Source organism: Methylorubrum podarium (assembly GCF_040270385.1).
In the GTDB taxonomy this organism is placed as follows: domain Bacteria; phylum Pseudomonadota; class Alphaproteobacteria; order Rhizobiales; family Beijerinckiaceae; genus Methylobacterium; species Methylobacterium podarium.
Genome location: NZ_JBELQE010000114.1, coordinates 1 through 57,671 on the forward strand (window position 1 = coordinate 1; position 57,671 = coordinate 57,671).

Sequence of the window (57,671 nt, forward strand, 5' to 3'; positions counted from 1 at the left end):
CTCCCGCGCCGATCCCCGCCGCCCCGCCCGCCCAACCGACGGAAGCGCCCTCGCAGGCGACGGATCGCGACGCCCCCCATTTGGAGGCCGAGCTTCTCGACCTCGTCGCCCGCACCCGCGAGCAGGCGAGCGAGGACCCGTTCCGCAACCCCGTGCTGGCCGTCACGCTCGCCATCACCCGCCGGCTCGACCGCGACGAGATCGGCGAATCGGATCTCGACGCCCTGCTCGCCACCCTGCGGCGGCGGGCTCTTTCCGCCCGGGCCGAGCGGCTGCGCGGCTATGTCGGCCTCGATGCCGACGCGTCGACCGGGGAGCCGGCCCCCGTGGCGGAGCTCGCGAATCGGCTCGTGGCGGCGGTGGCGCGGGGCTCGGGCGACTTCGAGACGTTCCGTGACCGCGTCGGCCGCACCGCCTTCGCGGCGGTGTTCACGGCGCACCCCACCTTCGGCATGCCGCGGGCCGTGGCCGAGCTGATCGCGCGGGCCGCCTCGCTCGCCGACGCCGACAAGCGCGCGCCGATCATCGGCGAGGCCGCCGCCCGCTCGACCCGGCCCGACCCGCAGATCAGCCTCGACGACGAGTTCGAGCAGGCCTGCGTCGCCGCCAACCACGGCCGCGCGGCGATCGACGCCTTCAACGGCGCGATCCTCGACGCCGCCCGCGCCCGCTGGCCGGATCGCTGGACCGAGCTCGTGACCAAGCCGCTCGCCATCGCGAGCTGGGTCGGCTGCGACACCGACGGCCGCACCGATATCGGCTGGTGGGACACCATGCGCTACCGGCTGATCTCGAAGCGCATGCAGTTCGATCGCCTCCTGCGCGACCTGCCCGACATCCCGGCGACCCGCGTGGTGCGCGAGCTGACCGCGGGCGCGCGGGCGGCCGTCGAGCGTCAGCTCGCGGGCGCGCCGCTGCTGGGCACCAAGCCCTCGCTGGAGGCGGTCCACCGCTTCGCCCTCGGCCTCATCATCGAGCGCGAGCGGGCGCAGACCGATGCCGGGCCGATCCTGGCCGGGCTCGCCGCCGCGCTCGGCGCCGCCGAGACCGACGCGGATCGCCGCGTCATCGCCGTGCTGCGTTCCGGCGTCGCCGCCCACGGCCTCTCGAACGCCCTGCCGCATTTCCGGCTCAACGCCAGCCAGATCCACAACGCCGTGCGGCGCGTCATCGAACTGGAGGGCGAGCCGACCGACGCCGCGCAGCGCCGCTCGCACCTCGCGGCGATCAACACGCTGCTCAACGACGTGCGGCCGGTGCCGGTCGATTTCGGCGCGCTCGCCGCCGAGCGGGCCTCGGCCGCGCGGCTGATGATGACGATCACCCAGATCCTCAAGCACGTCGACGGCACCCACCCGGTCCGCTTCCTCATCGCCGAGACCGAGACCGGCTACACCCTGCTCGCCGCCCTCTGGCTCGCGCGCCACTACGGCATCTCCGACAAGCTCGAGATCACGCCGCTGTTCGAGACCGCGAGCGCGCTGGAACAGGGCATCCGCGTCCTCGACGACGCGCTCCGCAACCCGCATTGGCGCGCCCACCTCAAGCGGCTCGGCCGGCTCTCGGTGCAGTTCGGCTACTCGGATTCCGGGCGCTATGTCGGCCAGTTGGCTGCGACCTTCTGGATCGAGCGCCTGCGCCTGCGCATCACCGAGCTGATGACGCAGAACGGGCTGTCCGACATCGAGCTCGTCATCTTCGACACCCACGGCGAGTCGATCGGCCGCGGCGCCCACCCGACGAGCCTGCGCGACCGCCTCGCCTATCTCGCACCGGAGGATTCGCGTCGGCGCAACGCGAAGGCCGGCATCCGCGAGCGGCTGGAATCGAGCTTCCAGGGCTCGGACGGCTACCTGATGTTCGGCTCACCCGAACTCGCGGGCGCCTCGGTGGCCCGCATCGCCGAGCACGTCTTCGCCGACGCCCTGACCGAGGACGACGCCTTCGCCGACTACGCCCTCAACGACCGGGCGGCCGCCCCCGTCGCCGACCCGATCTACGAGGAGGCCGACTTCGCCGCGGAGTTCTTCCGCGTGGTCCGCCAGGACATGGAGACGCTGGTCGACGACCGCGGCTACGCAGCCCTGCTCGGCACCTTCGGCCCGAGCCTGATCGACCGCACCGGCTCGCGCCCGGTGGCGCGCCAGTCGGACGGCGGCGGCCCGGCCGCCATCACCCATCCGCGCCAGATGCGGGCGATCCCCAACAACGCGATCCTGCAGCAGCTTGGCTATCTCGCGAACTCGCTCCACGGCGTCGGCCGCGCCGCGCACCGGGCGCCGGAGCTCTTTCGCCACATGCGGGCGAACTCCGTGCGCTTCTCCCGCGCCTTCCGCCTCGTGCAGCACGCCGCCAGCGTCGGCGACCTCGACGTGATGCGCGCCTATATCGACACCCTCGACCCGGCGGTCTGGCTGGAGCGGGCCCGCCGCACGCGGCGCGACGCCCGGCGCGACGAACTCGTCACCATCGCCGCGGCGCTGGAGCGGCTGAACCTCGCCCCTGATCTCCGGCGCCTTTTCGGCCGGCTCACCCGCGACGGACTGTTCCTCCAGGCCGCGGCGCCGGACCTCGCCGCGATGTCGACTCGGCTCGCCCTGCTCCACGCGATCCGCCTCGCGCTGATCCACCGGATCTGGTTCCTGGCCGCCCACATCCCGAGCTTCCGGCCGCAGGCGGGCCTCACCCGGGAGATGCTGCTGGAACGCTTCCTGCGCCTCGACATCGACGGCTGCCTGAAGCTGCTCGACGAGATCTATCCGGTCACGCCCGACCCGACGCTCGGCCTCAATTTTGGCGAGCCGCCGGGACCGCGCGACGTCGGCACCTACGAGACCGAGCATAATACCCTATTCGGCCCGATCCGGCGGATGTTCGAGCGGGTGCGGGAGATCTCGGGAATCATCCAGCACGAGGTCGGCGCCTTCGGCTGAGTGCGAAAGGCGAGGTCGAAAGGAGAGGGCGGCCCGCCGCCCCCTCCGGTCTCAGTGCTTGAGCATGCTCTCGAAGCTCGCGTCGGGCTCGACCTTGCCGGCGAAGCGGGCGAGCCGGCTCAGGCTCGGCTCGGCGAGGCCGCCGGCATTGGCGTAGGTGGCGAGCGCGAAGCTCACGAGGAGCTCGGCCTCCTCGTGGGTCATGGCCCGGCCGCTCAGGGTACTGGCCGCCCCGCGCACCGCGAGGGCGGCTTGGCGGAAGGCGGGGTCGTTCTTCAGTTCGTCCAGGCGACTCATCGGGCGTCCTCGGGGCCGTATTCGGTGGTGCGTGGTGCCGCCGGCCGGGCGGCGCGGCCGGCAATCTCTCGTGAAACGCGCGTCGCGCCCTCCCGTCTCCCGAACGGGCCGGACTCGCGCGCGGCACTCTAAGCGCGGCTTAAGTGAACTCCGCCCGAACGGAAACCTCGCCCCGCCCAAGGCGCGGTCCGGTTGTTCCACCATCCCCCTCGCCATCGCCGCGGGCAGCGGTAGATTCGCGAGTTCGCGAAAGGTGGTCGGCAAAGACGGCCTGCATGGGAGGGCGCACCATGGAACGCAGCGATGGCCCCGCCACGGGGATCGGTCCGGACGAGACGCGGGAGCCCGCCTATCTCGACGGCCGCCGCGCCGCCGAACGGCGCGAGGCACCGGACGGCAACCCCCATCCGCCGGGCTCGAACGAGCACCGCCTCTGGCAGGCGGGCCATGCCTCGGTGACCGCGCCCGACGTCGTCGCCGACAAGATCGGCGATTTCGCCTGAGGGGCTGGCCCGACGATCAAGGCAGGGGAGCGACGATGCGGGTGCTGGAAACGCCGGACGGGCGCTACATCGTCGTGCACGGCCGGCTGTGGCGGCGGCACCGGCCCGATCTCGAACCGATGCAGCGCGACCGCCTGGTTCGCGACCTGATGGATGCCCGCCGCGCGGTGCGCGCCGCCAAGCGTTCCGGCGACGAGGCGGCGCTCGTCCGCGCCCGCGCGGCGGTCGATGGCGCCAAGAACGGGCTCGGCGAGCGGGGACCGGTCTGGTGGACGGACGGCGCGCCCGACCTCAACCGGCGCATGATCGCCAACACGCCCTACGCCGAGTGGTACGCCGCCCTGCCCGAAGCCGTGAAGGCCGACCACGACCGCCGTTGAGGGGGGGGCGGCCCGATGCAGCATTTGCTGCAACGCTCGTGTGCGCGACCGCACAGACGGTTCCGCGGTTTCGCCCGAACCGCGCCCGACTCCCCCTCCGCAGCGCGAAAGCCTCGGCCACGACCAAGTCGTGCGATTGCCACAGCCTCCCAGTTCTGATTAATTCCAGATAAGAAATGCAGTCGAGGCCCCACCACGGCCTCCGCATCGTCGCGGCGGAGCGACAACGCCGCCCCCGCGACCGACGACAGCATCACCAAGAGCCGGACGGCATCGCCCGTGAACCGGCCGCCACGGCACCGATCCACCCGCCCGTCGGGCTTCGGACCGGTCCCGGTACGGCATCCATGGGGTACGGCAGATCGATCCGGCGGCCGGGCGGGCATCCCTTCCGCTCGCGCGCCCTCCAATCTGAAACGGCAGATGGCAGCGATGATAAAACTCACGGTCAACGGAGCCGAACGCAGCTTCGACGGCGATCCCGAGATGCCGTTGCTCTGGTATCTGCGTGACGAACTGGGCCTGACCGGCACCAAGTTCGGCTGCGGCATCGCCCAGTGCGGCGCCTGCACGGTCCATCTCGGCGGTACCGCCGCGCGGGCCTGCATCACCCCCGTCTCCGCGGCGGAAGGCCAGGAGATCACGACGATCGAAGGACTCTCGCCCGACGGCAATCACCCGGTCCAGGTGGCGTGGCGCGATCTGAACGTGGCCCAGTGCGGCTACTGCCAGACCGGCCAGATCATGCAGGCGGCCTCGCTCCTGAAGGACAGCCCGAAGCCGACCGATGCACAGATCGACGAAAATATGAGCGGCAACATCTGCCGCTGCGGCACCTATCCGCGCATCCGCGCCGCGATCCATCAGGCTGCCGGCCAGACGGCGCCCGCGACCAAGGGAGACCGCCTGTGATCCACGAAATCAAGCTGATGGCCGACCTCGCCGCCTCCGACGCCGGCCCGGTCCGGATCGACAACGTCAGCCGCCGCGGCATCCTCGGCGGCATGGGCGCCCTCGTGCTCGCCCTCTCGCTCACGGATCGCGCCAAGGCCGACGAGGGCCAGACCGAGGAGCAGAAGGCCAAGAAGTTCGGCGCCGACGGCATGCCCAACGGCTGGCGAGACGACCCGAAGATCTTCGTCGCCATCGCCAAGGACGGCACCGTCACCGTCACCAACCACCGCTCCGAGATGGGCCAGGGCGTCCGCACCTCGATCGCCTTCACCGTCGCCGACGAACTCGAGGCCGACTGGTCGAAGGTGAAGGTGATCCAGGCCTGGGGCGAGGAGACCCGCTTCGGCAACCAGGACACCGACGGCTCCCGCTCGCTCCGCCACTTCTTCCAGCATTTCCGCCATGCGGGTGCGGCGGCGCGGCTGATGCTGATCCAGGCCGCCGCCAAGCAATGGGGCGTGCCGGCCGGCGAGGTGAAGGCCGAGAACCACGTCCTGACCCACGCCAAGTCCGGCCGCACGCTCGGCTACGGCGACGTCGCCGAGGCTGCAGCCGGCCTGCCGGTGCCGGCCCGCGAGAGCGTGGCGCTCAAGAAGCCGGAAGCCTTCCGCTACATCGGCAAGGGCAAGATCGGCCTCATCGACAACCACGACATCACGACGGGCAAGGCGATCTACGCCCTCGACGTGAAGCTCGACGGAATGCTCTACGCCGTCGTCGCCCGGCCGGCCGTCTACGGCGGCAAGGTCGTGAGCTACGACGACACCGAGGCCAAGAAGGTCCCGGGCGTGGTGAAGATCCTCAAGATCGACGGCGGCGAGATCCCGTCCGAGTTCATGCCGCTCGGCGGCATCGCGGTGATCGCCAAGAACACCTGGGCGGCGATGAAGGGCCGCGAGGCCCTGAAGGTGACCTGGGACGACGGCCCGAACGCCGGCTACGACACCGACGCCTTCCGCAAGGAACTGGAGAAGGCCGCCCGCGCGCCGGGCAAGGTCGTGCGGGTCGCGGGCGACGTCGATGCGGCGATGAAGACCGCCAAGACGAAGCTCGAGGCCGAGTACTTCGTGCCTCACCTCGCCCAGGCGCCGATGGAGAACCCGGCCGCGGTCGCGCGGATCAAGGACGGCGCCTGCGAGATCTGGGCCTGCACCCAGGGTCCGCAGGCCGCCCATGACCGCGTCGTGAAGCGCCTCAACCTCCCGGCCGACAAGGTGCGGGTGAACGTGACGCTCTTGGGCGGCGGCTTCGGCCGCAAGTCCAAGCCCGACTACGTGGTCGAGGCGGCGCTGTGCAGCCAAGCGATGGACGGCGCGCCGGTCAAGCTGGTCTGGACCCGCGAGGACGACATCCAGCACAGCTACTACCACACCATCTCGGTGGAGCGGATCGAGGCTGGCCTCGACGACAAGGGCATGCCGGTGGCGTGGCTGCATCGCTCGGTGGCGCCGACGATCGGCTCGATCTTCGCCCCCGATCCGAAGCACGAGCTGCCGTTCGAGCTCGGCATGGGCCTCGTCAACAACCCGCTGGCCCTGAAGAACCTGCGCTTCGAGAACCCGGAAGCCTCCGCCCACACCCGGATCGGCTGGTTCCGCTCGGTCTCGAACATCCCGCACGCCTTCGCGATCCAGTCCTTCGTGGCCGAGCTCGCCCACGCGGCGGGCCGCGACCCGAAGGACTACCTGCTCGACCTCATCGGCCCGGCCCGGAAGATCGACCCGACCGAGATCGGCGACGTCTGGAACTACGGCGAGGACCCGAAGCGCTACCCCGTCGATACCGGACGCCTGCGCCGCGTCATCGAGACGGTGGCCGACGGCGCCAAGTGGGGCCGCAAGCTGGAGAAGGGCCGCGGTCTCGGCATCGCCGGCCACTACAGCTTCGTCACCTACACCGCGGTCGCGGCCGAGGTGGAGGTCGATGACAAGGGCCAGGTGAAGGTCCACGCCATCGACATCGCCGTCGATTGCGGGCCGCAGGTGAACCCGGAGCGCGTCCGCTCGCAGATGGAGGGCGCGGTGGTGATGGGGATGGGCCTCGCGCTCACCTCGAAAATCACCTTCAAGAACGGCCGGGCGCAGCAGGCCAACTACGACGGCTACGAGGTCCTGCGCATCGACGCCGCCCCGAAGGCGGTGCGGGTCCATCTCGTGCCCTCGAACGACTACGACAGCCCGCTCGGCGGCGTCGGCGAGCCGGGCGTGCCCCCGGTCGCGCCGGCCATCGCCAACGCGGTCTTCGCCGCCACCGGACGCCGGGTGCGCGAGCTGCCGCTGCGCGACCAGCTCAGCACCTGAGCGCCTCTCGACGCTGGAGCGGGCGTGCTTCCCTCTCCCCCCTCCGGATGTCGGGCTTGCCCGATATCCGGCTCCCCTGTCCGAGTCGGGCAATCCCGGCTCGGATGGGGAGAGGGTCAACGACGCGGGCAACCCTCCGGGTGCCCCGCGACTTTCTCAAGGCATCCGTGTTGCACGAGGACCGACGCTTCATGACGCTCACCGCGCGCCTTCCCCTCGCCCTGTCGCTGGCCGGGATCCTGCTGACCGGGCCGGCGCTCGCCTCGTCCTGCTCCGAGCAGATCGCGAAGCTCGACGGCCGGGCGAAGTCCGAGGCGTCGGCATCGATCGCCGCCTCGACCGGCAGCAAGACCGTCGCGGCCCATCGCGAGGGCGAGGGCCAGACCGGCACCGGCGGCCAGACCGATCAGCGCGAGGCCCCCCCGGAGAAGTCGGCGGAAGCCGGCAAGGGCGCCGATCAGGCCCAGCAGGCCCGGGTCGCCCTGGAAGAGGCCCGCACCGCCGACGGCAAGGGCGACGCCAAGGGCTGTGAGGAGGCGGTCGCCCGCGCGCAGAAGCTCATCGACGCCAAGCCCTGAGGCCGGCGCGGTCCGCGCCGCATTCTCGGGGCCGATCCGGCACAGGACGGGCGCGGTCAGGCCGCGCCTTTCCATTTGATCTACACAGTCTATTTTTTCATTGCGGGCGCGTTTTTCCCACATTGCCGACACCGTCGTCTGCAATCGCGCGTCGTCGGCGCGAAAGCCCGCATTTCGGGAAACCTGAGACGACCCCATGACCGAGCTTTCGCCGGAGGCCCTGGACCTTCGGCTGCGCCAGCAGGCGATCCTGTCCGCGTTCGGCGTCGAGGCCCTGCGCGCCACCGAACTCCTGCCGCTGCTGCAACGGGCGACCGAACTCTGCGCGGAGGGAATGCAGGCGCAGTTCTGCAAGGCGCTCGAATACCAGCCCGCCCAGGATCTGCTCCTCGTCTGCGCCGGCATCGGATGGGAGCCGGACTGCATCGGCCGCGCGGTGATCGGCGCCGACCTCGCCTCGCCCGCGGGCTACGCCCTCAAGACGGGCCAGCCCGTGATCTCCAACCATCTGGAGAACGAGACCCGCTTCCGCACGCCGGAGCTGATGGCGAGCCACGGCATCCGCCGCGCGGTGAACGTGATCATCACCAACCGGGAGGGGCATTACGGCGTGCTGGAGGTGGACGACACCCGCGAGGGCGTGTTCGGGCCGGCCGACATCGCCTTCATGCAGGGCTTCGCCAACCTCCTCGGCAGCGCCATCGAGCGCCTGCGCTCGGAGGCGCAGCTCAAGGTCGCCCTGGAGCGGCAGGACCTTCTGAGCCGCGAGATGAGCCACCGGGTCAAGAACAGCCTCGCCGTGGTGGCCGGGCTCCTGGCGCTTCAGGCCAGAGGCACCGAGAACGAGGACGTGAGGAGCGCGCTGGCCGACGCGCGCGCCCGCGTCGAGGCGGTGGCCCAGGTCCACGACCAGCTCTGGCGCCAGCCGGACCTCACGCGGATTGACGTGGCCGGCTTCCTCGAAGCCTTGTGCGAGAAGCTGACGGAGAGCGCGGGCGCCCACGCCCTGCGCTGCCGCGCCGCGGCGGTCACGATGCCGGCCGACCTCGCGATCCCGCTCGGCCTGTTCGTGAACGAACTCGTCACCAACGCGATCAAGTACGCCTATCCCGACGGACAGGGCGAGATCCGCGTCGAGGCAGCGATGCGGGAGGATGGAGGGCTGACCGTCTCGGTCTGCGACGACGGCGTCGGCCTGCCGCCGGGCTTCGATCCGCTGAAAGCCCGGGCAAGCCTCGGCATGCGCGTCGTCGGCAACCTCGCGCGCCAGCTCGACGGAACGCTGTCGCTGAGGCCGGGCAGGGGCGCGCAGTTCGAACTGCGGATGGCACCCCGCCACTGAGCCGGGCCCGGCGCGATGGCCGGACCCGGTCCTCTTTCGGGGATCAGTTGCCCCCGGCGCCGCTGCTTCCGCCGCCGCCGCTGCCCTGGGGCACCGACCGCGAGGGCTGGTTGGCGTTGCCGCCGACCGCCGAATCGGTCTGGACGGTATCCGCTCCGGTGCTACCGCGCGGAACCGTGACGTTGGTGTCGGCACCGGTGTTGTTCTGGCCGCCGACCACGGGCGCGCCGGTCCGCGGCGCCGTCGGGGCGGTGGTCTGGGCAAAGGCAGGCGCGGCGAAAGCCAGTGTCGCGGCCAGGATCAGAATTCGCATCAATCTCTCTCGGTTGCGTGAAGTGACCGCCGCCGGAACGCTCGTCGAGCGCTCGCGACGGTCCCTTTGGGTTCGATAACTACGCAAACGGACGGAAGGGTCCGAGAAAGTCGCTCGGTCGAACGGTCGTGGCCGTTCGACAGGGCCGCCGCTCCACCGTAACCAGGAAGCGAAGGATGGGAGGACCTGCGTGCCACGCCACACGATGACGCTTGCCGAGCGCTCGAAGACGCCCTCCGGCCGGGGATGCGCCGCCCTCGCCGCCGCGCTGCTCTTCCTCCTGCCGGCCGTCCTGCCGGGCGCCTCCGCGCAGGAGACCGCCCGCTCCTCCGGCGACTGGCCGGCCTTCGGGCGCGACGCCGCCAACACCCACTATTCGCCGCTGGCGCAGATCGACCGCGGTAATGTCGGCCGCCTGCGCCCGGCCTGGATCTTCCAGACTGGCGTCACCGGCACTTTCCAGGCCGAGCCGGTGGTGGTCGAGGGCGTGATGTACGTCTCGACTACGGGCAACCACGTGGCGGCGCTCGAGGCGAAGTCGGGCCGGGTGCTGTGGACCTACACCCACAAGGCGCGCACGGAGAAGATCTTCGGGCCGCCCTCGAACCGGGGCGTGGCGGTCTCCGGCGGCCTCGTCTTCGAGGCGACCATGGACGGGCGCGTCATCGCCCTCGACGCGAGAACCGGCCGGCTGGTGTGGGACCGGGAGGCGGTCCGCCCCGAGGAGGGCGAGACGGAGACCGCCTCCGCGCTCGCGGCGACCTTGGGCGACAAGCCGGTCCAGGGCTCGAGCCGCCTCGGCTTCAAGATGCCGCCGCTGGTGGCCGACGGCCTCGTCGTCGTCGGGGTGACGGGGGCCGGCTACGGCCTCCATGTCGAGGACGAGAAGGGCGGACTCGACGGCGGCGCGGTGGTCGGGATCGAGGGCGGCTACGGCCGGCGCGGCTGGCTCGCCGCCTACGATGCCAAGACCGGCGAGGAGCGCTGGCGCTGGTACGTCACCAAGTCCGACGGCTGGGAGGGCGATTTCGCGGAAAAGACCGCGGACGGGCTGCCGCTCAACCGCGACATCGCCGCGGAGAAGGCCGCCGCCCCTCGGCACGGGGAAGCGTGGAAGGTCGGCGGCGGCTCGCTCTGGATGACGCCGGCCTACGATGCCGATCTCGGCCTGATCTATCTCGGCACCGGCAACCCGGCGCCGCAGAATTTCGGCCTGACCCGGCCGGGCGACAACCTCTACACGATGAGCCTCGTGGCGCTCGACGTGAAGACCGGACAGCTGCGCTGGCATTTCCAGCAGGTGCCGCACGAGCAGTGGGGCTACGACGTGGCGAGCCCGCCCTTCCTGCTCGATGTCCCCACCGAGAAGGGGACGGTCAAGGCGGTGGCGCAGGCGAGCAAGCTCGGCTGGATCTACGTCCACGACCGCGCCGACGGACGGCTCATCGCCAAGTCCGCCCCGCTCATCACCCACAAGAACCTGTTCGTGCCCCCGAGCCCGGAGGGCACGGTGGTCAGCCCAGGCCCCCTCGGCGCGGTCTCCTGGCATCCGGTGGCCTACGACGCGGGAAGCGGGTTCGCCTTCGCCCAGGTGCGGCACGGGGCGGCGACCTACACGGTGAAGACCGTGCCCGCTTCCGGCGGACGCGGCGAGGTCCGCTACACCGAGACCAGCGAGGCGAAGGGAGAGCCGGCCTTCTCGACGCTGACGGCGGTCGATCTCGCGCGGGGCGGCGCGGTGGCGTGGTCGCGCAAGGCCGGAAGCCGGCTCTCCGGCGGCACCCTCGCCACCGCGGGCGGCCTCGTCTTCTCGGGCGAGGAGGACGGGCATCTCGACGCGCACGACGCGACGACCGGCGAAATCCTCTGGCGCTTCCAGTGCGGGGCGGGGATCGGCGGGCCGCCGGTCACCTACACCGTCGAGGGCCGCCAGTACGTGGCCGTGGCCGCGGGCGGCGCCTCCTTCACCAAGGGGTCCGGCTTCGGCACCGGCGACGCCCTCGTCGTCTTCGCGCTTCCCGATTAGCGGGCAGCCGCCTCACTCCGCCGCGTCGGATTCCTCTTCCCCGTCGGCCGGCTCCCGCGGGTCGGCCTCGTCCTCCGACGCCTCGTCGGAGGCGGGGCGGGGTGTTCCGGCGGCGTAGAAGTCGCCCCGGCGTACGGCCTCGCCGCTGTTGGCCATGACGCTGAGATAGGTGTTGAGCGTGTTGGGCGCGACGTCGGGCAGGCGCCGCGCGATCTCGGCATGCGACAGGCCCTGCGGCCCGGCAGTCTCGAGAAGGGCCTTCAGCCGTCCCTTGGCCGAGTTGGCCCGCGGCCCGCGGCTGCCCCGCCCGCCGCCGCGCCCCGGACGCGCCTCGCCGGACAAGGCCGGCGCGGCCTGGCTCCCGTTGCCGTGGACGCCCTCCAGGGGCGCGCCCTCGACGATCGCCGCGAGCGACTTCTCCGCCACCCGGAGCTTGGCCAGTTCGATGGAGACGCGCTCGTACTCGACCTGGAGGTCGGCCATCCGCTGCCGGACGTCGGCCAGGGCCTTGGCCAGCGTATCGCCTTCAGTCATGACGCAATTCAATCCTCACGGGAAACATCCGGCCTACAGCCATAGCGGCCCGCCCGCGTCAACGGGGCCGGCCAGCCTCAGTTGCCGGGCGCACGGATCGGAGGCGGCAGAAGCTTGCCCGATTGATAATCCAGCGGGTGCGGCTTCGGTGGCGGCGCGTCCGGATTCTTGTTCCAGCCCCGCCGCCCCTCGTAGAGGCCGCACTCGACGAAGTGGACGAGCGGGTTGCAGCCGCTCTCGCGCACGTCGGGATTGGCCCTCAGGTAGCCCTCGGTGCTGAAACCGGCGCTCGGGTCGCGCCCCTCCCGCCAGCCGTAATGGATGTAGTGGACGAGGGGACCCTGCGGGAACGCGCGCACGTCCGGATACCAGTAGAGGTAATAGATCGGGTCGAAGCCCGGGAGCGGCGTCCGGACGATCGAGGACGGTGCCCGCCGCGTCGTCAGGGCCGGCAACCGCGCCTTCTTCAGAAACTTCTTGACCGCGATCACGGCTCTCGGGACTCGCTCGGAAGGGGCCGCCTTTCATCGGCGGATCGTCCGCGTCTGTCCAGTGTCGCGAGGTGACATTCGAGGGCGGACGGCGTCATCATCGGCCGTCACGGCCGGCGGATCGCGCCCGTCGCCGCGAAGATGGGGATCGCCCAGGATCCGGGTAGACCTCGCAAACAAAACCGGGCAAAAGTGGCAAATCGCGCGGAGAACGCGAGGGCTGTGGAGGCGGTGTGATGCGGCGGCGGGTCGTCCTGCCCGTGGGGCTGGCGCTCGGCGTGGGTGCGCTCGGCGCGCTCGTGCTGACGGATGCCGGAGCCGGCCTGCGCGTGAATGCCGGCCCCATCTTCTCCGACCTGCAGGCGCGGTTGTCCAGCGCGATGACGCCGGTCGCGCACCAGCCGCCGGCCGCGAACGGCCTGTCGGCGCGGGTCGCCGTCGAGGGCGGCCGGGCCGTCGTGCGTCTGAGCGACGAGGAGCAGAGCCGGATCGGCGTCGAGACGGCGCGGCTCAAGCGGATCGCCCACCGCATCGAGGTGCAGGCCTTCGGCTCGGTCCTCGACCTCGCGCGGGTCACGGAACTCACCAACAGCTACGCCAGCGCCAAGGCGCAGCTGCAGACCGCCGAGGCCAAGACGGAGGTCTCGCGGGCGGCCTATGTCCGGGCGCGCAGCCTCGGCCAGTACGCGACGAAGGTCCAGCTTGAGACGGCCGAGGGCACCTTCCGCACCGACGAGGCGGCGCTCGCCGCGGCACAGTCCCAGCTTCGGACGCTCGCGGCCACCGCACAGCAGGAATGGGGAACGGTGATCGGCCGCGCCATCGTCGAGCGCTCGCCGGCCATCACACGGCTGATCGAGCGCACCGACTTCCTCGTGCAGGTGACCCTGCCGCCCGGCGAGACGCTGAAGGCGCCGCCGGCCATCGCCCATGCCGAGGTCCCGCCGCAGAGCGAGCGCGTCACCCTGCGCTACGTCTCGCCCGCGACCCGGACCGACCAGCGCATCCAGGGCGTCAGCTACTTCTACACCGTGGCCGGCGACAGCGGGCTCCTGCCGGGCATGAGCACGCTGGCCTTCCTGACCTCGGAGCGCGAGACGACCGGCATCGCCGTGCCCGAGAGCGCGGTGGTGCACTGGCAGGGGAGCGCCTGGATCTACCGCAGCGTCGGCGACGACGCCTTCGCCCGCCATCCGCTCAAGGCCGACGCGCCGATCTCGGACGACGCCTACGTCGTGGACGATCTCGGCGCGGAGGCGGAGATCGTCGTGACCGGGCCGCAGGCCGTCCTGTCCGAGGAGTTGAAAGGGCAGATCCAGGCCGCCGACGCGGACGACGATTGAGCATGCTCGACCAGCCGCCCGCGCGCGGAACGGCGCGAATCGACGCGCCGCATCCGACATCCGCGACGCCCGCCCCTTCGGGCCTTCAGGCCGCCCTGGTGGCCTTCGCCGTGCGACGGCCCGGCATCGTCCTGGCGCTGGTCCTGGCGCTGTCCGTCTACGGCGTCGTCGCCCTCGGCTCGGCCAAGTACGACGTCTTCCCGGAATTCGCTCCGCCCACGGTGACGGTGCAGACCGAGGCGCCCGGCCTCAACCCCGAACAGGTCGAGGTGCTGGTGACGCAGGCGCTGGAGGTCGCGATCGGCGGCCTGCCGGGGCTGGCGACGATGCGCTCGAACTCGATCCAGGGCCTGTCGGTGATCACCGCCACCTTCGCCTCCGGCAGCGACATCTACCGGGCGCGCCAGCTCGTGAACGAGCGTCTGGCCGCGGTGACGGCGCGGCTGCCGCAGGGCGTGCTGCCGCCGACCATGACGGCGCTGACCTCCTCGACCAGTTCGGTGCTCCTCATCGGCCTGACCTCGTCGACGCGGTCGCTGATGGACCTGCGCACGGTCGCCGACTGGCGCCTGCGCCTGCGCCTGCTCGCGGCCCCCGGCGTCGGCGAGGTGCTGGTCTATGGCGGCGACCTGCGCTCGATCCGCATCCAGGTCCGGCCGCAGGATCTGGTCCGCTTCCGCATCGGCCTCAACGACGTCCTCGCCGCCGGCCGCAAGGCGACGGGCGTGCGCGGGGCGGGCTTCGTCGACACGATCAACCAGCGCATCACCCTGCAGACCGAGGGGCAGTCGCTGACCCCGGAGGCGGTCGCGCGCACGGTGCTCATCAACGAGGGCGGGGCGAGCGTGGTGCTCGGCGACGTCGCCGACGTCGTGGCCGGGCCGGAGCCGGCGATCAGCGCGGCTCTGGTCGACGGCAAGCCCGGCGTGCTGCTGATGGTTGGCGCGCAGTACGGCGCCAACACCCTCGAGGTGACGGCAGGGGTCGAGGCGGCGCTCGCCGAATTGCGGCCCGGCCTGGAGCGCGACGCCATCGCCCTGCGCACCGACCTGTTCCGGCCGGCGAACTTCGTGACGCAGGCCACCAACAACGTCGTCCAGGCGCTCGCGCTCGGCGGCATCCTCGTCGTCGTCGTGCTGTTCGTCTTCCTGGCCGACTGGCGCACGGCGCTGATCAGCGCCACCGCGATCCCGCTCTCGCTGATCGGCGCGGTGCTGGCCCTCGGCCTGTTCGGCCAGAGCCTCAACACCATGACCCTCGGCGGGCTGGCCATCGCCATCGGCGAGGTCGTGGACGACGCGGTGATCGGCGTCGAGAACGTGATGCGCCGCCTGCGCGAGAACCGGGGCGCCGCGGTCCCCCGGCCCGGCGCGCGGGTGGTGCTCGACGCGATCCTGGAGGTGCGCGTCTCGGTCGCCTACGCCACCTTCGCGGTGCTGCTGGTGTTCCTGCCGGTGCTGGCGCTGACCGGCGTGCCCGGCCGGCTGTTCGGGCCGCTGGCGCTCGCCTACATCCTCGCCGTGCTGACCTCGCTCGCCGTGGCGCTGACGGTGACGCCCGCGCTGGCCCGCCTGCTCCTCGCCGGGCGCACGAACCTGCCGACCCGCGAGGCCCCGGTGAGCCGCAGGGTGCGGAGCCTCTATGTCCGCGGGCTCGCCCGGCTCAACCGCCACCCGCGTCTCGTCTGCACCGCCAGCCTCGCCCTGACCCTGGCGGCGGCGCTGCCGGTGCCGTTCTTCGGCGGCGTGTTCCTGCCGGACCTCAAGGAGGGCCACCTCATCCTGCACATGGCCTCGGCGCCGGGCACCTCGCTGCAGGAGACGTTGCGGCTCGGCGAGCGCGTCGCGGCGGGGCTGAAGGCGGTGCCGGGCGTGCGCGCGGTCGCCCAGCAGGTCGGGCGCGCCGAGGCCGGCTACGATCTCGGCGGCACGCATGACAGCGAGATCCATATCGATCTCGAACCGGGCCTCGACGGCGCGGCGCAGGAGCGGGCGGAGGCCGGCATCCGCGCCCTGATGGCGGCGACGCCCGGGGCGAGCTTCTCGCTCAAGACCTTCCTGACCGAGCGCATCGAGGAGGTCGTCTCGGGCTTCACCGCGCCGGTCGTGGTCAGCGTCACCGGCTCGAATCTCGAGCGGATCGAGGCCACCGCCCGCGACGTGGCGCGCGAACTCGCCGAGGTGCGCGGCGCGGCCGACGTCCAGCTCAAATCGCCGCCGGGCCTGCCGCAGATCAATGTGAGCCTGCGCCCGACCGACCTGCGCCACTGGGGCCTCGACGCGATCGAGGTCCTGGAGATCGTGCGCACCGCCTATCAGGGCGACATCGTCGGCCAAGCCTACGAGGGCAACGCCGTGTTCAACGTCGTCGTCGTGCTCGAACCGGCCGTGCGCACGCGCCTCTCGACGCTGGGCAACCTGCCCCTGCGCACGCCGAGCGGAAGCTATATCCGCCTCGCCCAGGTGGCGGACATCTACGAGACCGCCGGCCGCTACGCCGTCGGCCATGTCGGCGCGCAGCGGGTGCGGGTGGTGACGGCGAATGTGGAGGGCCGCGACGTCGCCTCCTTCACCGAGGCGGCGAAGCGGAAGATCGCCCGCGAGGTCGCGCTGCCCTCGGGCATCGATATCGGCTTCGGCGGCGCGGCCGAGACGCAGGCCAAGGCGCGGCGCGAACTCGCGCTCTACACCGGGCTGGCCGGTCTCGGGATCGTGCTGCTGCTCCTCGTCGTGACCGGTTCGCTGACCAACCTCGTCCTCGTCCTCGTCAACCTGCCCTTCGCCTTCGTCGGCGGCGTGCTGGCGGTGGCGCTCAGCGGCGCGGTGATCTCGCTCGGGTCGATCGTCGGATTCGTGACGCTGTTCGGCATCTCGCTGCGCAACACCATCATGATGATCGCCCACTACGAGCACATGGTGCTGGCGGAAGGCCGTCCCTGGACCGAAGCGGCCGCCATCGAGGGGGCGGCCGACCGCCTCGTGCCGATCCTGATGACGTCCCTCGTCACCGGCCTCGGCCTGCTGCCCCTGGCGCTCGGGGCGGGCGAGCCCGGCCGCGAGATCGAGGGGCCGATGGCGCTCGTCATCCTCGGCGGGCTCGCGACCTCGACGGTGCTCAACCTCGCCGTGCTGCCGATGCTGGCGCTGCGGTTCGCCCGGTTCAAGCCGGCGGAACGGGCACTGTGATCGTCGGTCTCAGCGCCAGTATCACTTCACTCTTCAACACCGAGCCGGTGCGATGCCACGGTTTTCCAGTCCTTCCCCTCATCCTGAGGTGCGGAGCGAAGCGGAGCCTCGAAGGAGGGCTCCAGGGATCGCGCGACCTCTGGAGCCCTCCTTCGAGGCTGCTTCGCAGCACCTCAGGATGAGGGGAGTTGATCGGATCAGCCCGTCAAACAGGCCCTCAAAAATGCCTCCGGCGCCATACGGCGCCGGAGGATCGTGCAGCCCGGCCGTGCGTCCCACGGGACCGGCTCAGAAGGCGGCCTGCCGGGTCCTCACCTGATCCGAGGGCGTGTCGATCCACTGGACCGAGCCGGGGAGGGCGAAGCCGCCCTGGCGGTGGACCGAGAGATCGCTGGTCGCCAGACCCTGGGTCTCCAGGGCGAGCGCGCCGACCGTCTTGACGTTGTGGACGCCGCCGACTTCGTCGGCGCGGGCGGAGGCCGTCGCGAGAGCGGTGAGGGCCAGCGCGGCGGTGGTGAGCGAGAGAAATGTCTTGGACATTGAGATCAGCCTCGTTTTTCGGCGGCGGGCTCCCCGTCGCTTCGTGAGACTGTATGTGCTGGACCGACGCCCATGAATCAAATGGATCGATTTCATAATGCGCATCGATCACGTGCATCTCGGTCGCCTCGATCTCAACCTGCTCGTCGCCCTCGACGCGCTTCTGACGGAGCGCAGCGTGACGCGGGCGGCGGGACGGATCGGCATCAGCCAGTCGGCGATGAGCCATGCCCTGGGACGGCTGCGCGCCGCCTTCTCGGATGAGTTGCTGACGCGCGCGCCCGACGGGATGCGGCCGACGCCGCGGGCGCTGGCGCTGATGGCGCCGGTGCAGGCAGCGCTGTCTCAGATCCAGGAGATCACGCGGCCGCCGGACGCGTTCGATCCGGCCACGGCCGACCTCACCTTCTCCCTCGGCATCCCGGATTCGACCGAGGTGCTGCTGATGCCGACGCTCATCGCGCATCTGCAGGCGGTGGCGCCGGGCGTGAAGCTCCTGCTGCACACGGTCGATCGGCACCGCATCCTCGACGATCTCGACACGGGGCGGGTCGATCTCGGCATCGGCGTGTTCGAGCAGGGCCAGACGCACCACAAGCGCCGGATCCTCAACAAGGAGAGCTACCTCTGCATCTTCAACGCCGAGCTCGTCGGGGTGAGCGCGCCGATCTCGCTCGACGACTACGTGCGGCTTCCCCACCTGCTGACCAGCCTCGTGGAGAGCGCCCACGGCGTCGTGGACGACGCCCTGGCCAAGATCGGCCGCAAGCGCGTCATCGCCCTGACCTCACCCCGATTCTCGGTGATGCCCTTCGTGGTGCGGCAGGCGCCGGTCATCGCCACGATGCACGCGCGGCTCGCGCGCTTCTTCGCCGACAGCATGGGCCTGACCGTGAGCCCGGCGCCGATCGCGCTGCCGGACGTCTCCATCTCGATGATCTGGCACGCCTCGAACGACACCGTGCCGAGCCAGCGCTGGCTGCGGGAGACGATCGTGAAGCTGCGCCGGTCCGACCTCCGGCCGGAGGCTGTCGGCCCTCAGACCTAAGACGTCGTGATCGGGGGAGTTTCCGTCCGCTCCTCGACGGCTCCGTCGTCTTACGGCCGGAAGAGGGAGAGCACGGGCTGGCTCGAAGCGTTGGCGATCGAGAGCGCCTGGACGGCGAGTTGCTGCTGCGTCTGAAGCGCTTTCAGCCTCGTCGATTCCTCCTCGATATCGGCATCGACCAGGATGCCGATCGTGCGGTCATTGGCCTTCATCAGCGTGTCGAGGAAGCTCCGCTGCCCCTCGATCTGCGTGCGGCTCGCGCCGAGGCGTACGCCGGACTCCGTCACGCGGGCGATGGCCCGCTCGACCGTGTCGATCGCCCGGGCAAGGGCCGCGTCCGCGGCGGTGCCGCTGCCGATCGCCGTCAGGTCGATCGTGTCCACGGAGACGCCGCTCGCGGGATCGACCGTATCGAGGAGACCGCGGGCCGCCGCCGTCGCGGCATCGGAGCCGGCGGCCACGCGATGGTCGCTCGCGCCGGCGCCGAAGCCGAGGGTGACGTCGGCGCCGCCCGTGCCCGTCACCGAGACATCGTCGAGATACCACCAGTTGGTATCCTGCCGCGCCTCGAAGGTCAGGACGGAAGTCGGCCCCGTCGCCGTGACTGTGACGTGGTATTCGATGAAGGGCCCGGCCGGGTCGGCCCCGCGGGCGACGACGGTGGCGCCGTTCCAATCCGCCTTGAAGAAGTTGCTGGTCCCGCCGGGATCGTTCTTCAGCCAGAAGCTCAGCAGGTAGGACTGCCCGGGCACCGTCGCGAGGGTCTGCGAGACGGTCGTCGGCGTGCCGCTGGTTCCCATGGCGTAACCGGCCGTCCCGGACCGAGCCGGCGCTCTGACCTGATTCCAGGACGTGTTGGCCCCGACCGTCCAGCCCGCCAAGCCGGCCTCGAAGCCGCCATTCACCGCGAGATCGACACCTGGACCCGACGCGCCGGTCCGGTCGAGGGCGAGGGTCCGGCCCGCGCCCGCTTCCGTCGTCTCGAACCAGAGGCGCCCGGCCTCGTCGAGGCCGGCATGAACGGTGCCGGCGAGATCCGGATCGGCGGCGATCAGGTTGTTGATCGCCCGCACCAGCTCGTCCGGGGTGACCGCCGCGAGGTCGCGGGCTGCCGAGATCATGGTCGCCCCGCTGAGCACGATCGGGCGCGCCGGCGCGCCGTCCACGCTCAGGTCGAAGCGCACGGAGGCGGTGCCGCTCAGGTCCGTCGCGCCGGGGATCGCCTCGCCGGCGGTGATGCGGGCGGGGGTCGCGGGCACGGTGACCTGCGCGGTACCGGCATCGTAGAGGGCGATCGCGCCCGACTCGATCGGGATGCTGGAGGTTCGGACGGCGCCCGACGCGTCGCGGGTGAAGCCGGACACCACCTGCCGGACGCTCCGCCCTCCCGCCGCGGAATCGATGGCGAGCCAGCTCTCGTCCGTCGTGCCGGAGGCGCGCGCGGTGGCCCGCATCCGGTCCTGGATGGCCCCGACCTCGGTCTGGACCTTGGCGCGGTCGACACCCGGCTGCAGCGCCGTCTGAAGCTTGGCGCGCAGGCTCCGCAGGTCGGCGAGCACGGAGGACGTGCCCTGATAAGCCGCGTCGACCGCGGCGGCGCCGAGGCCGAGCGTGTCCCGGATCGCGGAGAGCACCGCGTTGTCGGTGCGCATGGTGGTCGCGATCGACCAGTAGGCGGCGTTGTCGGAGGCGCTGGAGGTGCGCTGCCCCGTGGAAATCCGTCGGCTCGTGATGTCGAGGCTATGAGTGATGCTCTTGAGCGTCGTTAAAGCTGACATCGAAGAGATGTTCGTCAACAGGCTGGTCACGCTCAACCCCGGAACATCCGCCCAAGCAATTCTTGTATTTCTCAAATGACAGATTCATCGCATTTCTGCGAGATCAATTGCCAGTTCCGAGAGTGTAAGTGTCTGCACTTTAAGGACGGTTAATGCGAGACCACGGCAGTGCGATCGGCCACCTGAGATCGAATCGCGATCCAACACGAATGTTCACGATACGCTGCCGGCTGGTGCCGCTTTCAGGCGATGGCCTCTCTCGATCGGCGGCCTGTCGAGGCCGGGCGAGCCGCTGCCGATCGTGCCGCGCGCGAGCCCGCCCGGCACAGTCCGCGGAGCGATGCGGCGCACGCTGCTGCAGAACGAGGGAAGTCGGAAAAATCCGCAGGCCCCTGATCGACCCCGACCGGAACCGGAAAGGGAAAACAACCTTGGCTCTGCTCGCAAACCGGTGCGGCGGCTTGGAATGGTCGGAGTGGCCGGACTTGAACCGACGACCCCCTGTCCCCCAGACAGGTGCGCTACCGGGCTGCGCTACACTCCGAAACCCTTGTCGGGCTCGCGGCTCATAGCCGTCCGTCCCGGGCAGCGCAACCCCTTCCGCTCCCCTTCCGCTCCCCTTGGGCAGCGAAGCGCGCGCCGAACGCCGCCGAGCCGATGATGGGGACGAAAGCGCATCTTTCCCTTGGATTTGACACGGCGCATTGTTCGACCGCACGGCATCCAGCACGACCGCAGGCACGGACGATGCGCCCGCCCTTCGTGGAGGGCACCCCACGGTCCGGAGCGGGACAACCTAAGAGAAAAATTCTGCTGCTCTTCTCAAGCGCGGCTCAGCGATCTATCGTGATGAGAGAGCGATCCTTTTGTCCGGCCATGTCTAGAAAATCACTCGACCTGACGTTGGAAATCCTCAAATCGCTCGACCGAGCGCATTCGCGCGAGGATATCCTGCGGGCCATCATGCCGCGGCTGAACGCCCTCGGCATTGAATACATCATCTCGGCCATGATCCCACTGAAGCGCCTTCCGGCGCGGACGCAGAAGAACTACGTCATCCTTGAGAATACGTCCGACGAGTGGAACCGGCTCTACTTTTCGAAGGGCTACATGTATGCGGATCCGATCGTGCAGACGACCCTGTCCAGCACGACCGGCTTCCACTGGTCCGAGGTCGAGCCCCAGGGCGTGATCGACCCTCGCTCGCGGCAGGTGATGAACGAGGCGGGCGAGTTCGGCCTCAAGGACGGCTTCACCGTGCCGCTCGCCACGCTGGAGGAGGAGCGCGGCGGCCTCACCTTCGCCGGCCGGCAACTCGACATCAGCCCGGGACAGCGCGGGATGCTGACCCTGCTCGCCTCCTACGTGGTCGGGCAGACGCTGCTCATCGACAACGGCCCCAGCGAGCGCCGGATGGGTCTGACCCCGCGCGAGCGCGAGAGCCTGCAATGGGTCGCCGAGGGCAAGACCGATTGGGAGATCGGTGAGCTGATGGGCATCTCCCGGCACGGCGTCGATTTCCACCTCCGCTCCGCCCGGATGAAGCTCGGCTGCGTCTCGCGCACCCAGGCGGTGGCCGAGGGGTTCCGGCGCGGGCTGATCGTGTGACCGGCCGCGGCGCCCGCGGGGCCGGGCCTTCGCGTCAGGAGCGGTGATTCGCCTGAAGCCCGGGCGGCGCCGCGCGCGAGACCCGGCTCGACCGGGACGCCGGACACGATCCAGGGCGAAGCGCACCAGTCCGAGCGGCGGCCGGCGCCTCACGAAAAAGACAATGCAAAATTGAATGTCCGGCGCATCCTCCCCGGTGCGATCACCGGGCTGTCGGCCTGGAGTCGCGCCCTCGTCCGGCGATGCTGACGATCGAGCGCATACAGGGACGATCACGCAGGATTGATCGGCTTCGAGCGTGGGTTCGCGCGAAACTCACCTGTAACCGACAATTTCTGTATTGTTTTCGACATACAATCCAAGATAGAGACCCCGGCGGCGCGGGCCCCGGTATGCTGGCACGAGCGCTCGCATCTCGTCTCCCCTCCCGAACTGCACACAGCTCTTCGAACGAAAACCTACGAGTTCTCGTAGTGCCGCCACACGGCTGAATTTGGGACGAACACCTCAGCTTTCTGAAGAGGTGTTCCGATGATCCACGTCGTGACCGCGGAGAACATGCAGGACTATGCCGGTGCTCTCGATCAAGCCTTCCGCCTGAGACACCGGGTCTTCGTCGAGGAGCTGGGCTGGTCCAACCTCGCCCGTCCCGACCGGCGGGAGATCGACGAGTTCGACGACGAGCACGCCGTCCACCTGCTCGCTCTCGACGAGGACGAGACCGTCATCGGATATTCGCGCCTGCTGCCGACCACCCGGCCGTACCTGCTGCCGATGGTGCTGCCGCAGCTCTGCGAGGGCGCGGCGCCGTCGGGTGCGCATATCGTCGAGTGGGGCCGCATCTGCGTCGCCGAATCGGCGCGCACCTCGGGCCGGCGGCTCAACCCAACGGCCCTGGCCCTGATGACGGCGATCGTCGAGTGGGGCCTGCCGCGGGGAATCACCAGCTTCGTCTCCGAGATGCCGACGAGCTGGATCCTGCGCCTCCTCCAGCTGCATCTGCGCGCCATCCCTCTCGGGCTGCCGCACGAGATCGAGGGCGAGGAGATCGTCGCGGTCGAAGCGGCCTTCGACCGCCGGTCGCTGCGCCAGCTCCAGAACAAGCGCGGCGACATCCGCTCCGTCCTGGCTCCGCCGCGGACCAGCGTCGCCCGCCTCGCCTCCTGAGACGCCGGGCGCCGCGGCCGGCCGCGGCGCCCCAGCACCACCATCAGCCTGACGCATCTCGCGCGGGGAGCAGGACCTTGAAACGCAGACGCAGTGACACCCGGCGCGGGACAGCCCCGGTCTTCGCCCGAACGCTGGCGAAATCCGAGATCGTCGGAACCTGGGAATGGGATCCGGCGACCGGCCATTTCCTCCTCGACGAGGGGGCCGCCGAACGCATGGCGGGCGATGTCCGCCTCGCCGGGCTCCCCCTGCGCAGCGAGCGGGCGACGGCCGGCCTCGGCACGGCGGAGGCCGCCCGCTTCCTCGGCGACGTGGGCCGCGCGGCGGAGCAGGAAGACGACGTCGCGGTCGATCTCTGGGTCGCCTCCGCGACCGGACCCGCGCGCAAGGTCCTGTGCCGCGGCCGGATCCATCGCGATGCGCGGCGACAGCCCGTTCGCGGGGAGGGGACCCTGGTCGAGCGCGCCGATCCCGGCGCCGGGACGCGGAGCTTGCGCGAACTGAAGCGCGCGGCCGCGGCCGAGGCCATCGACGAGGCCGCCGAACTCCTCATCGCGGCCCGCCGGGCGATCGATGCGAGCGGCAAGCCCCGGCTGCGCCAACTCATCGACGTCCTCCTGCTGGAGGTCGGCCGGGAGATCGCGAACCATAGCGGCGCGACCGAGTCGCCGTCTCACTAGATCCAGGTCGGGGAGGGACGCCGGTCGCCAGGGCGACGAATTCCGGTCTATGCAGCGGCCCATGCAAGCCTGCCTCGCCATCGACCTGACCCGCCTCATCACCCGGCTCCGCCACGCCAGCCCCACCGGCATCGACCGGGTCGATCTCGCCTATGCCCGGCACGTCCTGAACCAGGGCGCGGAGGGCACCCGCTTCGGGCTCGTCTCGACGGCACTGGGTCCGCGGGTTCTCGACCGGGCGACGGCGCGCGGCATCGTCGAGGCGGTCGCCGCGGGCTGGGTCGAGGACGTGACCGCCGCCGCAGATCCGGTCTTCCAGGCGCTCGCGGCTTCCCTCGCCGCCGACCCGGCCGCCGACGGCCGCCCGGCGCCGCGGGCGGGCAGGCGCCGGGGGGAGGGGGGGCTCGACCGACGCCGCCTCCAGGCCGAGACCGCCCTGCGGGTGCTGCGCTCCGGCGGCCCCGAGCGGCTGCCCGAGGGCACGATCTACCTGCACACCTCGCATCTGCGGCTCGACCGGCCCGAGCGCTTCGACTGGCTCTACACCCGGCGCGACGTGCGGGCGGTCTTCTTCGTCCACGACCTGATCCCGATCTCCCATCCGGAATACGGCCGGCCGGGGGAGGCCGCGCGCCACGGGCTGCGGATGGAGACCGTCGCGCGCCACGCCGCGCACGTGCTGGTCAATTCGAGCGATGTCGGCGCCCGCTTCACGGACTACGCCCGCCGGCGGGGCCTGGGCGCCAAACCGGTGACGGTGGCCCCGCTCGGCGTCGAGCCCGTCTTCTCGGGCGGCGGCGGCGAGTCGGCCCTGCCGCGGCTCGCACGGCCGACCTTCCTCGTCTGCGGCACCATCGAGCCGCGCAAGAACCACCTGCTTCTACTCAACCTCTGGCGCGATCTCGCCGGACGCCTGGGCGCGGAGACGCCGCGGCTCGTCCTGGTCGGGCGGCGCGGCTGGGAGATCGAGAACGTCGCCGACATGCTCGACCGCTGCGCCGCCATCCGTCCGCATGTCGGCGAGGTGGTCGGCCTGTCCACCCACGGCCTCGCGGCGCTGATGCGCGGCGCCACCGCCCTGCTGATGCCCTCCTTCATCGAAGGCTACGGCCTGCCGGTGGTCGAGGCGGCGGCGAGCGGCCTCCCGGTCGTCGCCTCCGACATCCCGGTCCACCGCGAGATCGGCGGGCGATTCGCCCACCTCCTCGATCCGCTCGACGGATCGGGCTGGCGACAGGCCGTCGAAGCCCTGAGCGAGCCGGGCTCCCGGCTCCGGGCGGCGTTGGCGGACCGCCTCGCCGGTTACGCGCCGCCGGGCTGGGCGGCGCATTTCGAGCGCGTCGATGCGGCGCTCGCCGGCCTGCCGCCGGCCGGCGTGCCGATGTTGCGCCGCGGGGGCGAGAGGACTTAAGAGACTCGCACGCGTTTCGATCCGCCCCTTCGGCGGCGGCCCTCTCTGGAAAGATCGGTTGCGATGAAGGTGGTCGACCTCGACCGCGAGACGGTCAAGCAGGGCTTGGCGGACGGCTCGCTGCTGCTCATCGACGTGCGCGAGGATCACGAATTCGCCCGCGGGCGCATTCCCGGCTCGGTCTCGCACCCGCTCTCGACCTTCGACCCCGCGGCGCTCAAGGCGCTGATCGAGGCCGATGGGCGCCGGCCGGTCTTCTCCTGCGCCTCGGGCGTGCGCTCGATCCACGCCATCGCCGCGGCGCAGCAGAACGGGCTCGACGTCAGCGAGCATTACGCCGGCGCCTTCAAGGATTGGTACGCCGCGGGTGAGCCGGTTGAAGCGTAATTCAGGCACGTCTGCGTTGCAGAGCGTCTGACCGTTCCTTCCAAGACAGACCGTCATGTGCGCGAGCGCACGCCCCACACTCGGTTGCGGGGACTAGGCCGCGCCATGCAGGGAACCGAATGATGCGTAGCCTTAGGCCTCTTCTTCTCGCCACACCGCTGATCGCCTCCGCGCTGCTGGCTGCCGGGCCTGCCGGCGCGCAGATGCCGGGCGCGCCGCCCCCCGGCGTGACCGTCGCCAAGCCGGTGGTGCGGGAGATCGTCGAGCAGGACCAGTATACCGGCCGCTTCGACCCGATCGAGTTCGTCGAGGTGCGCGCCCGGGTGACCGGCTACCTCGACAAGATCATGTTCCAGGACGGCGCGAACGTGAAGAAGGGCGAGGTGCTCTTCGTCATCGACCGCCGGCCCTACAAGGCGGCGCTGGAGCAGGCCCAGGCGGCGCTCACCTCGGCCAAGGCGCGCCTCTCCTTCACCCAGACGGATCTGGAGCGCGCCCAGGTGCTCTCCCGCGGCGGGAACATCTCCGAGCAGGTGACCGACCAGCGCCGTCAGGCATCGCAGACCGCCCAAGCCGACGTGGACAGCGCGGAGGCGGCGCTCCGCAACGCCCAGCTCAACTTCGACTTCACCGAGGTGAAGTCGCCGATCAACGGGCGGATCAGCCAGCGCCTCGTCACCGAGGGCAACATCGTCAGCACCGACCAGACGATCCTGGCCCGGATCGTCTCGCTCGATCCGATCTATTTCGGCTTCACCGTCGATGAGCGCTCGTTCCTGAAGTACCAGGGCTCGCTCGGCATCGGCATGGGGCAGATGCAGCGCGGCAAGGGGGCTCCGGTGCAGATCGCCCTGTCCGGCGAGGAGAAGCCGACCCGCAAGGGGACGCTCGACTTCGTCGACAACCGGGTCGACTTCCAGACCGGCACGATGCTCCTGCGCGCCACCGTCGAGAACCCCGACGGGTTCATCAAGCCGGGCCTGTTCGGCATCGTCGCCATGCCCGCGACCAAGCCCTTCCAGGGCATCCTGATCCCCGACGAGGCGGTCTCGGCCAACCAGGACAAGCGCATCGTCTACGTGCTCGGAGAGGGCGACAAGGTCGCGGCGCGGACCGTGAAGCTCGGACCGATCGTCGACGGCTACCGCGTGGTCCGCGACGGGCTGAAGGGCGACGAGCTCGTGGTCGTCAACGGCGTCGCCAAGGTCCGCCCGGGCGCGCAGGTGAAGCCCGAGACGGTCGAGCTGCCCCCGACGAAGAAGTGAGACCGCGATGATGCCGCGCCGTCGCGGGGGCGAGGCGGGACGCGGACGAGAACGATTCGAGCGCCGACGCTCCCGGACCGACCGGGCAGCGCCGGCCTGGACGCAGACGGCAAGCCGCACGGGTCGCGCCAGCACGCGCACCGGCCGGCGAGAGGTTTGAACGATGCGTTTCGCCCATTTCTTCGTCGACCGGCCGATCTTCGCTTCGGTCACGTCGATCGTCTTCCTGATCCTCGGCTTCGTCGCCTACGAGAAGCTGCCGGTCTCGCAATATCCCGAGATCGTGCCGCCGACCGTGACCGTGCGCGCGAGCTTCCCCGGCGCCAACGCCGAGACGGTGGCCGCCACGATCGCGACGCCGCTCGAACAGGAGATCAACGGCGTCGACAACATGCTCTACATGACGTCGTTGTCGACCAACGACGGCGCGATGCTGCTGACCGTGACCTTCAGGGTCGGCACCAACCTCGATATCGCCAACGTGCTGGTGCAGAACCGGCTCTCGGTGGCGCAGCCGCGCCTGCCGCCGGACGTGCGCAACCTCGGCGTCACCGTCCGCAAGGCCTCGCCCGACCTGATGCTGGTCGTGCACCTGCTCTCGCCCAAGCGCACCTACGACCAGAACTATCTGGCCAACTACATCTACCTCAACATCCGCGACGAGCTGCTGCGCCTCGACGGCGTCGGCGACATCTCGATCTTCGGCGGCAACGAGTACGCCGAGCGGATCTGGATCGACCCGCAGAAGATGGCCGCCTACGGCCTGACCACGACCGACGTGACGAGCGCGCTGCAGGAGCAGAACGTGCAGGTCGCCGCCGGCCAGCTCAACGGCCCGCCCGCCGCGCCGGGCGCGGCCTTCCAGCTCGTCGTGCAGTCGCAGGGGCGCTTCCAGACGCCGGAGGAGTTCGCCGACGTCATCGTCAAGGCGAGCGACGGGCGCCTCGTGCGCGTGCGCGACATCGCCCGCGTCGAGATGGGCCAGAAGGACTACACGACGAACTCCTTCCTCAACGACACCCCCGCGGTCGGCATCGGCGCCTTCCAGCGGCCGGGCACCAACGCGCTCGAGGCCGCGGAATCGGTCAAGGCGACGATGGAGCAGCTGAAGAAGAACTTCCCGCCGGACGTCGAGTACCGCATCGCCTACAACCCGACGGAGTTCATCGAGGAATCGATCCACGAGGTCTACAAGACCCTGTTCGAGGCGGTCCTCCTCGTCGTGATCGTGGTCCTGGTCTTCCTCCAGAGCTGGCGCACGGCGCTGATCCCGGTGATCGCGATCCCGGTCTCACTCGTCGGCACCTTCGCGGTGATGTCGGCGCTGGGCTTCTCGCTCAACAACCTGACCCTGTTCGGTCTCGTGCTCGCCATCGGCATCGTGGTCGACGACGCCATCGTCGTGGTGGAGAACGTCGAGCGCAACATGGCCGACGGGCTCTCCCCCGGCGAGGCGGCCCACAAGACCATGGACGAGGTGGGCGGCGCGGTCATCGCCATCGCGCTGGTGCTGGCGGCGGTGTTCATCCCGACCGCCTTCATCCCCGGCATCTCGGGCCAGTTCTACAAGCAGTTCGCGCTCACCATCGCGGCCTCGACCATCATCTCGGCCTTCAACTCGCTGACGCTGTCCCCGGCGCTCTGCAAGCTGCTGCTGAAGCCGCATCACGAGCACAAGCCGCCGAAGTTCTTCCTCACCCGGTTCGTGAACTGGCTGGCGCATCTGTTCAACCGCGGCTTCGACTGGCTGTCGAACGGCTACGGCCACACCATCCGCGTGCTGACCGGCACCGTGGTCGGCGTGATCGCGATGCTGCTCGTCTACGCCGCCGTGATCGCCGGCACGCTCCACCTCGCCCGGACCACGCCCACGGGCTTCATCCCGGACCAGGACCAGGGCTACCTCATCGGCGTGGTGCAGCTGCCCTCGGGCTCGTCGCTCGACCGCACCACGGAGGTGGTGAACCGGGCCGCGGCGATCGCCCGCAAGATCGACGGCATCACCAACACCGTCATCATCGCGGGCTTCGACGGCGCGACCTTCACCAACACCACCAACGCGGCGGTGATGTTCCTGACGCTCAAGAACGCCAAGGAGCGGGCGTCCCAGGGGCGCAGCGCGGCGGTGATCACCGGCGACGTGATGAAGGCCACCGCCGGCATCCAGGAGGCGCGGGTCATCGTCATCCCGCCGCCGCCGGTGCGCGGCCTCGGCCAGGGCGGCGGCTTCAAGATGCAGATCGAGAGCCGCCAGTCCTCGGAGATCGGCCCGCTGCTCGCGGCGGCCGGCGAGGTCATGGCCCAGGCCAACCAGAGCAAGGACGTGACGCGGGTCTTCACGACCTTCAGCAACGACACGCCGCAGCTCTATCTCGACATCGACCGCACCATCGCCCGCATGCTCAACGTGCCGCTCGCCAACGTCTTCTCGACGGTGCAGACGGCGCTCGGCGGTGCCTACGTCAACGACTTCAACACGCTGGGCCGCATCTACCAGGTGCGCGTGCAGGGTGATGCGATCTACCGGATGTCGCGGCGCGACATCGAGCAGCTGAAGGTGCGCTCCTCCACCGGCGCCCTGGTGCCGATGGGCACGCTGGCCTCGATCCGCGACATCGCCGGCCCGCAGATCGTGCAGCGGTTCAACCTGTACTACTCGGTGCCGCTGCAGGGCGTGGCGCAGGCCGGCGTCTCGACCGGCCAGGCGCTCGACAGCATGGAGGAGATCGCCAAGCGGGCCCTGCCCGAGGGCTACGCCTACGACTGGACCGAGATCGCCTACCAGCAGAAGGCGGCGGGCGGCACGGCCATCTACGTCTTCGCGCTGGGCGTGCTCCTCGTCTTCCTCGTGCTCGCCGCGCAGTACGAATCCTGGGCGCTGCCGCTGGCGATCCTGCTGGTGGTGCCCACCGGCGTACTGGCCGCCCTGTTCGGGGTGCAGTTGCGAGGGCAGGACAACAACATCCTGACCCAGATCGGCCTCATCGTGCTCATCGGCCTGGCCGCCAAGAACGCGATCCTGATCGTGGAATTCGCCCACGACATCGAGAAGAGCGAGCACAAGGGGCCGGTGGACGCCGCCGTCCAGGCCTGCCGCCTGCGTCTGCGCCCGATCCTGATGACGGCCTTCGCCTTCATCCTCGGCGTGCTGCCGCTCGTCATCGCCACGGGCCCCGGCGCCGAGATGCGCCAGGCCCTCGGCACGGCGGTGTTCTTCGGGATGATCGGCGCGACCTTCTTCGGCCTGTTCCTGACGCCGGTCTTCTACGTGGTGATCCGCAAGACGGTGCTGTGGATCAGCCGCAAGCGCGGCAAGGATCCGCACGAGAAGGATCCGCACGGCGAGCCGCACGGAGCCCCGGCCCACGGCTGAGGCGCGACCGCGAAGGGGATGAGAATGCGGCCGGGAGCACTAGCTTCCGGCCGTTCCCGTTTTTGAAGGTTCGCCCGTGCCCGGTTATCTGCCCTTCGCGGGCGCCCTGAAGCTGCCCGCCTACACCTGCGACAATTGCGGCTTCTGGCAGCGCCATTTCGCGGCGCCGCCGCATTGCCCGATGTGCCTCGACGCCCGCCACGTCGTGCCGCAGGACGGCTGGCGCTTCCGCACGGCGCAGGAGGCGCAGGCGGCCTTTCCCTGCCACTGGGAGGAGCTGGAGCCGGGCGTCTGGCGCTTCTGGAACGAGCCGGTCTCCGGCATCGGCCCGAGCGCCTACCTGATCCGGACCGAGAACGGGAATATGGGCTTCGAGGGCTGCCCCGTCTTCAGCGAGGCGGCCCTCGACCAGATCGAGCGGCTCGGCGGCATGCAGGTGCTCTCGGCCTCCCACCCGCATTCCTACGGGGCGCTGGTGCAGCTCCAGGATCGGTTCGATCCGGAACTGTGCCTGCCGGCTTCCGACTTCACCTGGAGCGCGGCGCTTCAGGTCTCCTGGCCCTACGACGACTTCCTCGAGCCCCTGCCGGGCCTCGAACTGCACCGCACGGCCGGCCATTTCGACGGCCACGCCGTGCTGTTCGACCGCAAGCGAAGGATCTGCTTCTGCGGCGACGCCCTCAAGTTCGAGCTCGACCCGAAGGATTTCCGCAAGGCGCTGACGATCTCGGCGCACAAGGCCTTCGTGCGCGGCGTGCCTCTGACGGTGAGCGAGCTCCGCCGCTACCGCGACGTGTTCGAGCGCCTCGACTTCACCCAGACCTGGACCCCGTTCGAGCCGGCGGCCAATGTCGGCCGGGCGGAGGTTCTGGCCCTGATCGACGCGATGCTCGGCAGCCGCCCCCACGCCGCACCCGTGCCGCTGACGGATTTTCGCCGCGACGGCTGATCCGTCATCCGCTCGATCACTTCGGCTTCTCCTGCGTCATTGCTGAGGATGTTCAGCAATTCGCTGATTTTCCAGCCACCGTGATCGATGCCCTGACCCCGTCATTCCGGGGCTCGCCGCAGGCGAGAACCCGGAATCCACCCGAGATGCCGAAAGTCCTGACAGGCGGGCGTGCCCAGTCGTGGATTGCACGCCTCCGTCGCGCCCCTTCGGGTCCGGGCTCCGCTGCGCGGCCCCGGAATGACGGCGGTGGTGACGAAGCTCGCGACGCGCGTCCGCAGCCCTGACGGCAGCGTATCGCGATCATCGAGCTTGTGAACTTCTACGATTGCGAGGCGGAGCCGAAGCGATGACGGGATTGGGCAAGCCCCGAGGTGATCGTTCGGAAACCGTGTGAGACAGACGAAGATGGTCTGAACCGCCAGGCCGGATCGGCGGATACGCGGGTGATCGCGGCATCACGACATCAGGCGATGTCCAGCGTTGCCCGAAAACAATCCTTCCAAGGCGGCATTCAGTCGCCGACGGGCCCGACCCGCCTCGAACTTTTCCTCTTCACGTAAAATTTACCGCGAAAGATGACATTTGCCATAAGGGCAGATTAAGGATGCCGTCGCATCCGTCCACCTCCGCCCCGAAACAATGACGACGCCCATCCGCGCGAGATCATCGGCGGAGATTTGCATCGCGGGGATGCTGTGATGTTCCGTAAATCCAAGCCCAGTGACGCGCAGGCGAAGCTCGACGCACTCGACCGATCGCTCGCCACCATTGAGTTCTCGATGGACGGTACCATCCTGGACGCCAACCAGAACTTCCTGGCCGCGGTCGGCTACGGGCTGGACGAGATCAGGGGCAAGCATCACCGCCTCTTCGTCGATTCCGCCTATGCCGAGACCGCCGAGTACCGCGCCTTCTGGGAGACGCTGCGCGGCGGCCACTACGCGTCGGGCGAGTTCCTTCGCTTCGACAAATCCGGCCGCAAGATCTGGCTGGAGGCGACCTACAACCCGGTGCTCGGGGCGGACGGCACGCCGGAGCGGGTGATGAAGTTCGCGACCGACATCACCGCCAAGAAGAACGAGACGAGCCGGCTCCTGACGATGATCGACGGCATGCCCGTCGCCGTCATGACGGCCGACCCGAAGGACGAGTTCAAGATCAACTATCTGAACCAGACCTCGAAGACGACGCTCGCCACGATCGAGCAGCATCTGCCGATCAAGGTCTCGGAGATGCTGGGCCGCTCGTTCGACGTGTTCCACAAGAACCCGCACCACCAGCGGGCGATGCTGGCCGACAGCAGCCGCCTGCCGCACCGGGCCAAGATCCGGGTCGGCCCCGAGACGCTGGATCTGCGCGTCTCGGCCATCCACGGGCCCGAGGGCGAGTATGTCGGCCCGATGGTCACGTGGTCGGTGATCACGGCGCAGGTCCAGATGTCGACGGACGTCGCGCAGGTGGTCGAGGCGGTGCGCTCGGCGGTGGAGCGGATGGGACACTCGGCGGAGGAACTGTCGCGCTCGGCCGAGGAGGCCCGGCAGCGCGCCGCCTCGGTCGCGGCGAACTCGGAGCAGATGACGGCCTCGATCCAGGAGATCTCGGGGCAGGTCGGCAGCGTCTCCGAACGCGCCCAGAAGATCGCGGCCCAGGCCGAGACGACCGATCAGACGGTGCGCCAGCTCGCCGAGAACGCGCGCAAGGTCGATGCGGTGGTGGCGATGATCCGTTCGATCGCCGACCAGACCAACCTGCTCGCGCTCAATGCCACCATCGAGGCCGCCCGCGCGGGCGCCGCCGGCCGCGGCTTCGCGGTCGTGGCCGCCGAGGTGAAGGCGCTGGCGGAGCAGACCGCCCGGGCGACCGGCGAGATTTCCGGCCAGATCGCCGCGATCCAGAGCGCCACCGGCGAGGCGGTCGAAGCCATCGGCACGATCACCGCGGCGGTGACGGACCTCTCGGGGCTGACGCTCGCCATGGCGAGCGCGGTCGAGGAGCAGGCCGCCTCGACCCACGAGATGTCCGGCAACATCGTCGGCGTCTCGTCGGCGGCGGACGCTACCGGCAGCCACGTCGACGCCGTCCGCGCCATCGCCGGCGACCTGTCGGCGCATTCCGCGGGCCTGGGCGCCAGCGTCGAGAAGTTCCTCAAGGCGAGCTGAGGACGGAAAGCCGGGCGGGCCGGTCTTCCGGGCGTGAGGCCGATGTGCCGTCTGTCACGAAGATCGACGCGTCGATGCAACCGGAGGGCGTCTGGAGGCTTATAGCCACTTCCGCCCCCCCGGCGGTCCGACCCCGTCACCCGCCATGATCGACAGCAAGCATCTCCTCCCACCCGTCTCCGGCCCTTCGACGAATCCGATCCTGTTCGCGATCTCGGAAGGTCTCGCACGGCTGCTGCCGCTGCCGGAGGACGACGCCTTCGGCCTGTCGCGGATCGCGGCGGCCGGGGAGGGCGCGGTGCCGGCTCCGGCCTCGGCCGCGTCCCGATCCGACGCCGACCGGACCGGCTGAGGGAGCGGGGAGGGCCGCCCTGTTGCGGCCACGTTCGTGAACAGACTGCGCGGCGCCTCGACCCGCGGAGACGTTCCCTCTCATGTCCTTCCTCCAAGGACTTCCGATCGCCGACCTCATCGCCCATTACGGCTATCTCGCCGTCTTCGTCGTCGTCGCGCTGGAGAGCGCGGGGGTGCCGATGCCGGGCGAGACCATCCTGATCTCGTCGGCTGTCTATGCCGGCAGCACGGGCAACCTGAACGTCGTCCTCATCGTCGCGGCGGCCGCGGCGGCCGCGATCCTCGGCGACAATGTCGGCTACTGGGTCGGGCGCCGCTGGGGCATGCCGCTGCTGCTGCGCTACGGCCACCTCATCGCCCTCGATCACGGACGGCTCAAGCTCGGACAGTACCTGTTCCGCGAGCATGGCGGGAAGATCGTGTTCTTCGGCCGCTTCACGGCGATGCTGCGGGCCTACGCGGCGGTGCTGGCCGGCGTGAACCGGCTCGATGCCGGCCGCTTCATGCTGTTCAACGGCCTCGGCGGCGTCGCCTGGTCCGGCATCATGGGCTTCGGCGCCTATGCCTGCGGCCGCTCCATCGAGCACATCGTCGGGCCGGTGGGCATCGCGCTCCTGGCCTTCGTCGTCTTCGGCGGGATCGCCCTGTGGCTGTTCATGAAGCGCCACGAGGAGCGTCTGCTGGTGAAGGCGGAAGCCGCGATCCCCGGCCCGCTGACGCACTGATATTTTCGTTTCTGCCGACCGCGGCATGGGCCGTCGACCTCCCCTTTCCCCGCCGAGCGGAGAGAGGGGGAAGTCTCATCCGGCGACCGCTGCCTTGATCGCCGCCGCGACGCGCTTGACGCCCGCGGCCACATCGCCGCCCTTGAGGTGGATTCTCAGCGCCCGGCGCTTACGCTCGGCCAGCACGGCGAAATCGCCCCGCGCCTGCGCCGCGATCACCGTCCTGAAGCCGAGCTTGCGTCCGGGGATCGGCAGGTCGGCCGACGGGTCGGCGGTGATCTGCAGGAACACCCCGGAGGCCGGACCGCCCTTGTAGGCCTGCCCCGTCGAGTGGAGGAAGCGCGGCCCGAATTCCAGGCAGGTCGCGACCTGGCGCGCGTCGCGAACCGCGAGGCGGGCCTCCTGCAGCGCCGCGTGATGCGCCTCGTTGCGCTCGACATAGGCCAGCAGGGCGACGTAATCGCACGGCTTCACACGGGCGAGATGGGCGGCCACGATCGCCTCGAAGCCGTCACCGGAGCGCAGGGCCTCGGCGTTGGCCGCGTCGGCGTAGAGCGCGACCGTCTCGTCCTCGAAGATCGGCGTCTCGGCCGGCAGCGCGCCGGTCTCCTCGGCGCTCGCGAACAGCTTCTTCGTCTCGATCTTGCTCGCCTCGACGTCGGGCTGGTCGAACGGGTTGATGCCGAGCACGGCGCCCGCCACGGCCGTCGCGATCTCGAAGCGGAAGAACTCCTGGGGGAGCTGCTCCACCTTGTCGAGATCGATGCGCACCACCGGCTGCGCCTCGCTCTCCAGGATCTTCACCGCCTCGTCCTGGCGCGAATCGGCGTGGCCGGTCAGGCGCAGATACACGAACAGCCGGTCCTCGCCGTAGACGGCGGGGACGCCGACCGGCTCGCCCTCGATCGGGATGATGCCGGTGCCCTCCTTGCCGGTCGATTCGGCGATGAGCTGCTCGGCCCAGGTCCCGAACGTGTCGATGCCGGGGGAAGCGATGATCGTGATCTTGTCGCGGCCGAACTCCTTGGCGGCGACGCCCATCGCCGCGCCGAGGCGCACGCCGGGATTGGCGGCGGGGGGCACCGCCGGCCCGCAGGAGCGGACCATCATCCGGGCGCTGTCGAGGAAGTCGCGGATCTCGACGCCGGCCGCAGCCGCGGGGACGAGGCCGAAGGCCGAGAGCACCGAGTAGCGCCCGCCGATCTGCGGCACGCCGAGGAAGATTTTTCTGAAGTTGTCGTCCTGCGCGGCCTTCTCCATGGCCGAGCCCGGATCGGTCACGGCGACGAAGTGGCGACCCGCCTTGTCCGCGCCCACCACGTCCTTCATCCGGCCGAGGAAGTAGTCGCGGAAGACGTTGGGCTCCAGCGTCGAGCCGGATTTCGAGGCGACGATGAACAGCGTCCGCTCGAGGTTCACCGCCGCCTCGACGGCGCGGACCTCGTTTGGATCGGTCGAGTCGAGGATGCGCAGCTTCGGGTAGCCGTCGCGGTGGCCGAAGGTCGCGGCGATCACCTCGGGCCCGAGGCTGGAGCCGCCCATGCCGAGCACCACCGCGTCGGTGAAGCCCTCGGCGCGGACCTCTTCGGCGAAGTTCTCGTAGAGCTCGACCCGCTCCAGCTCGTCCTCGACGATGCGCAGCCAGCCGAGCCACTTGTCCTCGTCGCGGCCGGTCCAGACGGTGTTGTCGTGCGCCCAGAGGCGGCGGATCGCGCCGCTGGCGCGCCAGGACTCGACCGCCTTGTCGGTGGCCGTCTGGAGCGCCTCGTCGAACTTGAAGGTCTGGGCGTCGAGCCGGTGATCGAGGAAAGCCGCGCGCTTGCCGGCGACGGCGCCGAGGAGCGCGTCGGCGGCGTCGACGAAGAGTTGCACGCCCTCCTCGACGAGCTGGCGGGCCACCGCCTCGATGTCGATCCCGGCCTCGGCCAGGCGCGCCATCACGGTCTCGGCCTCGCCGACGTTTTCCTCCAGCGTCGCCCGCACCCGGCCGTGGTCGCGGAACGCGTCCATGGTGGCCGGCGGCATGGTGTTGACGGTGTTCTTCCCGATCAGCTCCTCGACGTAGAGCACGTCGGAATAGGCCTTGTTCTTGGTCCCCGTCGAGGCCCAGAGCAGGCGCTGCGCCTTGGCGCCCTTGGCCTCCAGCGCCTCCCACTTGGCCCCCGAGAAAATGCGCTTGTAGCGCTGGTAGGCGAGCTTGGCGTTGGCGATCGCCACCTTGCCCTTGAGATCCTCGTAGCCGCCGACCGCGTCGAGCTTCTTGTCGACGAGGCTGTCGATGCGGCTGATGAAGAAGCTCGCGACGGAGGCGACCTTCGACACGTCGCCGCCGTTCTTCCCGAACTCGGTCAGGCCGTCGATGAAGGCGTTCGCGACCTCCTCGTAGACCGTCTGCGAGAACAGCAGGGTGATGTTGATCGAGATGCCCTCCGCCGTGAGCTGGCGGATCGCCGGAAGGCCGGCGGGGGTGGCCGGCACCTTGACCATCAGGTTGTCGCGCCCGACCGCCGCGTGCAGGCGGCGGGCCTCCTTCAGGGTCTCCTCGGTGTCCAGGGCGAGGTAGGGGGAGACTTCGAGGCTGACATAGCCGTCGGCGCCGTCGCTGGACTCGTAGACCGGCCGGAGCACGTCGGCCGCGGCCTGGATGTCGGCGATGGCGAGCCCCTCGTAGAGGTCGATGACGCGGGCGTCGCTGTGATCGAGGGCGGCCTTGAGGCTGTCGTCGTACTCGGCCGAGTGGCCGATCGCCTTCTCGAAGATCGCCGGGTTGGAGGTGACGCCGCGCAGGTCGTCCTTCTCCACCAGCGCCTTGAGCTCGCCCTTGGCGACGAAGCCGCGGGCCACGAAATCGAGCCAGACCGCCTGCTCGTGCTCGGCGAAGAGGGCGTTCAGCGCGTTCATCTCGGTCGTCCTCGCGTGAATTTTTTTAAAGCGTCCCACACCTGTAGATAGGGCGACGCAGTCGCCTGAACCCTCCCCCCTCTGCGGGGGAGGGTGGCCCTCGCGTGAGCGAGGGTCGGGAGAGGGGAGCGCCGTATCCGGACAGTGCGGAGCCGACCCCTCACCCGCCTGCTTCGCAGGCACCCTCTCCCGCAGAGGGGAGAGGGTGAGTGGTGCACCCTACTTCCTGTGCTTCGCCACCTGCGCGCGGGCGGCCTCCAGCACCTTGTCCGCGGTGAAGCCGAACTTGCCGAGCAGGTCCTTGATCGGGGCCGAGGCGCCGAAGGTGTGCATGCCGACGATGGCGCCCGAGGAGCCGGCGTAGCGGTCCCAGCCGATCACGCTGCCCTGCTCCACCGCCACGCGCGCCAGTACGTCCGGCGGCAGGACGCTGTTGCGGTAGCTCTCGTCCTGGCGCTCGAACAGGTCCCAGGACGGCATCGAGACGACACGGGCCTTCACGCCCTCGCCCGTCAGGGTCTCGTAGGCGCCGACGCAGAGCTGCACCTCGGAGCCCGTGCCGATCAGGATCACGTCGGGCGTGCCCTCGCAGTCGGCGAGCACGTAGGCGCCCTTCGCGGTGCCCGAGGCCGGGCCGTACTTCGACCGGTCGAAGGTCGGCAGCGGTTGGCGCGACAGCGCCAGCACCGCCGGCTGGTCCTTGAGCGAGAAGATCACCCGGTAGGCCTCGGCCACCTCGTTGGCGTCGGCCGGGCGCAGGGTCACGAGGCCGGGGATGCAGCGGAGCGAGAGGATCTGCTCCACCGGCTGGTGGGTCGGTCCGTCCTCGCCCACGCCGATCGAGTCGTGGGTGAAGATGTGGAAGACCGGCAGCTCCATCAGCGAGGCGAGCCGGATCGGCGGGCGCATGTAGTCGGCGAAGACGAGGAAGGTCGCCCCGTAGGCGCGAAGCCCCACGAGTCCGAGGCCGTTCACGATCGAGCCCATGGCGTGCTCGCGCACGCCGAAATGGATGTTGCGCCCGCCGGGCTCGAACGGCGTCAGCGAGCCCGCGCCCTCGAAGGTGAGGTTCGACTTGTTCGACGGCGCGAGATCGGCCGAGCCGCCGAGCAGGAACGGCACGTGCTTGGCGATGGCGTTCAGCACCTTGCCCGAGGATTCGCGGGTCGCCATCCCCTTGGCGTCGGCCTCGAAGACCGGGATGTCCCGGTCCCAGCCCTCCGGCAGGCGGCCTTCGAGGAAGGCGGTCAGGTCCTCGGCATGGGCCGCGTCCGCCGCCTTGGCCTCCTCGAAGAAGCCTTGCCACTGGGCGTAGAGCGCGGCGCCGCGCTTGCCGATGCCGTCGGCGAAGGTGTCGTAGACGCCGTCCGGCACGAGGAACTCGGAATCCTCCGGCCAGCCATAGGCGCGCTTGGCGCCCTTCACCTCGTCGGGTCCGAGCGCGTCGGAATGGGCCTTGGCGGTGTTCTGCTTGGTGGGCGCGCCGTAGCCGATGATCGAGTTGACGATGATCAGGGTCGGGCGGTCGCTCGATTGCAGGAAGGTCTCGAGGGCCGAGGCGATGGCGTGGGTGTCGTTGGCGTCGGCGACGCGGAGCACCTGCCAGCCATAGGCGAGGAAGCGGGCGGCGACCTCTTCCGAGAAGGCGAGCTCGGTATGGCCCTCGATGGTGATGGTGTTGTTGTCGTAGATCCAGCACAGGTTCGACAGGCGCAGATGGCCCGCGATCGAGGCGGCCTCTTGGGAGACGCCCTCCATCAGGTCGCCGTCCGAGCAGATGGCGTAGACGTTGTAGTCGAACAGCGGCAGGTCGGGCCGGTTCAGGCGCTCGCCCTTGAAGCGGCCGCCGATCGCCATGCCGACGGAATTCGCCACGCCCTGGCCGAGGGGACCGGTGGTGGTCTCGACGCCGGTGGTGAAGTGGTATTCCGGGTGGCCCGGCGTGCGGCTGTCGAGCTGCCGGAACTTCTTGATGTCGTCGAGCGCGATCGCGGGGGCGTTGCCGCCGTCCTTCTCCGCCACGCGGGCGAGGTGCAGCAGCCCGTAGAGCAGCATCGAGGCGTGGCCGGCCGAGAGCACGAACCGGTCGCGGTTGGGCCAGTGCGGATGGGCCGGATCGTAGCGCAGATACCGGTTCCACAGGGTGTAGGCCACGGGCGCCAGCGCCATCGGTGCGCCGGCATGTCCGGAATTGGCCTTCTGCACCGCATCGATCGCGAGCGTCCGGATCGTGTCGATCGCGAGCTTGTCGCCCTCGCTCAGGGCCGCCTTCGGGCTCGTGTCTGCACCGCTCATGGAATACCCGTCTTTCTCGCTTCCATCGCCCGCCCGCCGGACGGCATGCGCCTATTGCGCCGCAACGGATTCGCCTGCCCTCGACTCGGAATGGTCCGCGCCGCTGCCTCGTTCCGTCGCCGGACCGATCGCGCGGCTGTAATTGAGGATCGTGTTGACGAGCGCAACATGCGTGAACGCCTGAGGGAAGTTCCCCACCAGCCGTTTTTCGCGCACATCATACTCCTCGGCGACCAGTCCGAGATCGTTGCAGACGCCGATCAGCCGTTCGATCAGGGCATGGGCCTCCTGGCAGCGGCCGAGCCCGATCAGGTTGTCGGCGTACCAGAAGCTGCAGGGCAGGAAGGCGCCCTCGTTGCCGGGCAGGCCGTCGGTGGTCTGCCCCTCCGTCTCGTAGCGCAGGATGAAGCCGTCGCGCATCAGGTGCCGCTCGACGGCCGCCACCGTGCCGACGACGCGGGGATCGTCCTGGGGCAGGAAGCCCATATGCGCGATCAGCAGCAGGCTCGCATCGAGGGCCTTGCTGCCGTAGGACTGGACGAAGCTGTTGAGCTCGCGGTCGAATCCCTTCTCGCAGACCTCGGCGTGGATCTCGTCGCGGATCGCCTTCCAGTGGGCGAGCGGCGGCTCGGAGGGGCGAAGGCCGGCATCGTCCATCATCTCGACGCTGCGGATCGCCCGGTCGAAGGCGACCCAGGCCATGACCTTGGAATGGACGAAGTGGCGCCGCCCGCCGCGCACCTCCCAGATGCCCTCGTCCGGCTCCCGCCACACCGTCTCGAGGTGCTTGATCAGCGCCTGGCCGACGCGCAGGCCCTCCCGGTCCTCGGCCATGCCGCGGGCGCGGGCCTGGAACAGCGCGTCGAACAATTCGCCGTAGACGTCGAGCTGGAACTGCGCGATCGCCGCGTTGCCGACGCGCACCGGCTTCGAACCCTCGTAGCCGGGCAGCCAGTCGAGCTCGATCTCCGGCAGGAGCCGCTCGCCGGCGATGCCGTAGAGGATGTGCGCCTGCTCCGGGTTGCCCGCCACCGCGCGGGTCAGCCAGTCGCGCCAGGCGCGGGCCTCCTCGATGTAGCCCGAATCCATCAGCGCCAGCAGGGTGAAGGTCGAGTCGCGCAGCCAGCAGAAGCGGTAATCCCAGTTGCGCACCCCGCCGAGTTCCTCGGGCAGGGAGGTGGTGGGCGCGGCCACGATCCCGCCGGTCGGCCGGTAGATCAGCGCCTTCAGCGTCAGCAGCGAGCGACGCAGGATGTCGTCCCAGGGCGTCTCCAGGGTGCAGCGGCTCGACCAGTCGCGCCAGAAGCGGTTGGTGTCGGCGAGCCAGCGGCGCGGCTCGATCGGCGGCGGATCCTCCTCGTGCGAGGCGCCGTAGCTGAGGACGAAGCGGACCGCGTCGCCCTTGTAGACCGTGAATTCCGAGATCGTGGTCTGGTGGGTGGAGCCGCGCATCGGCGCGTTGGTGCGCAGGACCACCTTGTGCGGTCCGGAGATGGCGCGCAGGTCCCCGAGTTCGCTGCGCGACACCCACGGCACCGCCGAGCCGTAATCGAAGCGCACGGCCAGCTCCATCCGCATCGCCATCCGGCCCCGCACGCCCTCGACGAGGCGGATCACGTGGCTGCCGTCGCCGACAGGCATGAAATCGGTGACGCGGACCTCGCCCTCATGGGTCTTGTGCGTCGTCTCCAGCACCAGCGAGCCGGTGCGGTAGCGCCAGGAATGCTGCGCGCCCTCCGCCGCCGGGGCGAGTTTCCAGAAGCCGTGCTCCTCCGTTCCGAGCAGGCTCGCGAACAGGGCGGCGGCGTCGAAGCGCGGCATGCACAGCCAGTCGATGCTGCCGTCACGCCCGACCAGGGCCGCGGTGCTCCCGTCGCCGATCAGGGCGTAGTCCTCGATCCGTCCCGCCATCCCGGTCTCCGTCGACGCGTCCGTGCCGAACGGCGCGGGGGATACGCGGGATTCGGCTTGGCCTGCCGAGCGTCACCCGCGAACGCGGCCGCCCCGTCGGGAACGAGGCGCGCGGTCGCCGCTCTGCTCAGCGCGAAGTGGCGCAGCGGCCGCGCTTCGCAAGGTTTCGGGACTAACGATTGTGAAAACGGCGGGACCGGAGCGCGGGCTCAGCGCAGGTCCGAGACGAAGGTGACGACCGAGCTGCCGAGGGTCGCGACGCCGGTCGCCGCGCCGGACACGGCCCCCGTCACCGCGCCGGTGCCGGCACTGCGGGCCGCATCCCAGACCGCGTCGACGGCGGCGAAGGGCAGGGCGCCCGTCGGCAGGAAGCGGTCGCCGTCCTCCTCCGCGCGAGCCATCGAGGCCGGCGGCGGGCTGACCGGCTCGGCGACCTTCGGCGGGCTCGCCGGCTGCGTCGTCGCCATCCGGCTCGCGGGGGCGCGGCGGCGCTCGGGCCGGGCGCCGACGCGCGGGGGACGGGCCGAGGCCGGAGCGGCCTCGCTCGCCGCGACGAGGGGCATGAGACGGGCGAAGGCTTCGCTGGCTGGCCCCGCCTCGACGTCGGCGAGCAGGGCCCGGCCCGGATCGAACGCCGTGAGGCCGGGCACCGCCGCCATGGCCGGAACGGGCCGCGCCGACTCGACCGGCGCCATGGACGGGCCCTTGGCCGGCTCGCGGCAGGCCAGCGAAAGGAGGGCGGCGACCACGGCGAGGCCGAGGGTCGGCAGCAGGGGGGGAAGCACGGGACGGGGGGTCGCGGACATGTCGGGCTTCCGCAGCGGATCGACGACGCGCATGGACCGGCCCCTCCTGATGGATTCGCGAACGGCTTGAGTGTGCGCCCCGGTTTGCGGCAGAAGCGGGGCCGACAGATGTCCGGTTCGTAACTCTCGTCGCGAATCGGGGCGGGCACACGGCTTGCGTGCGGACGCGGCCGCGTCGTCCGGAGCAGGTTCCTCGACACCGACCCACACCAGTCCCACCCGCACGCCTCCCTCGAACGGATCGAACCAAGCCGGGCCTCGATGACCGAGACCAGTCTCACCGTCGCCGTGATCGATCCGAGCCCCGCGCGCGCGGCGATCCTCGAAGAGGGCCTCCGGGCGGGGGGCGTCGGCCACGTCGTCGTCATCCCGGACGGGCCTGATCTCCAGGCGCGGGTGGCGAGCCTCAAGCCGGACGTGATCGTAGTGCATCTGGAGAGTCCGAGCCGGGACGTGCTGGAGCAGATGTCGGGCCTGTCCCGTCAGGCGGAGCGGCCGGTGGCGATGTTCGTCGACCGCTCGGACCAGACCATGATGCAGGCGGCGGTCGATGCCGGCATCTCGGCCTACGTGGTCGACGGCCTGCGCTCGGACCGGATCCGCTCAATCCTCGACATCGCGATCCTGCGCTTCAACGCCTTCGCGCGGCTCCAGCGCGAACTCGACGAGGCCCGCTCCGAACTCGCCGACCGTAAGCTGATCGAGCGGGCCAAGGGCATCCTGATGACACGAAAAGGGCTCTCCGAGGACGAGGCCTACAAGCTCCTCCGGCGACAGGCGATGAACGAGAAGCGCAAGATCGTCGACATCGCCCGCGCCATCGTCACCGCGGCGGACCTGCTCGGATGAGGATCAGGCTCGGATACGTCCCCCTCACCGACGCCGCCCCCGTGATCGCGGCGGCGGAACTGGGCTTCGCGCGGGCCGAGGGGCTCGAGGTCACGCTGTCGCGCGAGCCGTCCTGGGCGACCCTGCGCGACCGGCTGGCGCTCGGCCATCTCGACGCCGCGCACATGCTGGGGCCGCTCGCCATCGCCAGCGCCCTCGGGCTCTCGGGCCCGCAGGCGGCCTTGAGCGTGCCGATGGCGCTCGGTCTCAACGGCAACGCCATGACCGTCTCGAACGCGCTCTGGGCGGCGATGGCGCCGGAGAGCGACGGACTCGACCACGTGGCGGCCGCCTTCGCCCGGGTCGCCCATGGGCGGGCGGAAGAGGGACGGCCGCTGACCATCGGCACCGTGCATCCCTTCTCCAGCCATTCCATCCAGCTTCGCCTGCTCGCCCGGCGCGGCGGCCTCGACCTTGACGCCGCAATCCGTCTGGTCGTCGTGCCGCCGCCGGACACGGTCGATGCCCTCCGGCGCGGGCGCATCGACGGTGTCTGCGTCGGCGCCCCCTGGAACAGCGTCGCGGTCGCCGCCGGCCTCGGCCGGATCGCGGCGCTCGGCTGCGAGATCGCGCCCGATTGCCCGGAAAAGGTGCTGGCCGTGCCCGCGGAAGGGGCTGAGTTCACGGCGCCCCTGGTGCGGGCCGTCCACCGGGCCGGGCTGTGGTGCGCCGATCCCGCAAACCGCGACGCCCTGAGCACCCTGCTCGCCGAACGGGCGGAACTCGCCTCCGACGCCGCACTCATCGCCCGAACGCTGAGCGGCGCGCTGATCGTGGACGCGGACGGGACGGAGCGGGTGAACCCGGCCTATCTCCGTCTCGACGGTGCGACGCACCGGCCGAACCCGGATCACGCCCGCTGGCTCGTCGCGCAGATGATCGCCTGCGGGCAGGTCGCCCCCGGCGGCGACGCGGCGGACCGGGCGGCCGCGCTCTACCGGCCGGACCTGTTCGCGGCGGCGATCGGCGGCTGAGCGCCGCCGCTTCGGACTGGGGGGCAACGTCCGCAGCTCCCGACGGCCATCCACCACCGTCGTTCCGGGGCCGCGGAGCGGAACCCGGTATCCACCCGTGATGCGACGCCGAGGCCGGTCCCATCCGTAGGACGGTTCGGCTTGCGCGCTGCGGCGCCATCAGCCTCATTTTTGTGCAGCGCACGCGGCTGCCGCACTCCTGAGCGCCGGCCGTACGACGAGCGGCTCGACGTACCCGTTTTCCGTGGAGTGCCGCGCCGTCATTGCGAGGCGGAGCCGAAGCAATCCAGCGCAGGACATCTCCGGAGTGGTCGCACCCTGGATCGCTTCGCCGACGCTCGCGATGACGGCGCGGGGCAGATCCAGACGGGATCAACGCGGCCGCATGAACCCGGTCCGCGCACTTGGCACGGCTCCTGCAATGCCACCCGCACGGGCCCGCCAACGATGACAGGTCCCAAGACGTCAGCAAGGCCGCTGATCCGGACTGCCCGCACGCGACGAATGTCGATCGCGCAGGCGATCCCCGGACGGCGGCTTTTTTCATGTGCAGACAGCGCACCGGAGCGGAGAGCGGATGAGCATCGATCACGGCAACACGACCCGTCGCGGCGTCCTCAAGGGAGCGGCGGCTGCCCTCGCCCTGGCGGGTGCCGCCCGCGCCGCCTTGCCGGCCGGTGCCTTCGCGCAGGGCGCGGGGCCGGAGGTGAAGGGGGCCAAGCTCGGCTTCATCGCGCTCACCGACGCGGCGCCGCTCTTCGTCGCCAAGGAGAAGGGCATCTTCGCCAAGTACGGCATGCCGGACACCGAGGTGCTGAAGCAGGCCTCCTGGGGCACCACCCGCGACAACCTCGTGCTCGGCTCCGAGGGCAACGGCATCGACGGCGCCCACATCCTCACGCCGATGCCCTACCTGATCTCCGCCGGACGGGTGACGCAGAACAACGTGCCGGTGCCGATGTACATCATGGCCCGGCTCAACCTGAACGGTCAGTGCATCTCGATCGCCAAGGAACACATCGACCACAAGATCGGCCTCGACACCAAGCCGTTCAAAGCCGTGCTGGAAGCCAAGAAGGCGTCGGGCAAGGCGGTGAAGGCGGCCATGACCTTCCCCGGCGGCACCCACGACCTCTGGATCCGCTACTGGCTCGCCGCCGGCGGCATCGATCCGGACAAGGACATCGAGACCATCGTCGTGCCGCCCGCCCAGATGGTGGCGAACATGAAGGTCGGCACGATGGACTGCTTCTGCGTCTGCGAGCCGTGGAACGAGCAGCTCATCCACCAGGGCATCGGCTACACCGCGCTCACCACCGGCGAACTCTGGAAGGACCACCCGGAAAAGGCCTTCGCCATGCGCGCGGCCTGGGTCGACAAGTACCCGAACGCCGCCAAGGCCCTGCTGATGGCGGTGATGGAGGCGCAGGCCTGGTGCGACAAGCCCGAGAACCGCGACGAGATGGCGGCGATCGTGGCCAAGCGCCAGTGGATCAACGTGCCGGTGGCCGACGTCGTCGATCGGATGAAGGGCAAGTTCGATTACGGCACCGGCCGCGTCGTCGAGAACAGCCCCTTCACCATGAAGTTCTGGGCCGACAACGCCTCTTACCCGTACCAGTCGCACGACCTCTGGTTCCTCACCGAGGACATCCGCTGGGGCAAGTTCGACGCGGCCACCGACACCAAGGCGCTGATCGGCAAGGTCAACCGCGAGGATCTCTGGCGCGAGGCGGCCAAGGCCCTCGGCGTGTCGGCGATCCCGACCTCCACCTCGCGCGGCGTCGAGACGCTGTTCGACGGCAAGGTCTTCGATCCCGAAAACCCCGCCGCCTACCTCGCCAGCCTCGGCATCAAGAAGGTCGCGTGATGGCCACCGGAGCAACCCTCACCGCAACCCGCGCGCGCGCGGCCGCCAAGGCCCGCGGCCCGCTCGTCACCCTGGCCTCCCTGCGCGGCGTCGCCGCCCGCATCGTGCCCCCGCTCGTCGTGCTGGCGGGCTTCCTGCTTCTGTGGGAGGTGCTCTGCTCCTCCCCCACCGCCGGCCTGCCGGCGCCCTCGCGGGTGCTGACGGACGCCTGGGACATCATCGTCGATCCGTTCTTCGACAACGGCGGCACCGACAAGGGCCTGTTCTGGCATATCGCGGCGAGCCTCCAGCGCGTGGCGCTCGGCTTCTCCCTCGCCGTCGTGGCCGGCGTGCTGCTCGGCACCCTGGTCGGCCAGTCCGAATGGGCGATGCGCGGGCTCGACCCGATCTTCCAGGTGCTGCGCACGATCCCGCCGCTGGCCTGGCTCCCGCTCTCGCTCGCCGCCTTCCGCGACGGCCAGCCCTCGGCGATCTTCGTGATCTTCATCACCTCGATCTGGCCGATCATCATCAACACCGCGGTCGGCATCCGCAACATTCCGCAGGATTACCGCAACGTCGCCGCGGTCATCCGGCTGAACCCGATCGAGTTCTTCTACAAGATCATGCTGCCCTCGGCCGCGCCGTACATCTTCACCGGTCTTCGCATCGGTGTCGGCCTGTCCTGGCTCGCGATCGTGGCGGCCGAGATGCTGATCGGCGGCGTCGGCATCGGCTTCTTCATCTGGGATGCGTGGAACTCCTCGCACATCTCCGAGATCATCGTCGCCCTCGTCTACGTGGGACTCATCGGCTTCGTCCTCGACCGGCTGGTGGCCGGCGCCGGCGTGCTCGTGACCCGCGGCACCTCCGCGGCTTGAGGGAACAACAACCATGGCCCATCTCTCCCTCTCCCAGGTCGGCATCACCTTCCGCCGCGGCGGCAAGACGTCGGAGGTGCTGCGCGACGTGGACCTCGACATCGCCAAGGGCGAGTTCGTCTCGATCATCGGGCACTCGGGCTGCGGCAAGTCGACGGTGCTCAACATCGTCGCCGGCCTGCTCAAGGCCTCGACCGGTGGGGTGCTCCTCGACGGACGCGAGGTGAATTCCCCCGGCCCCGACCGCGCGGTGGTGTTCCAGAACCACTCGCTCCTGCCCTGGCTCACCGTGCGCGAGAACGTGGCGCTCGCCGTCGACAAGGTCTCGAAGGGCAAGAAGTCCCGCGCCGAGCGCGCCCAGTGGATCGAGCACAACCTCGCGCTGGTGAACATGATGCACGCCGCCGACAAGCGCCCGGCGGAGATCTCCGGCGGCATGAAGCAGCGCGTCGGCATCGCCCGGGCGCTCGCCATGGAGCCGACCGTGCTCCTCATGGACGAGCCGTTCGGGGCGCTCGACGCGCTCACCCGCGCCCATCTCCAGGATCAGCTCATGGAGATCCAGACGCGTCTGCGGAACACCGTCATCATGATCACCCACGACGTGGACGAGGCGGTGCTGCTCTCCGACCGCATCGTGATGATGACGAACGGGCCTTCCGCCACCATCGGCGAGATCCTGCCCGTTCCGCTGGCGCGTCCCCGGCGCCGCCTCGATCTCGTGGAGGACGCGACCTACGTCCATGCCCGCGCCGCGGTGCTGGAATTCCTCTACGCCCGCCACGCCAAGCCCGCTCTCGCCGCCTGAGTTCGTGAAGGGGGATCACGGGCGCATGAGCGTGAAGGACAGACTCGTCGTCGCCGGCAACGGCATGGCCTCGCTCCGCTTCCTCGAGCGGCTGACGGAGCGGGCGCCGGGCCGCTACGACGTGACGGTGGTCGGGGCCGAGCCGGTGGCGGCCTACAACCGGGTGCTGCTCTCCTCGCTGCTCGGCGGCGAGGTGGACGAGGCGGCCTGCGGCTTCCGCCCGCTCTCCTGGTACGAGGAGCACGGCATCCGCCTCGTCACCGGCGCACCGGTGACCGAGATCGACCGGGCGAACCGGCTCGCCATCGTCGGGCAGGCCCATGTCCTGCCCTACGACCGGCTGGTGCTGGCGGTGGGCTCGCTGCCGATCCGGCTGCCGCTGCCCGGCATCGACCTGCCCGGCGTCCTGACCTTCCGCGATTTCGCAGACGTGGCGGCGATCCGAAAGGCCGCCGTGGAGCACGCCAAGGCCGTGGTGATCGGCGGCGGCCTGCTGGGCCTCGAGGCCGCGGTCGGGCTCGCCCGGCTCGGGGTCGACACCACGCTGGTCCACGTCATGGACCGGGTGATGGAGCGCCAGCTCGACCACGCCGCCGCCCGCCTCGTCCGCGCGGCGATGGAGGCCCGCGGCGTCCGGGTGATGCTGTCCGCCGACACCGCCGCGATCGAGGGCGACGGACGCGTCGAGCGCCTGCTGATGAAGGACGGCACCGTGATCCCCGCCGACCTCGTGGTGATGTCGGTTGGCATCCGCGCCTCGACGGCTCTGGCGCAGAGCTGCGGCCTTGCCTGCGGGCGCGGCATCACGGTGGACGACCGGATGACCACCTCGGACCCGGCGATCCACGCGCTCGGCGAGTGCGCCGAGCACCGGGGCGTCGTCTACGGCCTCGTTGAGCCCGCCTACGAACAGGCCGAGGTGCTGTCGCGGGTGCTCCTCGGCGAGGCGGCCGCCTATCCCGGCACGTCCCTTGCCACCAGCCTGAAGGTGTCGGGCCTGCCGGTCTTCTCCGCCGGGCTGGTCGACACGCCCGAGGGCGCCGAGGCGGTCGTGATGCACGATGCCGCCGCCGGGCTCTACCGCAAGCTGATCATCGCCGAGAACCGCCTCCTGGGCGCGGTCTTCGTCGGCGATATCGCGGAGCAGGCGCGCTGCAAGGAGCTGATCCGCTCCGGCGCGCCGCTCTCCCCTGAAGACCGGGACGACCTGATGTTCGGCCCGGCCCCCAAATCCCTCGCAGCGTGAGTGAGGCAGCGATGGCAGACGAATTCAACGCCGAGCAGAAGCGCTACCTCGAAGGCTTCGCCTCCGGCATCGCGGCGGCCCGGATGACCGGCGGCCTGGCGATCGGGCAGGGCGCCGCCGCGGCCGCACCCGCCGAGCCGACGGGTCCGGACGCGATCCACATCAAGGCGCAGGAGCGCACCGTGAAGGCGGGCGGCAAGCTCTGCGACCAGGAGAAGTGGAAGCGCGCGGAAAACCCGTTCGACGGCCATAACCGGCTGAAGGCGGAGGCCGCCGCCGGCAAGCACCCCAAACCCGAGGACAATTTCCGCTGGCGCTACCACGGCATGTTCTGGGTCGCGCCGAACCAGGTCTCCTACATGTGCCGGATCCGGGTGCCCAACGGCATCCTGCAGCACTGGCAGTTCGCCGGCATCGCCGACCTCGCGGACGCACATGGCGGCGGCTACAGCCACGTCACCACCCGCGCGGGCCTGCAGGTGCGCGAGATCGCGCCCGAGCACGCCCAGCCCTTCCTCGACGGGCTGACCGATCTCGGTCTGACCGCGCAGGGCGCAGGGGCCGACAACATCCGCAACGTCACCGGCTCGCCCGCCGCCGGCATCGACGCGCGGGAACTCTTGGACACGCGGCCCCTCACCAAGTCCTGGCACAACTGGATCCTGAACGACCGCTCGCTCTACGGCTTGCCGCGCAAGTTCAACGTCTCCTTCGACGGCGGCGGCGTGACGCCGGCCCTGGAGGAGACGAACGACATCGGCTTCCAGGCGATCGAGGTGCTGGAGGGCGCAGCGGTCGCGCCGGGCGTCTGGATGCGCCTCGTGCTCGGCGGCATCTCGGGTCACAAGGATCTGGCCCGCGACACCGGGATCGTCCTCAAGCCCGAGGACTGCAACCGCGTGGCCGACGCGATCATCCGGGTCTTCATCGAGAACGGCGACCGGACCAACCGCAACAAGGCCCGGATGAAGTACGTCCTCGACGCCTGGGGCTTCGACAAGTACATCGCCGCGGTCGAGGAGAAGCTCGGGCGCAAGCTCGACCGGGTCGATGCCGCCCATGTCGCGCCCCGCCGGCCGACCGACCGCTTCAGCCATGTGGGCGTGCACCCCCAGGTCCAGCCCGGCCTGAACTGGGTCGGCGTGGTGCTCCCGGTGGGCAAGATGACCACCGACCAGATGCGCGGGCTGGCCAAGGTCGCGGCCGAGTGCGGCGATGGCCAGATCCGCATGACGGTCTGGCAGAACTTCATCTTCTCGGGCGTGCCGGATGCCAAGGTGGCGGAGGTCGAGGCCCGCGTCGAGGCGCTCGGCCTCACCATCAAGGCCGCCGGCATCCGCTCGGGGCTCGTCGCCTGCACCGGCGCCCGCGGCTGCAAGTTCGCCGCCTCCGATACCAAGGGGCACGCGATGATCATCGCCGACCATGTCGAGCGGACGGTGCCCGCCCTCGACGTGCCGGTGAACGTCCACCTCACCGGCTGCCACCATTCCTGCGCCCAGCACTATATCGGCGATATCGGCCTCATCGGCGCGAAGGTCGTCGTCTCGGAGGAGGGCGACACCGTCGAGGGCTACGACATCGTGGTCGGCGGTGGGTTCGCCGAGAACCCGAAGATCGGCACTGAGATCTGGAAGGCGGTGAAGGCCGAGGACGCGCCGGCCCGCGTCGAGGCGCTGCTCAACGCCTACCTCGCCCTGCGCGAGAGCAAGGACGAGAGCTTCCAGACCTTCACCGCCCGCAAAGGGCCCGAGGCTCTCCGCGACGCGGCGGAAGCGCAGCCGGCGCTGAAGGCGGCGGCGTGACCCCGCGGCCGGCGACTCGGCGCGCGTCGCGCGCGTCTCTCCTCCCCCTTGGGGGGAGGAGCCGGAGGCGGGGGTGGCTCGGAACGCGCCGCAGCGGTGCCTCCCGCACGACCCGCACCCCTACCCCTTCCCGCAAGGGGGAGGGGACCACGGTCCGTCAGAATTCTCAGGTCCTGCCATGACCCAGCACGTCGCTCCCCCGCTCGTCCTGATCCCCGAGAGCGCCCCCTTCAACGCCGACCAGCGCTCCTGGCTGTCGGGCTACTTCGCCGCCCTGCTCGGCCCGGCCGTGGAGGGTGCCACGGCGCTCGCGCCCGGCGAGGCACCGGGGGGCGCGAAAAAACTCGCCGACAACGACGACGCGCCCTGGCACGATCCGTCGATGCCGATCGGCGACCGGATGGATCTGGCCAAGGACAAGTCCGAGCCGCAGAAGCTGATGGCCGCCATGGCCCAGCAGGATTGCGGCCAGTGCGGCTACAACTGCGCCGACTACGCCAACGCGATCTTCCTCAAGAGCGAGGAGCGGCTGAACCTTTGCCAGCCCGGCGGCAAAGAGACCCTGCGGATGCTCAAGAAGCTGGAGGAGGAGTTCGGCGCCGCGGGTGGTGCGGCCCCCGCGAAGAAGGACCAGGGCGACGCGCCCAAGAAGGAGCCGGAGCTCGGGCCGCTGGGCTATTGCCGCGAGAACCCGGTCGAGGCGACCTTCCTCTCCCGCACCCGCCTCAACGCGCCGGGCGGCGAGAAGGAGACGTGGCACATCGAGATCGACCTGAGGGACACGCCGATCCAGTACGAGGCCGGCGACTCCCTCGGGCTGTTCCCGGCCAACGCCCCGGCGCTCGTCGACGCGGTGATCGCCGAACTCGGCACGCGGCCGGAGCGGATGATCGGCGGAAAGACCCTGCGCGACCGGCTGCTGACCGAGTACTCGCTCGGCGCGGCGCCGGACAACCTCTACCAGCTCCTCTCGCTGCTGACCTCGGGCGCGGCGCGCAAGAAGGCGCAGGCGCTCGCCGCCGGCGAGGATCCGGACGGCGATGCCCAGCATCTCGACGTGCTCGGCGCACTCCACAAGTTCCCCGGGGCGCGTCCCGATGCCGAGGTGTTCCTGGAGGCGCTCGACGAGCTGCAGCCGCGGCTCTACTCGATCTCGTCCTCGCCGAAGATGGATGCGGGCCGGGTCTCGCTGACCGTGGACGCGGTGCGCTACAACCATCGCTCCCGCCTGCGCCTCGGTGTCGCCTCGACCCATCTCGGCGAGCGCCTGCCCGAGCAGACCAAGGTCAAGATCTACCTGCAGAAGGCGCACGGCTTCGGCCTTCCGGAGGATCCGGGCAAGGACGTGATCATGTGCGGCCCCGGCACGGGGGTGGCGCCGTTCCGATCCTTCCTGCGCGAGCGCGCCGCCACGAAGGCGCCCGGCCGCAACTGGCTCTTCTACGGCCACCAGCGGCAGGCCAGCGACTTCTTCTACAGGGACGAGCTGAACAGTCTGAAGGACGCGAAGGTGCTGACCCGCCTCTCGCTGGCGTGGTCGCGCGATGGCACCGAGAAGACCTACGTCCAGGACCGCATGCGCGAGAACGGCGCCGAGCTGTGGAAATGGCTGGAGGGCGGCGCCCATTTCTACGTCTGCGGCGACGCCAAGCGCATGGCCAAGGACGTGGAGCGGGCGATCATCGACGTCGCCGCGCAGCACGGCGGCAAGAACCCCGACGAGGCGGTGGCCTACCTCGCCGCCCTGAAGAAGGCCGGGCGCTACCAGGCCGACGTGTACTGACGGCTCGCTTCCCTCTCCCGCCGCGCCGTTATCGCGAGGCGGAGCCGACGCGATGACGGCGAGGGCGTAGGATCCGCCTCAACCCACCGGGTTCACCCGCGGGTCCGCCCGCAACCGTGCCGCGGCGAGGTCGATGAAAGCCCGGGTCTTGGCCGGCGCCCGCCGGCCCTCGGGGCTCACCACGTGGATCGGCACCGGCGCCGCCTCGTCCGCATCCAGCAGGATCCGCAGGCGCCCCTCCGCCACCGCCGAGGCGACCTGGTAGGACAGCAGCCGCGCGATCCCCCAGCCGTCGAGCGCCGCCGCGAGTACGGCATCGACGGTGTTGCAGACCAGGCGGGGATGGACGGTCACCGTCACCCGCCGGTCGGTCCCGAACCGCCATTCGGGCAGGTCACCGGTTGCGGTCGAGCCGATCACCGCGTGATCGCGCAGGTCGCGGGGCGTTTCGGGCACGCCTTGCCGCTCCAGATAGGCCGGCGCCGCGCAGACGACCCGGCGCACGCTGCCGACCCGGATCGCGCTCAGCCCGGAATCGGCGAGATGCCCGATCCGCACCCCGACATCGATGCCCTCCTCGATCATGTTGACGATCCGGTCGAGGAACAGCGCGCGCACCGACACGGCGGGGTGACGCCCGAGGTACGCGGTCACCACCGGCAGCACGTAGAGGCGGCCGAACTGCACCGGCGCCGTCAGCGTCAAGACACCAGTCGGCGTCGCGGTCGAGCCGGCGGCGACCGCCTCGGCCTCCGCGATCTCGGACAGGATCCGGCGGCAATCCTCGAGATAGCGCCCGCCCGCATCCGTGAGCTTCACCGAGCGCGTGGTGCGGATGAAGAGCCGCGCGCCGACGGCGGCTTCGAGCGCCGCGACCGCGCGGGTGACGGCGGCCGGGCTCATGCCGAGCGCGCGCGCCGCCCCCGCGAAGTTGCCACCCTCGGCGACCCGGACGAACACCCGCATTCCCTGTAGCCGGTCCATGACGGCCTCCCCGCGGCGACAGGGTGCCGATTATTCCGCATCACGCAACAGTCGATTGCCGACAAGACCGGTTCACGCCGCGGCTGGGAAGGAGTGTGATGCAGCCCGCGGCCGATCCTGCGGCCGTGAGGAGATGTCGCCGTGAAGCTCTACACCCTGTCGCTGTCGGGCCATGCCCACCGGGCGCGCCTGTTCCTGTCGCTGGTGGGCCAGCCCTTCGAGACCGTCGAGGTCGATCTCGCCGGCGGGCAGAACCGCACGCCGGATTTCCTGGCGCTCAACCCGTTCGGCCAGGTCCCCGTCCTCGACGACGACGGGACGATCGTGCCGGATTCGAACGCCATCCTGGTCTACGTCGCGAAGAAGCTCGGGCGCGGCGACTGGTTGCCCGAGGACCCGGAAGGGGCGGCCCGCGTCGAGCGCTGGCTCTCGGTCGCGGCGGGACAGATCGCCTACGGCCCCTGCGCCGCCCGCCTCGTCACGCTGTTCGGCGCCCGCTTCGACGCCGAGGAGGTGATCGCCAGGGCCCACAGAATCCTGGCGCTGATCGATGCGGAGCTGTCGGCGCGCGACTGGATCGCCGCCGACCGCCCGACCATCGCCGACGTGGCGCTCTACAGCTACATCGCCGCCGCCCCCGAGGGGAACGTCGACCTCGCGCCCTACGGACAGGTCCGCGCGTGGCTCGCCCGCGTCGAGGCGCTGCCCGGCTTCGTAGCGCTCCCGGCCTCGCCGGTGGGCTTGAACGCGGCGGGAGGCCCGGCATGAGCGCGCAGGCCGCGGCCCCATCCTCGCCCTGGCACCGGGGCGAGGTGGCGATCCAAGCGCATGTCGGCATCGCCGGGCGGATGGCCGAACTCGGCCCTCGGGTGATTCGCGATTACTTGAACGAGCAGCACCGGGCGTTCTTCCCGCTCCTGCCCTTCGCGGTGGTGGGCAGCGTGGACGGAGATGGCCGCCCCTGGGCGACCCTGCGGGAGGGGGCGCCGGGCTTCCTCCACGCACCCGACCCATTCCACCTCCGGGTGGAGATGCCCCGCGAGCTGGACGACCCGGCCGAGGCGGGACTGCAGGATGGGGAGGGCGTGGCTCTGCTCGGCATCGAGCTCGCCACGCGCCGCCGCAACCGCCTCAACGGACGCATCGAGCGGACCGGCCCGGACGGCTTCGCGATCCGCGTCGAGCAGAGTTTCGGCAACTGCCCGCAATACATCCGCAGCCGGCACGCGACGCGCCCGGACGGGCCGCGCGGAACCCGGCCGCCCCCCGTCCTGTCGGACCGGCTCGACCCGGCGGCGCGGGCGCTCGTCGCCGCGGCCGAAACCTTCTTCGTCGCGAGCGACGTCGAGGACGCGGACGGACGGCGGCAGATCGACGTCTCGCACCGGGGCGGTCCGGCCGGCTTCGTGCGGGTCGGGGCGGACGGCCGCCTCACGATCCCCGATTATTCCGGCAACCGCTTCTTCAACACGCTGGGCAACCTGCTGGCGAACCCGCGGGCGGGGCTCGTCTTTCCGGATTTCGCGACCGGCGACCTGCTGCAGATGAGCGGGCGCACCGAAGTCGTGCTCGATCCGGCCGAGGACGAGCGGATCGACGGGGCGGAGCGCCTGTGGCGGTTCGCGCCGGAGCGGATCGTGTTCCGGGCCCGCGCCCTGCGGCTGCGGTTCGCCGTGGCCGATGCGGCGTAGCCGCGCCTCAGTCGGATCTGCGGCCGCAGCGGATGTAGTTCGCCTGTCCCTTGCCGCTCGTCCAGGTGAGCCGGTCGTGCTCGACGAGGAGGCGGACCTGCGAGGTCCAGCGGCGGCCGCGCTCGCTGCAATCGGCCGCCATGGTCCAGGCGCTGCCCTCGCGGCGGTTGTTGCGGAAGCGGCAGATGGTGCGCCCGGCCTTTGCGCCGTCCTCGGTGATCGTGGCGGGCAGGAAGCCGCGGCGGCGCTGGCGCTGGCCGCAGGCGACCGGATTGGGCCCCCAGATGCCGACGAAGGCCGCCCGCTCCACCAGCGGCGCGACCGGGCGCGGCTCGGCCGGGGGCACGACGGTGTCCAGCGGCGGGGCGGGCGCGGCGACCGTGAGCACCCGCGCCGGCGGGGTGGCGGCGGGCGCGGCCGGCCGCTCCGGCTCGGGCAGCCGCACCTCCGGCACGTCGATCCCGTCGGCCGCGGCCAGCCGGGTATGCCCGGCCGGCGCCGCCACCGGCCCGTCATCGGTGAGCACGGTCAGCGTGTAGGCGAACAGGGCGCCCCAGCCCGCCGCGAGGATGACGGGAATCGTGAGGCGTCGCGACAGGGCGGAAGGGGGAGCCTCCCGCGCCGCGTCCTTCCCGTCCGCGTCCTGCGCGCCTTCCGTCATCATCGGCACCGCCGTCGCCCCTTCGGCCCGTACACCCGACATCGTCATCCTAGCGTCCGAAAATACCTTTCAGCAATCGAGCCGTGCGGTCGCGATTCGCCCTGCGCACCGGCCCGCCCGCATCCTCGATCTACGCTACGCACGAAGCGCGCCGCCTTTCCGAACGCGCCGCGGTGGAGGAGGGATTCGCCCGTGCCTCGGCGTCGCTCCCATCCACCGGATGCTTCGGCCCGTCGTGGCCCGCGCGCCAGGATAGACTCTCCGAATGCGGCAGAGGCACGGCAACCCCTTCCCGCCGCAAGCGGAACCTGCCATGGTCAAGCTTGGCGGCCGCGACGGTCGTCGGCCGTACCCGCGTGATGAAACCTGTCACCCTCGCCGTTCTCGGCTCGGCATTGGCGCCCCTCCTGACGTCGCCCATCGCCCTTGCTCCCGCCTTCGCCCAGCCGCGCACGCAAACGGCGCGCCCGACCTGTGCGGAAGCGATGGCGATCGTGAAGGCGGAGGGCGCGGTGACGCTCGGCTTCGGCGGACGCCCGCCCGAGCGCTTCGTGCGCGACCGCAGCTTCTGCGAACTCAGCGAGATCGCCGAATTGCGCTTCGTCCCCACCCGCGACAACCCGCAATGTCCGATCGGCTATCGCTGCCGCGAGCCGGATTACGGCGACTGGAACTGGGACGCGAACTGATCGCGGCGGCCTTGAGCCGCGTCCGGCACCGGTCCACGGTGTCGCACCCGGCGGCCCGCGGCACTGGTAAGCCGTCTCTCCAACCCGCGACGTGACGGAAATTTCACGTGACAGGCGCGGCCCCGCGCCACGTTCTCGCCACGACGGATAGCCAGGGGCGCCGCATTCGGCGATTGAACCCCGTCCGCCGGCGCGTCACCCCGTACGGGGATGGGCCAGGGCCGGAGCAGCGAGAAGGAGTGACCCGCGTGGCCGCATTCAAGAGCAGGCTCGGCATCCAGGCCGTGCTCACGGCGCTCTTCGCGCTCCTGCTGCTCGCCATGCCCGGGATCCCGAGCCCGCCGCTCTACGTCTCGCTCGCGGGCTTCGCGATGGCGGGCATCCTGATCGCCTCGAAGAACCTCTCCGCCTATCTCAAGATCTTCGTCTCGGTCTACGGAATCGGCTACCTCGTGCTCGCGGGGGCCAAGACGCTCGCCGCCATGGGCGCGCTGCCCGCCATCGTCGCGGCGCTGCTGCCGCCGGACTTCGCGGCGACCGGTTCGGTGGTGTTCGGCGGCATCGTGCTCGCCATCTCGTACTGGGCGCCGATCCGGGACATCACCCTGATCGCCGACCCCTATTTCGCGAGTCACGACGCGCCGAGCCGCGAGATCGGCATGTTCCGCCGGTTCGGACGCACCGAGGGGCAGATCGGCCGCAACCTCGTGGCGCTGTCGATCTTCGTGAACTTCGCCGACGTGGCGCTGACGCTGCGGTTCAACTTCTTCTACCGCGACATGTACAACGCGCTGCAGGAGTTCGACGCGGCCGCCTTCTGGTACCAGCTCGGCTACATCTTCGTGCCGCTGGCGATCCTCAACGTCGTGA

General features: G+C 70.4%; 46 protein-coding genes and 1 tRNA gene (1 of these 47 running past the window's edge). 34 read left to right on the top strand and 13 right to left on the bottom strand.

The window, feature by feature from the left end:
* Positions 1 to 80 precede the first annotated feature (80 nt).
* On the top strand, positions 81 to 2,933 hold the full coding sequence (locus ABS772_RS21745) for a phosphoenolpyruvate carboxylase (RefSeq protein ID WP_407943010.1): 2,853 nt from the start codon (positions 81 to 83) through the stop codon (positions 2,931 to 2,933).
* 51 nt (positions 2,934 to 2,984) lie between these two features.
* On the opposite strand, the gene ABS772_RS21750 is transcribed toward ABS772_RS21745, so the two are convergent.
* Positions 2,985 to 3,230 (bottom strand): hypothetical protein, encoded by a 246-nt coding sequence (locus ABS772_RS21750; protein ID WP_183436985.1) that lies wholly within the window; start codon positions 3,228 to 3,230, stop codon positions 2,985 to 2,987.
* A 290-nt stretch (positions 3,231 to 3,520) separates the two neighbouring features.
* Between ABS772_RS21750 and ABS772_RS21755 the strand changes: the two genes are divergently transcribed.
* From ABS772_RS21755 to ABS772_RS21780, 6 genes are all read left to right on the top strand, one after another.
* Entirely contained in the window at positions 3,521 to 3,733 is a 213-nt protein-coding gene (locus tag ABS772_RS21755) for a hypothetical protein (protein WP_350396834.1), read from the top strand.
* Positions 3,734 to 3,768: 35 nt separating this feature from the next.
* Entirely contained in the window at positions 3,769 to 4,113 is a 345-nt protein-coding gene (locus tag ABS772_RS21760) for a hypothetical protein (protein WP_350396835.1), read from the top strand.
* A gap of 432 nt (positions 4,114 to 4,545) precedes the next feature.
* Positions 4,546 to 5,025 (top strand): (2Fe-2S)-binding protein, encoded by a 480-nt coding sequence (locus ABS772_RS21765; RefSeq protein WP_350396872.1) that lies wholly within the window; start codon positions 4,546 to 4,548, stop codon positions 5,023 to 5,025.
* A complete protein-coding gene (locus ABS772_RS21770) occupies positions 5,022 to 7,367 on the top strand; it encodes a xanthine dehydrogenase family protein molybdopterin-binding subunit (RefSeq protein WP_350396836.1) in 2,346 nt (781 codons plus the stop codon). Before ABS772_RS21765 ends, ABS772_RS21770 begins: the two co-directional genes overlap by 4 nt.
* 191 nt (positions 7,368 to 7,558) lie before the next feature.
* The gene (locus ABS772_RS21775) at positions 7,559 to 7,945 is read left to right on the top strand and encodes a hypothetical protein (protein ID WP_350396837.1); all 387 of its coding nucleotides are present in this window, start codon (positions 7,559 to 7,561) and stop codon (positions 7,943 to 7,945) included.
* 196 nt (positions 7,946 to 8,141) lie between these two features.
* The gene (locus tag ABS772_RS21780; RefSeq protein ID WP_350396839.1) at positions 8,142 to 9,287 is read left to right on the top strand and encodes a sensor histidine kinase; all 1,146 of its coding nucleotides are present in this window, start codon (positions 8,142 to 8,144) and stop codon (positions 9,285 to 9,287) included.
* 43 nt (positions 9,288 to 9,330) lie between these two features.
* Here the strand turns inward: ABS772_RS21780 and ABS772_RS21785 are convergent, their stop codons facing one another.
* A complete protein-coding gene (locus tag ABS772_RS21785; RefSeq protein ID WP_238257481.1) occupies positions 9,331 to 9,600 on the bottom strand; it encodes a hypothetical protein in 270 nt (89 codons plus the stop codon).
* A 190-nt stretch (positions 9,601 to 9,790) separates the two neighbouring features.
* Between ABS772_RS21785 and ABS772_RS21790 the strand changes: the two genes are divergently transcribed.
* Entirely contained in the window at positions 9,791 to 11,626 is a 1,836-nt protein-coding gene (locus ABS772_RS21790) for a pyrroloquinoline quinone-dependent dehydrogenase (protein ID WP_350396840.1), read from the top strand.
* Between the two features lie 12 nt (positions 11,627 to 11,638).
* Here the strand turns inward: ABS772_RS21790 and ABS772_RS21795 are convergent, their stop codons facing one another.
* Both ABS772_RS21795 and ABS772_RS21800 read right to left on the bottom strand, forming a co-directional pair.
* On the bottom strand, positions 11,639 to 12,160 hold the full coding sequence (locus ABS772_RS21795; protein ID WP_350396841.1) for a hypothetical protein: 522 nt from the start codon (positions 12,158 to 12,160) through the stop codon (positions 11,639 to 11,641).
* Between the two features lie 77 nt (positions 12,161 to 12,237).
* Entirely contained in the window at positions 12,238 to 12,651 is a 414-nt protein-coding gene (locus tag ABS772_RS21800) for a hypothetical protein (protein WP_350396842.1), read from the bottom strand.
* 236 nt (positions 12,652 to 12,887) lie between these two features.
* Here ABS772_RS21800 and ABS772_RS21805 point away from each other — a divergent pair, with 236 nt between their 5' ends.
* Together ABS772_RS21805 and ABS772_RS21810 are read left to right on the top strand one after the other, a co-directional pair.
* Positions 12,888 to 13,994, top strand: a complete 1,107-nt coding sequence (locus ABS772_RS21805; protein ID WP_350396843.1) for an efflux RND transporter periplasmic adaptor subunit — start codon at positions 12,888 to 12,890, stop codon at positions 13,992 to 13,994.
* A 2-nt stretch (positions 13,995 to 13,996) separates the two neighbouring features.
* The gene (locus ABS772_RS21810) at positions 13,997 to 17,179 is read left to right on the top strand and encodes an efflux RND transporter permease subunit (RefSeq protein WP_350396844.1); all 3,183 of its coding nucleotides are present in this window, start codon (positions 13,997 to 13,999) and stop codon (positions 17,177 to 17,179) included.
* Positions 17,180 to 17,467: 288 nt separating this feature from the next.
* Here ABS772_RS21810 and ABS772_RS21815 read toward each other — a convergent pair whose 3' ends face one another.
* Positions 17,468 to 17,719, bottom strand: a complete 252-nt coding sequence (locus ABS772_RS21815; RefSeq protein ID WP_238257280.1) for a hypothetical protein — start codon at positions 17,717 to 17,719, stop codon at positions 17,468 to 17,470.
* A 97-nt stretch (positions 17,720 to 17,816) separates the two neighbouring features.
* Between ABS772_RS21815 and ABS772_RS21820 the strand changes: the two genes are divergently transcribed.
* Positions 17,817 to 18,767: a LysR family transcriptional regulator gene (locus ABS772_RS21820; protein ID WP_350396845.1), complete on the top strand. Its 951-nt coding sequence runs from the start codon at positions 17,817 to 17,819 to the stop codon at positions 18,765 to 18,767.
* Between the two features lie 50 nt (positions 18,768 to 18,817).
* Here ABS772_RS21820 and ABS772_RS21825 read toward each other — a convergent pair whose 3' ends face one another.
* Positions 18,818 to 20,545: a flagellin gene (locus ABS772_RS21825; protein ID WP_456238271.1), complete on the bottom strand. Its 1,728-nt coding sequence runs from the start codon at positions 20,543 to 20,545 to the stop codon at positions 18,818 to 18,820.
* Positions 20,546 to 21,012: 467 nt separating this feature from the next.
* Positions 21,013 to 21,089, bottom strand: a tRNA-Pro gene (locus ABS772_RS21830).
* Between the two features lie 332 nt (positions 21,090 to 21,421).
* On the opposite strand from ABS772_RS21830, the gene ABS772_RS21835 reads away from it, so the two are divergent.
* From ABS772_RS21835 to ABS772_RS21885, 11 genes are all read left to right on the top strand, one after another.
* The gene (locus tag ABS772_RS21835; protein ID WP_238255884.1) at positions 21,422 to 22,153 is read left to right on the top strand and encodes an autoinducer binding domain-containing protein; all 732 of its coding nucleotides are present in this window, start codon (positions 21,422 to 21,424) and stop codon (positions 22,151 to 22,153) included.
* A gap of 531 nt (positions 22,154 to 22,684) precedes the next feature.
* On the top strand, positions 22,685 to 23,320 hold the full coding sequence (locus ABS772_RS21840) for an acyl-homoserine-lactone synthase (protein WP_350396847.1): 636 nt from the start codon (positions 22,685 to 22,687) through the stop codon (positions 23,318 to 23,320).
* Between the two features lie 77 nt (positions 23,321 to 23,397).
* The gene (locus ABS772_RS21845; RefSeq protein ID WP_238255886.1) at positions 23,398 to 24,003 is read left to right on the top strand and encodes a hypothetical protein; all 606 of its coding nucleotides are present in this window, start codon (positions 23,398 to 23,400) and stop codon (positions 24,001 to 24,003) included.
* Positions 24,004 to 24,052: 49 nt separating this feature from the next.
* Complete coding sequence (locus ABS772_RS21850; protein WP_407943009.1) at positions 24,053 to 25,414, top strand: glycosyltransferase family 4 protein; 1,362 nt, start codon at positions 24,053 to 24,055, stop codon at positions 25,412 to 25,414.
* Positions 25,415 to 25,477: 63 nt separating this feature from the next.
* Complete coding sequence (locus tag ABS772_RS21855) at positions 25,478 to 25,801, top strand: rhodanese-like domain-containing protein (protein ID WP_350396848.1); 324 nt, start codon at positions 25,478 to 25,480, stop codon at positions 25,799 to 25,801.
* A 119-nt stretch (positions 25,802 to 25,920) separates the two neighbouring features.
* Positions 25,921 to 27,066 carry an efflux RND transporter periplasmic adaptor subunit gene (locus tag ABS772_RS21860; protein ID WP_238255889.1) on the top strand — a complete coding sequence of 382 codons (1,146 nt, stop codon included), beginning with the start codon at positions 25,921 to 25,923 and terminating at the stop codon, positions 27,064 to 27,066.
* Between the two features lie 163 nt (positions 27,067 to 27,229).
* Positions 27,230 to 30,439 carry an efflux RND transporter permease subunit gene (locus ABS772_RS21865; RefSeq protein WP_350396850.1) on the top strand — a complete coding sequence of 1,070 codons (3,210 nt, stop codon included), beginning with the start codon at positions 27,230 to 27,232 and terminating at the stop codon, positions 30,437 to 30,439.
* A 76-nt stretch (positions 30,440 to 30,515) separates the two neighbouring features.
* Positions 30,516 to 31,388, top strand: coding sequence for an MBL fold metallo-hydrolase (locus ABS772_RS21870; protein ID WP_238257703.1), 873 nt, complete (start codon positions 30,516 to 30,518; stop codon positions 31,386 to 31,388).
* A gap of 701 nt (positions 31,389 to 32,089) precedes the next feature.
* A complete protein-coding gene (locus ABS772_RS21875) occupies positions 32,090 to 33,550 on the top strand; it encodes a methyl-accepting chemotaxis protein (RefSeq protein WP_350396851.1) in 1,461 nt (486 codons plus the stop codon).
* A gap of 145 nt (positions 33,551 to 33,695) precedes the next feature.
* The gene (locus ABS772_RS21880; protein WP_238256871.1) at positions 33,696 to 33,902 is read left to right on the top strand and encodes a hypothetical protein; all 207 of its coding nucleotides are present in this window, start codon (positions 33,696 to 33,698) and stop codon (positions 33,900 to 33,902) included.
* A gap of 82 nt (positions 33,903 to 33,984) precedes the next feature.
* Positions 33,985 to 34,629 (top strand): DedA family protein, encoded by a 645-nt coding sequence (locus ABS772_RS21885; protein ID WP_350396852.1) that lies wholly within the window; start codon positions 33,985 to 33,987, stop codon positions 34,627 to 34,629.
* A 75-nt stretch (positions 34,630 to 34,704) separates the two neighbouring features.
* On the opposite strand, the gene ABS772_RS21890 is transcribed toward ABS772_RS21885, so the two are convergent.
* From ABS772_RS21890 to ABS772_RS21905, 4 genes are all read right to left on the bottom strand, one after another.
* Positions 34,705 to 37,530, bottom strand: a complete 2,826-nt coding sequence (locus ABS772_RS21890) for a bifunctional transaldolase/phosoglucose isomerase (protein ID WP_350396853.1) — start codon at positions 37,528 to 37,530, stop codon at positions 34,705 to 34,707.
* A gap of 219 nt (positions 37,531 to 37,749) precedes the next feature.
* On the bottom strand, positions 37,750 to 39,825 hold the full coding sequence (tkt, locus tag ABS772_RS21895) for a transketolase (RefSeq protein ID WP_350396854.1): 2,076 nt from the start codon (positions 39,823 to 39,825) through the stop codon (positions 37,750 to 37,752).
* A gap of 51 nt (positions 39,826 to 39,876) precedes the next feature.
* Positions 39,877 to 41,736 (bottom strand): glycoside hydrolase family 15 protein, encoded by a 1,860-nt coding sequence (locus tag ABS772_RS21900; protein WP_350396856.1) that lies wholly within the window; start codon positions 41,734 to 41,736, stop codon positions 39,877 to 39,879.
* 209 nt (positions 41,737 to 41,945) lie between these two features.
* Positions 41,946 to 42,542 carry a hypothetical protein gene (locus ABS772_RS21905; RefSeq protein ID WP_350396857.1) on the bottom strand — a complete coding sequence of 199 codons (597 nt, stop codon included), beginning with the start codon at positions 42,540 to 42,542 and terminating at the stop codon, positions 41,946 to 41,948.
* Between the two features lie 261 nt (positions 42,543 to 42,803).
* On the opposite strand from ABS772_RS21905, the gene ABS772_RS21910 reads away from it, so the two are divergent.
* The 8 genes from ABS772_RS21910 to ABS772_RS21945 all read left to right on the top strand — a co-directional run bounded on the left by ABS772_RS21910 (position 42,804) and on the right by ABS772_RS21945 (position 52,776).
* On the top strand, positions 42,804 to 43,391 hold the full coding sequence (locus tag ABS772_RS21910; protein WP_350396858.1) for an ANTAR domain-containing response regulator: 588 nt from the start codon (positions 42,804 to 42,806) through the stop codon (positions 43,389 to 43,391).
* On the top strand, positions 43,388 to 44,404 hold the full coding sequence (locus ABS772_RS21915) for a CmpA/NrtA family ABC transporter substrate-binding protein (protein ID WP_350396859.1): 1,017 nt from the start codon (positions 43,388 to 43,390) through the stop codon (positions 44,402 to 44,404). The genes ABS772_RS21910 and ABS772_RS21915 overlap by 4 nt, the downstream gene beginning before the upstream one ends.
* A gap of 577 nt (positions 44,405 to 44,981) precedes the next feature.
* A complete protein-coding gene (locus ABS772_RS21920) occupies positions 44,982 to 46,274 on the top strand; it encodes a CmpA/NrtA family ABC transporter substrate-binding protein (protein WP_350396860.1) in 1,293 nt (430 codons plus the stop codon).
* Complete coding sequence (gene ntrB, locus ABS772_RS21925; protein ID WP_350396861.1) at positions 46,274 to 47,134, top strand: nitrate ABC transporter permease; 861 nt, start codon at positions 46,274 to 46,276, stop codon at positions 47,132 to 47,134. The genes ABS772_RS21920 and ntrB overlap by 1 nt, the downstream gene beginning before the upstream one ends.
* A gap of 13 nt (positions 47,135 to 47,147) precedes the next feature.
* Positions 47,148 to 47,942: an ABC transporter ATP-binding protein gene (locus ABS772_RS21930; RefSeq protein ID WP_238258710.1), complete on the top strand. Its 795-nt coding sequence runs from the start codon at positions 47,148 to 47,150 to the stop codon at positions 47,940 to 47,942.
* Positions 47,943 to 47,967: 25 nt separating this feature from the next.
* Positions 47,968 to 49,188: an NAD(P)/FAD-dependent oxidoreductase gene (locus tag ABS772_RS21935; RefSeq protein ID WP_350396862.1), complete on the top strand. Its 1,221-nt coding sequence runs from the start codon at positions 47,968 to 47,970 to the stop codon at positions 49,186 to 49,188.
* Positions 49,189 to 49,199: 11 nt separating this feature from the next.
* Positions 49,200 to 50,993 carry a NirA family protein gene (locus ABS772_RS21940; RefSeq protein ID WP_238258712.1) on the top strand — a complete coding sequence of 598 codons (1,794 nt, stop codon included), beginning with the start codon at positions 49,200 to 49,202 and terminating at the stop codon, positions 50,991 to 50,993.
* Positions 50,994 to 51,171: 178 nt separating this feature from the next.
* Positions 51,172 to 52,776 (top strand): sulfite reductase subunit alpha, encoded by a 1,605-nt coding sequence (locus tag ABS772_RS21945; protein WP_350396864.1) that lies wholly within the window; start codon positions 51,172 to 51,174, stop codon positions 52,774 to 52,776.
* Between the two features lie 78 nt (positions 52,777 to 52,854).
* Here ABS772_RS21945 and ABS772_RS21950 read toward each other — a convergent pair whose 3' ends face one another.
* Positions 52,855 to 53,760: a LysR family transcriptional regulator gene (locus tag ABS772_RS21950; protein ID WP_350396865.1), complete on the bottom strand. Its 906-nt coding sequence runs from the start codon at positions 53,758 to 53,760 to the stop codon at positions 52,855 to 52,857.
* Between the two features lie 141 nt (positions 53,761 to 53,901).
* Here ABS772_RS21950 and ABS772_RS21955 point away from each other — a divergent pair, with 141 nt between their 5' ends.
* Entirely contained in the window at positions 53,902 to 54,528 is a 627-nt protein-coding gene (locus ABS772_RS21955) for a glutathione S-transferase family protein (RefSeq protein ID WP_350396866.1), read from the top strand.
* Positions 54,525 to 55,451, top strand: a complete 927-nt coding sequence (locus ABS772_RS21960) for a pyridoxamine 5'-phosphate oxidase family protein (protein ID WP_350396867.1) — start codon at positions 54,525 to 54,527, stop codon at positions 55,449 to 55,451. Before ABS772_RS21955 ends, ABS772_RS21960 begins: the two co-directional genes overlap by 4 nt.
* Before the next feature lie 7 nt (positions 55,452 to 55,458).
* On the opposite strand, the gene ABS772_RS21965 is transcribed toward ABS772_RS21960, so the two are convergent.
* On the bottom strand, positions 55,459 to 56,160 hold the full coding sequence (locus tag ABS772_RS21965) for a hypothetical protein (protein WP_350396868.1): 702 nt from the start codon (positions 56,158 to 56,160) through the stop codon (positions 55,459 to 55,461).
* A gap of 311 nt (positions 56,161 to 56,471) precedes the next feature.
* Between ABS772_RS21965 and ABS772_RS21970 the strand changes: the two genes are divergently transcribed.
* Positions 56,472 to 56,801 (top strand): hypothetical protein, encoded by a 330-nt coding sequence (locus ABS772_RS21970; RefSeq protein WP_238257927.1) that lies wholly within the window; start codon positions 56,472 to 56,474, stop codon positions 56,799 to 56,801.
* A gap of 248 nt (positions 56,802 to 57,049) precedes the next feature.
* Positions 57,050 to 57,671, top strand: the beginning of a protein-coding gene (locus tag ABS772_RS21975) for an ABC transporter ATP-binding protein/permease (RefSeq protein ID WP_350396870.1). Its footprint extends 1,487 nt past the window's final position; the window shows 622 of its 2,109 coding nt (coding positions 1-622); it begins with the start codon at positions 57,050 to 57,052; the stop codon falls past the right edge of the window.

Bases quoted from the DNA above. Each gene is read 5' to 3' on its own strand.
- ABS772_RS21750 (WP_183436985.1), bottom strand. From the start codon at position 3,230: ATGAGTCGCCTGGACGAACTGAAGAACGACCCCGCCTTCCGCCAAGCC.
- ABS772_RS21755 (WP_350396834.1), top strand. From the start codon at position 3,521: ATGGAACGCAGCGATGGCCCCGCCACGGGGATCGGTCCGGACGAGACG.
- ABS772_RS21760 (WP_350396835.1), top strand. From the start codon at position 3,769: ATGCGGGTGCTGGAAACGCCGGACGGGCGCTACATCGTCGTGCACGGC.
- ABS772_RS21765 (WP_350396872.1), top strand. From the start codon at position 4,546: ATGATAAAACTCACGGTCAACGGAGCCGAACGCAGCTTCGACGGCGAT.
- ABS772_RS21775 (WP_350396837.1), top strand. From the start codon at position 7,559: ATGACGCTCACCGCGCGCCTTCCCCTCGCCCTGTCGCTGGCCGGGATC.
- ABS772_RS21780 (WP_350396839.1), top strand. From the start codon at position 8,142: ATGACCGAGCTTTCGCCGGAGGCCCTGGACCTTCGGCTGCGCCAGCAG.
- ABS772_RS21785 (WP_238257481.1), bottom strand. From the start codon at position 9,600: ATGCGAATTCTGATCCTGGCCGCGACACTGGCTTTCGCCGCGCCTGCC.
- ABS772_RS21795 (WP_350396841.1), bottom strand. From the start codon at position 12,160: ATGACTGAAGGCGATACGCTGGCCAAGGCCCTGGCCGACGTCCGGCAG.
- ABS772_RS21805 (WP_350396843.1), top strand. From the start codon at position 12,888: ATGCGGCGGCGGGTCGTCCTGCCCGTGGGGCTGGCGCTCGGCGTGGGT.
- ABS772_RS21810 (WP_350396844.1), top strand. From the start codon at position 13,997: ATGCTCGACCAGCCGCCCGCGCGCGGAACGGCGCGAATCGACGCGCCG.
- ABS772_RS21815 (WP_238257280.1), bottom strand. From the start codon at position 17,719: ATGTCCAAGACATTTCTCTCGCTCACCACCGCCGCGCTGGCCCTCACC.
- ABS772_RS21820 (WP_350396845.1), top strand. From the start codon at position 17,817: ATGCGCATCGATCACGTGCATCTCGGTCGCCTCGATCTCAACCTGCTC.
- ABS772_RS21825 (WP_456238271.1), bottom strand. From the start codon at position 20,545: ATGTCAGCTTTAACGACGCTCAAGAGCATCACTCATAGCCTCGACATC.
- ABS772_RS21835 (WP_238255884.1), top strand. From the start codon at position 21,422: ATGTCTAGAAAATCACTCGACCTGACGTTGGAAATCCTCAAATCGCTC.
- ABS772_RS21840 (WP_350396847.1), top strand. From the start codon at position 22,685: ATGATCCACGTCGTGACCGCGGAGAACATGCAGGACTATGCCGGTGCT.
- ABS772_RS21850 (WP_407943009.1), top strand. From the start codon at position 24,053: ATGCAGCGGCCCATGCAAGCCTGCCTCGCCATCGACCTGACCCGCCTC.
- ABS772_RS21855 (WP_350396848.1), top strand. From the start codon at position 25,478: ATGAAGGTGGTCGACCTCGACCGCGAGACGGTCAAGCAGGGCTTGGCG.
- ABS772_RS21860 (WP_238255889.1), top strand. From the start codon at position 25,921: ATGATGCGTAGCCTTAGGCCTCTTCTTCTCGCCACACCGCTGATCGCC.
- ABS772_RS21865 (WP_350396850.1), top strand. From the start codon at position 27,230: ATGCGTTTCGCCCATTTCTTCGTCGACCGGCCGATCTTCGCTTCGGTC.
- ABS772_RS21875 (WP_350396851.1), top strand. From the start codon at position 32,090: ATGTTCCGTAAATCCAAGCCCAGTGACGCGCAGGCGAAGCTCGACGCA.
- ABS772_RS21880 (WP_238256871.1), top strand. From the start codon at position 33,696: ATGATCGACAGCAAGCATCTCCTCCCACCCGTCTCCGGCCCTTCGACG.
- ABS772_RS21885 (WP_350396852.1), top strand. From the start codon at position 33,985: ATGTCCTTCCTCCAAGGACTTCCGATCGCCGACCTCATCGCCCATTAC.
- ABS772_RS21890 (WP_350396853.1), bottom strand. From the start codon at position 37,530: ATGAACGCGCTGAACGCCCTCTTCGCCGAGCACGAGCAGGCGGTCTGG.
- tkt (WP_350396854.1), bottom strand. From the start codon at position 39,825: ATGAGCGGTGCAGACACGAGCCCGAAGGCGGCCCTGAGCGAGGGCGAC.
- ABS772_RS21900 (WP_350396856.1), bottom strand. From the start codon at position 41,736: ATGGCGGGACGGATCGAGGACTACGCCCTGATCGGCGACGGGAGCACC.
- ABS772_RS21905 (WP_350396857.1), bottom strand. From the start codon at position 42,542: ATGTCCGCGACCCCCCGTCCCGTGCTTCCCCCCCTGCTGCCGACCCTC.
- ABS772_RS21910 (WP_350396858.1), top strand. From the start codon at position 42,804: ATGACCGAGACCAGTCTCACCGTCGCCGTGATCGATCCGAGCCCCGCG.
- ABS772_RS21915 (WP_350396859.1), top strand. From the start codon at position 43,388: ATGAGGATCAGGCTCGGATACGTCCCCCTCACCGACGCCGCCCCCGTG.
- ABS772_RS21920 (WP_350396860.1), top strand. From the start codon at position 44,982: ATGAGCATCGATCACGGCAACACGACCCGTCGCGGCGTCCTCAAGGGA.
- ntrB (WP_350396861.1), top strand. From the start codon at position 46,274: ATGGCCACCGGAGCAACCCTCACCGCAACCCGCGCGCGCGCGGCCGCC.
- ABS772_RS21930 (WP_238258710.1), top strand. From the start codon at position 47,148: ATGGCCCATCTCTCCCTCTCCCAGGTCGGCATCACCTTCCGCCGCGGC.
- ABS772_RS21935 (WP_350396862.1), top strand. From the start codon at position 47,968: ATGAGCGTGAAGGACAGACTCGTCGTCGCCGGCAACGGCATGGCCTCG.
- ABS772_RS21940 (WP_238258712.1), top strand. From the start codon at position 49,200: ATGGCAGACGAATTCAACGCCGAGCAGAAGCGCTACCTCGAAGGCTTC.
- ABS772_RS21945 (WP_350396864.1), top strand. From the start codon at position 51,172: ATGACCCAGCACGTCGCTCCCCCGCTCGTCCTGATCCCCGAGAGCGCC.
- ABS772_RS21950 (WP_350396865.1), bottom strand. From the start codon at position 53,760: ATGGACCGGCTACAGGGAATGCGGGTGTTCGTCCGGGTCGCCGAGGGT.
- ABS772_RS21960 (WP_350396867.1), top strand. From the start codon at position 54,525: ATGAGCGCGCAGGCCGCGGCCCCATCCTCGCCCTGGCACCGGGGCGAG.
- ABS772_RS21965 (WP_350396868.1), bottom strand. From the start codon at position 56,160: ATGACGATGTCGGGTGTACGGGCCGAAGGGGCGACGGCGGTGCCGATG.
- ABS772_RS21970 (WP_238257927.1), top strand. From the start codon at position 56,472: ATGAAACCTGTCACCCTCGCCGTTCTCGGCTCGGCATTGGCGCCCCTC.